The 57,671-nt window shown below is 67.1% G+C and carries 41 protein-coding genes and 4 pseudogenes (2 of these 45 only partly in view); 19 read left to right on the top strand and 26 right to left on the bottom strand.

Going from position 1 to position 57,671, the window contains the following annotated elements:
- Positions 1–1,405 carry the 5' portion of a tetratricopeptide repeat protein gene (locus GWK61_RS01265; RefSeq protein WP_194903957.1) on the bottom strand. 44 nt of this gene lie to the left of the window's left edge, so 1,405 of the gene's 1,449 nt are visible here — the first part of the coding sequence; its start codon is at positions 1,403–1,405; the stop codon falls past the left edge of the window.
- A 1,035-nt stretch (positions 1,406–2,440) separates the two neighbouring features.
- Between GWK61_RS01265 and GWK61_RS01260 the strand changes: the two are divergent.
- Positions 2,441–2,959 (top strand): annotated as a pseudogene (locus GWK61_RS01260) (transposase family protein); the annotation flags it as partial.
- Positions 2,960–3,448: 489 nt separating this feature from the next.
- On the opposite strand, the gene GWK61_RS01255 reads toward GWK61_RS01260, so the two are convergent.
- Positions 3,449–3,910 carry a GNAT family N-acetyltransferase gene (locus tag GWK61_RS01255; protein ID WP_228561531.1) on the bottom strand — a complete coding sequence of 154 codons (462 nt, stop codon included), beginning with the start codon at positions 3,908–3,910 and terminating at the stop codon, positions 3,449–3,451.
- 316 nt (positions 3,911–4,226) lie between these two features.
- Between GWK61_RS01255 and GWK61_RS61455 the strand changes: the two genes are divergently transcribed.
- The gene (locus GWK61_RS61455; RefSeq protein ID WP_438939747.1) at positions 4,227–4,343 is read left to right on the top strand and encodes a hypothetical protein; all 117 of its coding nucleotides are present in this window, start codon (positions 4,227–4,229) and stop codon (positions 4,341–4,343) included.
- Positions 4,344–4,529: 186 nt separating this feature from the next.
- Here the strand turns inward: GWK61_RS61455 and GWK61_RS01245 are convergent, their stop codons facing one another.
- The gene (locus tag GWK61_RS01245; protein WP_194903952.1) at positions 4,530–5,213 is read right to left on the bottom strand and encodes a TetR/AcrR family transcriptional regulator; all 684 of its coding nucleotides are present in this window, start codon (positions 5,211–5,213) and stop codon (positions 4,530–4,532) included.
- A gap of 101 nt (positions 5,214–5,314) precedes the next feature.
- Between GWK61_RS01245 and GWK61_RS01240 the strand changes: the two genes are divergently transcribed.
- Positions 5,315–6,937: an MFS transporter gene (locus tag GWK61_RS01240; RefSeq protein ID WP_438939746.1), complete on the top strand. Its 1,623-nt coding sequence runs from the start codon at positions 5,315–5,317 to the stop codon at positions 6,935–6,937.
- Positions 6,938–7,061: 124 nt separating this feature from the next.
- On the opposite strand, the gene GWK61_RS01235 is transcribed toward GWK61_RS01240, so the two are convergent.
- The 4 genes from GWK61_RS01235 to GWK61_RS01220 all read right to left on the bottom strand — a co-directional run bounded on the left by GWK61_RS01235 (position 7,062) and on the right by GWK61_RS01220 (position 11,169).
- Positions 7,062–8,402: an AlbA family DNA-binding domain-containing protein gene (locus tag GWK61_RS01235; protein ID WP_194903948.1), complete on the bottom strand. Its 1,341-nt coding sequence runs from the start codon at positions 8,400–8,402 to the stop codon at positions 7,062–7,064.
- 210 nt (positions 8,403–8,612) lie between these two features.
- Positions 8,613–9,335: an NUDIX domain-containing protein gene (locus tag GWK61_RS01230; protein WP_323747360.1), complete on the bottom strand. Its 723-nt coding sequence runs from the start codon at positions 9,333–9,335 to the stop codon at positions 8,613–8,615.
- Positions 9,336–9,613: 278 nt separating this feature from the next.
- Positions 9,614–9,976, bottom strand: a complete 363-nt coding sequence (locus tag GWK61_RS01225) for a hypothetical protein (RefSeq protein ID WP_228561530.1) — start codon at positions 9,974–9,976, stop codon at positions 9,614–9,616.
- A gap of 116 nt (positions 9,977–10,092) precedes the next feature.
- A complete protein-coding gene (locus GWK61_RS01220; protein WP_194903947.1) occupies positions 10,093–11,169 on the bottom strand; it encodes a Gfo/Idh/MocA family protein in 1,077 nt (358 codons plus the stop codon).
- A gap of 105 nt (positions 11,170–11,274) precedes the next feature.
- Here GWK61_RS01220 and GWK61_RS01215 point away from each other — a divergent pair, with 105 nt between their 5' ends.
- Together GWK61_RS01215 and GWK61_RS01210 are read left to right on the top strand one after the other, a co-directional pair.
- On the top strand, positions 11,275–11,862 hold the full coding sequence (locus GWK61_RS01215; RefSeq protein WP_194903945.1) for a TetR/AcrR family transcriptional regulator: 588 nt from the start codon (positions 11,275–11,277) through the stop codon (positions 11,860–11,862).
- An 18-nt stretch (positions 11,863–11,880) separates the two neighbouring features.
- A pseudogene (locus GWK61_RS01210) lies at positions 11,881–12,153 on the top strand (alpha/beta hydrolase fold domain-containing protein); the annotation flags it as partial.
- Here the strand turns inward: GWK61_RS01210 and GWK61_RS01205 are convergent.
- Together GWK61_RS01205 and GWK61_RS01200 are read right to left on the bottom strand one after the other, a co-directional pair.
- Entirely contained in the window at positions 12,034–12,705 is a 672-nt protein-coding gene (locus GWK61_RS01205) for an NAD(P)-dependent oxidoreductase (protein ID WP_194903943.1), read from the bottom strand. The pseudogene GWK61_RS01210 and the gene GWK61_RS01205 sit on opposite strands and share 120 nt — an antisense overlap.
- 20 nt (positions 12,706–12,725) lie before the next feature.
- Positions 12,726–13,475, bottom strand: coding sequence for an NADPH-dependent F420 reductase (locus GWK61_RS01200; RefSeq protein ID WP_194903942.1), 750 nt, complete (start codon positions 13,473–13,475; stop codon positions 12,726–12,728).
- Positions 13,476–13,617: 142 nt separating this feature from the next.
- Here GWK61_RS01200 and GWK61_RS01195 point away from each other — a divergent pair, with 142 nt between their 5' ends.
- From GWK61_RS01195 to GWK61_RS01185, 3 genes are all read left to right on the top strand, one after another.
- A complete protein-coding gene (locus GWK61_RS01195) occupies positions 13,618–14,211 on the top strand; it encodes a TetR family transcriptional regulator (RefSeq protein WP_323747359.1) in 594 nt (197 codons plus the stop codon).
- 65 nt (positions 14,212–14,276) lie between these two features.
- The gene (locus tag GWK61_RS01190) at positions 14,277–14,417 is read left to right on the top strand and encodes a helix-turn-helix domain-containing protein (RefSeq protein ID WP_194903940.1); all 141 of its coding nucleotides are present in this window, start codon (positions 14,277–14,279) and stop codon (positions 14,415–14,417) included.
- 83 nt (positions 14,418–14,500) lie between these two features.
- Complete coding sequence (locus tag GWK61_RS01185; protein ID WP_194903937.1) at positions 14,501–15,115, top strand: hypothetical protein; 615 nt, start codon at positions 14,501–14,503, stop codon at positions 15,113–15,115.
- Positions 15,116–15,366: 251 nt separating this feature from the next.
- On the opposite strand, the gene GWK61_RS01180 is transcribed toward GWK61_RS01185, so the two are convergent.
- The 14 genes and pseudogenes from GWK61_RS01180 to GWK61_RS01115 form a co-directional block, all read right to left on the bottom strand.
- A complete protein-coding gene (locus GWK61_RS01180; RefSeq protein WP_194903935.1) occupies positions 15,367–16,917 on the bottom strand; it encodes a carboxylesterase/lipase family protein in 1,551 nt (516 codons plus the stop codon).
- A 50-nt stretch (positions 16,918–16,967) separates the two neighbouring features.
- Positions 16,968–18,373 (bottom strand): annotated as a pseudogene (locus tag GWK61_RS60480) (sulfatase family protein).
- A gap of 38 nt (positions 18,374–18,411) precedes the next feature.
- On the bottom strand, positions 18,412–19,917 hold the full coding sequence (gene araA / locus GWK61_RS01170) for an L-arabinose isomerase (RefSeq protein ID WP_194903933.1): 1,506 nt from the start codon (positions 19,915–19,917) through the stop codon (positions 18,412–18,414).
- Positions 19,918–19,960: 43 nt separating this feature from the next.
- A complete protein-coding gene (locus GWK61_RS01165; RefSeq protein ID WP_194903931.1) occupies positions 19,961–20,641 on the bottom strand; it encodes an L-ribulose-5-phosphate 4-epimerase in 681 nt (226 codons plus the stop codon).
- Complete coding sequence (locus tag GWK61_RS01160; RefSeq protein WP_194903929.1) at positions 20,638–22,320, bottom strand: ribulokinase; 1,683 nt, start codon at positions 22,318–22,320, stop codon at positions 20,638–20,640. The genes GWK61_RS01165 and GWK61_RS01160 overlap by 4 nt, the downstream gene beginning before the upstream one ends.
- A gap of 35 nt (positions 22,321–22,355) precedes the next feature.
- Positions 22,356–23,414, bottom strand: a complete 1,059-nt coding sequence (locus GWK61_RS01155) for a LacI family DNA-binding transcriptional regulator (protein ID WP_194903927.1) — start codon at positions 23,412–23,414, stop codon at positions 22,356–22,358.
- Complete coding sequence (locus GWK61_RS01150) at positions 23,405–25,513, bottom strand: hypothetical protein (RefSeq protein WP_194903925.1); 2,109 nt, start codon at positions 25,511–25,513, stop codon at positions 23,405–23,407. The genes GWK61_RS01155 and GWK61_RS01150 overlap by 10 nt, the downstream gene beginning before the upstream one ends.
- Positions 25,510–27,780 (bottom strand): glycoside hydrolase family 3 C-terminal domain-containing protein, encoded by a 2,271-nt coding sequence (locus tag GWK61_RS01145; RefSeq protein WP_323747358.1) that lies wholly within the window; start codon positions 27,778–27,780, stop codon positions 25,510–25,512. Before GWK61_RS01145 ends, GWK61_RS01150 begins: the two co-directional genes overlap by 4 nt.
- A 444-nt stretch (positions 27,781–28,224) precedes the next feature.
- Positions 28,225–29,202: an alpha/beta hydrolase gene (locus GWK61_RS01140; protein WP_194903920.1), complete on the bottom strand. Its 978-nt coding sequence runs from the start codon at positions 29,200–29,202 to the stop codon at positions 28,225–28,227.
- Positions 29,203–29,217: 15 nt separating this feature from the next.
- The gene (locus GWK61_RS01135) at positions 29,218–30,684 is read right to left on the bottom strand and encodes a glycoside hydrolase family 43 protein (protein WP_194903918.1); all 1,467 of its coding nucleotides are present in this window, start codon (positions 30,682–30,684) and stop codon (positions 29,218–29,220) included.
- Positions 30,681–31,922 carry a glycoside hydrolase family 1 protein gene (locus GWK61_RS01130; RefSeq protein WP_194903916.1) on the bottom strand — a complete coding sequence of 414 codons (1,242 nt, stop codon included), beginning with the start codon at positions 31,920–31,922 and terminating at the stop codon, positions 30,681–30,683. Before GWK61_RS01130 ends, GWK61_RS01135 begins: the two co-directional genes overlap by 4 nt.
- A gap of 30 nt (positions 31,923–31,952) precedes the next feature.
- Positions 31,953–34,358 carry a glycoside hydrolase family 3 N-terminal domain-containing protein gene (locus GWK61_RS01125; RefSeq protein WP_194903914.1) on the bottom strand — a complete coding sequence of 802 codons (2,406 nt, stop codon included), beginning with the start codon at positions 34,356–34,358 and terminating at the stop codon, positions 31,953–31,955.
- A gap of 12 nt (positions 34,359–34,370) precedes the next feature.
- Entirely contained in the window at positions 34,371–36,821 is a 2,451-nt protein-coding gene (locus GWK61_RS01120) for a glycoside hydrolase family 2 TIM barrel-domain containing protein (RefSeq protein ID WP_194903911.1), read from the bottom strand.
- 122 nt (positions 36,822–36,943) lie between these two features.
- The gene (locus GWK61_RS01115; RefSeq protein WP_194903909.1) at positions 36,944–38,401 is read right to left on the bottom strand and encodes an MFS transporter; all 1,458 of its coding nucleotides are present in this window, start codon (positions 38,399–38,401) and stop codon (positions 36,944–36,946) included.
- A gap of 471 nt (positions 38,402–38,872) precedes the next feature.
- On the opposite strand from GWK61_RS01115, the gene GWK61_RS59205 reads away from it, so the two are divergent.
- Positions 38,873–40,249, top strand: coding sequence for a diguanylate cyclase domain-containing protein (locus GWK61_RS59205; protein ID WP_194903907.1), 1,377 nt, complete (start codon positions 38,873–38,875; stop codon positions 40,247–40,249).
- 85 nt (positions 40,250–40,334) lie between these two features.
- Here GWK61_RS59205 and GWK61_RS01105 read toward each other — a convergent pair whose 3' ends face one another.
- Positions 40,335–41,684 (bottom strand): jacalin-like lectin, encoded by a 1,350-nt coding sequence (locus GWK61_RS01105; protein WP_194903906.1) that lies wholly within the window; start codon positions 41,682–41,684, stop codon positions 40,335–40,337.
- 224 nt (positions 41,685–41,908) lie between these two features.
- Here GWK61_RS01105 and GWK61_RS01100 point away from each other — a divergent pair, with 224 nt between their 5' ends.
- Positions 41,909–42,892 carry a LacI family DNA-binding transcriptional regulator gene (locus GWK61_RS01100; RefSeq protein ID WP_194903902.1) on the top strand — a complete coding sequence of 328 codons (984 nt, stop codon included), beginning with the start codon at positions 41,909–41,911 and terminating at the stop codon, positions 42,890–42,892.
- On the opposite strand, the gene GWK61_RS01095 is transcribed toward GWK61_RS01100, so the two are convergent.
- On the bottom strand, positions 42,870–43,754 hold the full coding sequence (locus GWK61_RS01095; RefSeq protein WP_194903900.1) for a hypothetical protein: 885 nt from the start codon (positions 43,752–43,754) through the stop codon (positions 42,870–42,872). The two genes, GWK61_RS01100 and GWK61_RS01095, sit on opposite strands and share 23 nt — an antisense overlap.
- 353 nt (positions 43,755–44,107) lie before the next feature.
- On the opposite strand from GWK61_RS01095, the gene GWK61_RS01090 reads away from it, so the two are divergent.
- From GWK61_RS01090 to GWK61_RS01065, 6 genes and pseudogenes are all read left to right on the top strand, one after another.
- Entirely contained in the window at positions 44,108–46,333 is a 2,226-nt protein-coding gene (locus GWK61_RS01090) for an MFS transporter (RefSeq protein WP_438939745.1), read from the top strand.
- Between the two features lie 4 nt (positions 46,334–46,337).
- On the top strand, positions 46,338–49,199 hold the full coding sequence (locus GWK61_RS01085; protein WP_194903895.1) for an ABC transporter permease subunit: 2,862 nt from the start codon (positions 46,338–46,340) through the stop codon (positions 49,197–49,199).
- A 54-nt stretch (positions 49,200–49,253) separates the two neighbouring features.
- Positions 49,254–50,573, top strand: a complete 1,320-nt coding sequence (locus GWK61_RS01080) for a type 1 periplasmic-binding domain-containing protein (RefSeq protein ID WP_194903893.1) — start codon at positions 49,254–49,256, stop codon at positions 50,571–50,573.
- Positions 50,574–50,666: 93 nt separating this feature from the next.
- Positions 50,667–52,482, top strand: a pseudogene (gene uidA / locus GWK61_RS01075) (beta-glucuronidase).
- Between the two features lie 51 nt (positions 52,483–52,533).
- Positions 52,534–52,929 carry an effector-associated constant component EACC1 gene (locus GWK61_RS01070; RefSeq protein WP_194903891.1) on the top strand — a complete coding sequence of 132 codons (396 nt, stop codon included), beginning with the start codon at positions 52,534–52,536 and terminating at the stop codon, positions 52,927–52,929.
- Positions 52,916–55,060 carry a PP2C family protein-serine/threonine phosphatase gene (locus tag GWK61_RS01065; RefSeq protein WP_194903889.1) on the top strand — a complete coding sequence of 715 codons (2,145 nt, stop codon included), beginning with the start codon at positions 52,916–52,918 and terminating at the stop codon, positions 55,058–55,060. Before GWK61_RS01070 ends, GWK61_RS01065 begins: the two co-directional genes overlap by 14 nt.
- A gap of 49 nt (positions 55,061–55,109) precedes the next feature.
- Here GWK61_RS01065 and GWK61_RS01060 read toward each other — a convergent pair whose 3' ends face one another.
- Positions 55,110–55,721: a TetR/AcrR family transcriptional regulator gene (locus GWK61_RS01060; protein WP_194903991.1), complete on the bottom strand. Its 612-nt coding sequence runs from the start codon at positions 55,719–55,721 to the stop codon at positions 55,110–55,112.
- Between the two features lie 83 nt (positions 55,722–55,804).
- Between GWK61_RS01060 and GWK61_RS01055 the strand changes: the two genes are divergently transcribed.
- The 3 genes in view from GWK61_RS01055 to GWK61_RS01045 are tightly spaced (at most 24 nt apart) and all read left to right on the top strand, a layout consistent with a single transcriptional unit that may run on beyond the window.
- Positions 55,805–56,740 carry an alpha/beta hydrolase gene (locus GWK61_RS01055; RefSeq protein ID WP_194903886.1) on the top strand — a complete coding sequence of 312 codons (936 nt, stop codon included), beginning with the start codon at positions 55,805–55,807 and terminating at the stop codon, positions 56,738–56,740.
- Between the two features lie 12 nt (positions 56,741–56,752).
- Positions 56,753–57,598 carry a short-chain dehydrogenase/reductase gene (locus GWK61_RS01050; RefSeq protein ID WP_194903885.1) on the top strand — a complete coding sequence of 282 codons (846 nt, stop codon included), beginning with the start codon at positions 56,753–56,755 and terminating at the stop codon, positions 57,596–57,598.
- A 24-nt stretch (positions 57,599–57,622) separates the two neighbouring features.
- Positions 57,623–57,671, top strand: partial view of an SDR family NAD(P)-dependent oxidoreductase gene (locus GWK61_RS01045; protein WP_194903883.1) — the 5' end (the start) only. The gene runs 815 nt beyond the window's last position; 49 of the gene's 864 nt are visible here — the first part of the coding sequence; the start codon lies at positions 57,623–57,625; its stop codon lies beyond the right edge, outside the window.

The raw sequence follows: 57,671 nt of genomic DNA, 5'->3' as shown, positions 1-57,671 counted from the left end.
CCTCTTGTCTGGCTTGTGTCCATTTAGATGCCACTTCGTCCCAATAGAGCCTGGCTTCTTGAAGTTCAGGATCAGTCACGTCGAGATCGAGGAGAGCCAGCATCGCTTCGTCCGGGAGCGGGTTGGGCAGGACCAGGGTGATCCTGCCGCGGGTTGATATATCCAATTCACGCTGTTTAGTACGACGGTTAAGTAAGAGTCGAAGTCGGCTTAGAGCGTGGCTGAGCGTCTCCGCAAACTGCTCGCCGAGCTTTTTTGCGAACGCTTCGAGAAAAGGGCCGAGGGTTTTCACGACAACGTACCCGACTATGATCTCGACCTCTGGCGAGTCAGGCCGCATGGCGCGGACGCCATCGTCTCCTCGGCGTGCCTCTTCGAAGGAATAGGCACGGTGTTGCCCGCTGAACCCGGGCCCGCCGTCGGTGGCGGCAGCTTCGTCGTATCGGCCGACCTCGCGGAACGCTCTGGCGAGCATCATCATGGCTTGAGCTTCACCGTCGTGCTCTCCGATTTCGCGCGCGTGGGCGGCGGCTCTCAAAGCTTCGTCTATTGCAGAGTCAGCCATAGCTTGGCCAGCTGGAATCGATTCTCGAACGCGTGCTGATGTTTCCGTACGCCTGACTTCCGCCAGCCTGTCTGCAAGGGCATCGAGCGTGCTGGGACCGGCAATCCATGGCCATGGCGAAGCGTGGTCGTGACGCTCCTGGTGCACGGTCGCGAGAATACGGCTGACGATCTGTTCGGCCTGGTCAATTGCGACTGCCGCCTGCGCTGATCGGCCGAAGTCGATGAGGGTCTTGCCGAGGGCCAACAGCGCCAGCGACTCCCCAGGCAAATCCCCGCGCTGGTGCGCGAACCTTGCCGCATTAGTGTCCACCTCAACGCTGACTCGTTGGGCTTGCTGTTGCGCGTGTGTTGCTTCCGCTTGACGGCCGGCATCACGAAGGGCGTGACTCAGGTTGACGAGCGCACAAACCTCAGCTTGCAGATTGCCAAGCTTGCGTGCTGCGGCCACGGCCTGAACGGAAGTCGTGATGCCTGCCTCGACACGTTCGCGCTTCCGCTGTTCGGCAACTTCCTGAGCCAACTGCTGAGCCTGGCCTTCGACGTGAACAGCTTCCCCATGACGGCGGACGTAGCGTAGAACCCTTGCAAGCTCTGCAAGGCTGCTCAGCTCGGCATATCGATCGCCCTTCGCTTGAGCGACAGTGACAACCAACCTGGCTGGATCGACCATCTCGCCGCCGATCAGTTCGAGTTGGTCGAACACGGACTCTGCTTCAGAAGGCCGATCAAGTCTGGTCAGGATAACGCCGAGCTCGAACAGAGCGCGGGCCTCAGCTCGCCGGTCGCCCTTCTCGCGCGCTACTGCAACATCGTGTCTGGCGAAGCGCTCTTGTCCCATACGCCTACTGTGACGCTTGCCGGGAACCTACGTCATTGCCGACGGACTCGATAGCCCAACCGTTATCAACGGTGCTGTACTGCGTGACCGCCGCGGGCAGGAACGGCGTGTGATCCGGCTGCGGCTGGCGAGGGGGCGGTCGTCACGGCTGTCAGACTATTGGCCCTGCGTTGAGCGCTGAAGGGTGTCGTTTTGTGCCGCCGATCCCACGATCGAGTCTTGACATGCCCGCTTGACAGGGAACTCGCCGACGCGGTCGATCTTTTGCTGCTTGCTGCACGCTCTGCGCCAGCCGAGGGCCACGCAACTGCGACGGCTTATGAATACCGTCCGGACCACCGATCGGCAGCGAGGTTGCGCCCTTGTTGTCACCAGCCCGTGGGAGGGGGCGCACCTCACCCTCAGTGCCAGGGCTCCCCAATGGGAGAGACTTGGAGATGGTACCGGCAACCTCACGCGGTGGCGGGTCACAATCAACGCCTGTGGACGAGCCACCCACGGTCACCGAGGTGAAGTTGAAATGTGGCTGCCTGCGCCGACGGCACAGCCGGCGAGCACATATTGGAACGCGGGTAACGCTCCGGAAACAGCCACCCTCAGCTGCGTATGGCCAGGGCTGTCAGTTGCTGGGCCAGGTTGCCGAGGTCGGTGTAGGCCTGGTTGACCGCATCGCGGGCGGCGGCCGCGGTGCCGGCGGCGTTGGTGGCCGCGTCGCGGCCTTGCTTGGAGCACAGCGCCGAGGCACGGGCGCCAGAGTCGGACCAGAACAGGGCGGTATCGTTGTCGAAGCTTGCGGTGATCGAGCACGAGCGCTTCTCTTCGCTGTTTGCGGCGGTCGTAAGTGGATCTGGCCCACATTCCGTGATCGAGCTGGTGATGCCAGCCCTAACCCTGTCAGCATGACGGTCGTGGACTTCCCAGAACCTTGATGTATTGCTGCCGCATCTGGCTCCGGTGCAGGTGGAGCACCTGGATCGTCGTGACGGGGTCCTGATACTCGGTGCGGTTGCGGTCGGATAGACCGCCGCGTGTCCGACGTGTTCGACTGTGTCGCGGCGGGTCCACAGCCGGTATCAGCGGAAGTTGGGCGATCTTCCAATAGGGGCGCAGCCGGTCATGGTGGAGTTGACGGTCCGCCGGTTCTTTTGTGACGGCCACTGCCCAACGCGCACGTTTATCGAGCAGATCGAGGGGCTGACCTCACGTTACGCTCGACGGAGCCTGCCAGCGAGCACGCTGTTCACGCAGCTGGGGCTGATGCTGGCCGGTCGGCAGGCATCTCGGCTGGCGGCGGTGATCGGGCTGACCGTCGGACGGAACACGCTGATCCGCGCTGTGCGGTCGCTTCTGGGCCCGGTGGTCGGCTCCGTTGAGGTCCTGGGCGTCGACGACTTCGCCGTCCGGCGCGGACGGGTAGATGGCACGATCCTGCTGGACATGGCCGATCACCGGCCGATCGACATGTTCAAGGGCCGCGAGGCCGACTACCTGGCCGACTGGCTCGCAGCGCATCCTGGCGTGACGGTCGTGTGCCGCGACCGCGGCGGCGCCTAGGCAGACGGCGCCCGGCGCGGAGCCCCCGAGGCGATCCAGGCCGCCGACCGGTTCCACCTGTGGAAGAACCTTGGCGAACACGTGAAGAAGACCGTCGCCGCGCACCACGGCTGCCTGCGCCAGGCCGCCGAGGACGCGTGGGCCGAAACACAGCAAGCGTGGGCGGCACGGCCCGGACCTGAGCAACTCGGCGCAGCCGCCGCCGAGCGGCGCGTGGACGACATCGCGATCGCCCAGCGAATCAGACGCACGTTCGCCGAGGTCCACGAGCTGAAGGCCGCCGGGATGGGCATGCGGCGGATCAAGAAAGCAACCGGCCTGGCCAAGGCCACCGGCGCCCGCTACTACAAGGCCAGCCACTTCAGTCACACCAGCAACGCTCCTGTCGCTTTAGCTGCTCGTTCGCTGGTCGGCTCGAACGGTCACGGGGCGGTTCCACCGGCTGTGGTCGCTCCAGTCGAGATCGCCCTACCTTGGTCGCCCCTCAGCTCAGCCCTGGGTAGAGCTCTGGTTTGCGTTACGCCGGTAGCTGTAGAGGATGAACCCCTGGTGATGCTTGCCCACCTTGTCGTACAACGCGCGAGCTGGGGCGTCTTCGAGCGTGTTCCAGTAGAGGCTCGGGAAGCCGTGCTCCTTGGCGTCCCATGCCACCCACTCGATCACTGCCGTTGCGACACCCCGCCGGCGGACATCCGGGTCGACGAACAAGTCCGCCAGATAGCACTTCCCGGAGTACCAGACACTGGCGTGATACAGGTAGTGCGCGAAGCCGACCATCTTGCCGTCCAGCCAGGCGGCGATCCCGCGTATCTGCTCGTCGTCGAGCAGGCGTCGCCAGGTCCGTGCATAGTCGTCGTCGCTGCGTTCGACCTCGAAGTAGGTGTCTTTGCCACGGGCCAGCACTTCCCAGCAGGCGCGGTCCGATTCGGTCAGAAAGCTGATCTCTACCATGACGCCCATCCTGCCCGACGATCGTGGCCGGGGGCTGCCCACAGCTGCAGTACGTCGATCACGAGACCGACGCCCCGATCCCGTCGGGACTGCGCAGCGACACCGGTGACGCGGTCGAACTGGAAGAGGTCGGAATCCGGCGCACCCTACCTGGCGCGGGCCGCGCACCGCCTAGCTCAGAGATCACACCGACAACGATCTATGGGTGCCATACTAGGCGCCGCCCGCGCCTGCGGCCAGCGCCTCGGACGCCCGCCGGCCTTCAGTCCCGAGAAGATCGCATACGCTGGCGCTACTCGCCGAGCCGGACCGGTCGATGGGCTCGATCGCCAAACTGCTCGGCGTCGGCCGGGCCACGCTGTACCAGCACCTACCTAAGCTCAAGGCCGCCGCTGCCGTCCCAGCCCAATCGCCGCGCGAACTCGCCGGGTAGTGCTGGAGCGCCGACGCCTCTGCGGCTTCGGCGCTTTGGACACCAGCCCAGACCTCGATCTCCGCGTCGCGCAACGCGGAGATCCCGGCATGTTGTCGAATCCGACTTAGGGCAGTCAGGGCTCTGGCTACCGCCGTCTGCCAGCGCCGATCCTGTGGACGCAGGCAGGAGGATCCCGCCGCTTCGTCAGGTCCCGGCCGGCGGTCCCCAGTGTCCGGCCAGGGCTGGCTGGAGGTGCTCGAGTGCCTTGTCGAGAGCGGCGAGTACGTCCTCAGAGGTGGCGTCCTCATCCGACAGTTGCTTGGCGGACAAGGCCACAAGGCTGAGGAACACCGTTGTCGCGACGTGCGGGCGGAGGTCTGCGTCGGGGTCGACGCCTTCACGCGCGGCCAGCACGTTGATCACGTCGGCCGCCCGCTCATGGCTGTTGCGCAGCTGTGCGGCGAGCAGCGACGGGGTGTTCTCGATGAGTTTGAGGACCCTGATGTCCGTGGTTTGCCTGTTCGGGTGCTCTTTCATGAGCTCACGGGAACGTGCGGCGAACGCGTTGCGCAGCGCGGTCAACGGCTCTTCGTCCGCGGGACGGGTGCCCAGCTCGAGGACCCAGCCCTCCTGGAAGTCCCGGGCGAAGCCGAGCACCAGGTCGTCCTTGTTCGCGAAGTAGCGGAAGAACGTACGGCTGGCGACGTCGACCGCGTCCGTGATCTCGCGGACCGTCGTCTCCTCGTAGCCCTTGGCCTCGAACAGGTCCAGTGCCGCGTACACCAGGGCCTCGCGCGTCTGGTTCTTCTTGCGCTCACGTCGGTCTGCCGTGCCTGCGGACGCGATGGCGTCGATCCGGTCCATGGTCGCTGCAGACGGCTTGCGCATACGTCCAGCCTATCCGTATGTCATGTGATGTCAAATGTCCTCGATTGACAAGTGTCATCGAGTGACATAATTTGGCGGCGCAGACACGGACCGCGAGGGGAATGGCGATGAGTCAGGAAGTAGAGGCGGCTCCGGCCGTGGACGAGAGCGCGGAGACCACCCGAAGCAGGGGGCTGCGAGGGCTGCGCGGCAGTCCGACCTGGGCGTTGCTGGCGGCAGCGCTCGGGACCATGATGGTGGCGCTGGACGGCACGATCGTCGCCGTCGCCAATCCGGACATCCAGACCAAGCTCAATGCCTCGCTCGCGGACATCCAGTGGGTGACGAACGGCTACCTGCTCGCCCTAGCCGTCTCGCTGATCACGATCGGCAAGATCGGCGACCGGTTCGGGCACAAGAAGGTCTTCCTGATCGGAATCATCGGGTTCGCGGCGACCTCGGCCGGCGTCGGCGTGTCCGGCTCGCTCGGCAAGAGCGTCGCGATGGTCATCACCTTCCGGATCCTGCAAGGCCTGTTCGGCGCGATGCTTCAGCCGACTGCGCTGGCCCTGCTGCGCAACACGTTCCCGGCCGAGAAGCTCAACGGCGCCATCGGCGTCTGGGGAGCCGTGGTCGGCGCGTCCACCGCGGCCGGACCGATCGTCGGCGGCCTGCTGGTGCAGCACATCAACTGGGAGGCGTGCTTCTACATCAACATCCCGGTGGGCATCGTCGCCCTGGTCGTGGGCCTGATGGTGCTCAATGAGACGCCGCCGTCGCAGGGGCGCTCGTTCGACATCCCCGGCATCGCGCTCCTCAGCGGGTTTCTCTTCCTGCTCGTCTGGGCCCTGATCAAGGGTCCGGACTTCGGCTGGGGCAGCGGAAAGGAGATCGCGTTCCTCACCGGCAGCGGAGTGGCCCTGATCCTGTTCATAGCCCGCGAGGCCACCGCGAAGGAGCCGCTGCTGCCGCTGCGCCTGTTCCGCTCGATCTCGTTGTCGGCAGGAACGGTTCTGGTGCTCTGCTTGATGTTCGCCATGTTCGGCGCGATGTTCTTCATGACCTTCTACATGCAGAACGTGCACGGCCTCGATGCCATCGGCACCGGTGTTCGGCTGCTGCCGCTGACCGGCATGCTGATCGTCGGCTCGCCCCTGTCCGGATTCGCCATCACCAAGGTCGGGCCGCGTATCCCGATGGCGGTCGGCATGCTGTTGGCGTCGGGCGCGCTGTTCGGTCTGTCCCGGATCACCATGACGTCCGGCTTGAACGAGACCATCGTCTACTTCGCCATGCTCGGCTTCGGCCTGAGCCCGGTGATCGTCGGCGCGACCGAAGTGATCGTGGGCAACGCGGAGGTCGAACTCGCCGGCGTCGCCAGCGGTCTGCAGTCGACCGCCATGCAGGTCGGCGGTACGATCGGCACCGCGGTGCTCGGCGCGATCATGTCCGCGAAGGTCAGCAGTCTGCTTCCGACACGGTGGACGGCTGCGCACCTGCCCGCGCTCTCTCCGGCTCAGCTCGTGGAGGTCAAGAGCGCCACCACGGTCGGCGTCGCGGCGGTCTCGCCGGGCACCCCGGGTCCGACGGCGGCGACCATCACCGAGGTCGTTCACTCGACATTCATCAGCGGGATGTCCGCCGCGTTCCTGATCGCGGCCGTTGTTGCTATCGGGGGAGCGCTGATCGCCCTGCTCACCAAGAAGGGCGAGAACGCCACCGAGGGTGCGGTGGTGATGCACTAGTGCGAACCGTCCGAGATCGTGCCGCACCGCCGTGCTGGTGGTCCGGCACGAACTCGCGACGCTTGCGGTGACAATCCAACACAGCCGCAGACAGCTCTCGGCCGCCTCACGTCAATGGCAAGAGCTACTCACCGACGGGCAGACCCGCGTTGCGCATCCAGTGCTCGATGGCCGCCTTTGCTTGCGGGTCGAGCCTTCCTGAAAGGATCTGCCCGTCGGGCTTGAGCATGGTTGTTTCGACGCATCCGAAGTCGGCGACCAGATCAGATGCGATGCGGCGAGCGCAGGACAGGAGCTGCGCGGCGTCCGCGGCCAATGCTTCGAGCGTGGAGGTTGCATGGACCGGCTCAGTGTCTGTGCGCTGTCTCGCATCGCTGTTGAAGGGCGGCATGAAGTTTCCGACCAAAGGAGCTGCGCTGGGGATGATCACGATCGGCCCGGATAGGTCGGCAAGGATGTCGACGTCGCCGTATGCGCCCGCCCAGTCGGCATACGCCGCTGCTGCATGAAGCAGCGCCAGTAGCCAGAACTCCATGAACGTAAAGTTGAGCACCGGCGCGGTACCGCCAGACGAGGGCGGCCATCCGACCTCCGCACGGAGGTAGACGCAGCCGTCCGCGTATGCCTCCATGGCCGTAGAACTCGTTTGTGGCTCCAGGCGGAGGCGACCTCGTAATACCTGTGGCGTTTGCCTGGCGAACCCGTTGAGGGCCGGGTGAGGTGCGACGCCGGGCTTCGAGTGCTCCCTGAAGAAGGTGCTCAGACCATTGATATGTGCCGGGTCTATGAATCGCTCGGCTGGCGCGGAGGGAACGAGGGCGATCTGCAGCCAGATTCGGTTCGTGGATGTCGGACCGATCCTCCGTACCCATTGCGAGCCGGTCTGGAGTACATTCTGCACCTTGTCCCGGTGCTCTACTGCCAGGCGGAAGCGGTCACGGTAGAGCGCGGCGATCTCGGATTCCTCCAGCCAGGCAGTGGTCCGGCCGACCCGGCGTGCAAATGAGTACTGCGGCCGGCTGGTCATGCGCACCGCGTGCGGGGCGATGGTGCTACTGGGCACGGCAATCAAAAGGTACCCCGTGCCTGAACCGTTCGCCGTCTCCACATTGCTGATCCAGACGTCGGGGAGGTACGGCACGACTCGGGCACGCAGTCCGCTGTACATCTGCCCGATCTTCTTGTCGCTCACCGCGATTTCACTGAGCGAGTCGGCGCGCCCTTGGCTGTCCTCGGCGATTCCGACGACGATCAGGCCGCCGCGGGCGTTCGCCAGTGCCGTCACGTCCTTGGCCAGTTCGTCAAGTCCTTCAGCACCGGTGGTCGTGTACGCGTCTGCGCTCTTGAAATCGAGGTCGACGTCTTCGGGCATTCCCAAGTCGCAGAGCGCCTGGAGGTGCACGGGAGCCAGCTCGTCGAGCTCGGCGCCCAGTCGTGACGTGAGTCTGTGCAAGCGGACGGCCATCCGCTGAGGCTATCGGCTGTCGACCGCTCGTTCGCGGGGATTCGCGTCGATGTCCTGCGGCGCAGGGCTATGGGACGTCAGATGGGACGCCTGACAACGCCGCCGGTACAGGAAGCGCGAGCCGCTCTGGGACTCTGGTGACCGGCCGGTGAGCCTGTGAGACCGACACCTCCATCCTGCTCGGAGATTTTGTCGCGTGGCGGCGTGGATCTATGCGGTCTGTGCGGCTCGGTGTTGTTGAAACAGGGCGAGGGCAGCGATCGAGGGTGCGTCTTTAAACCGTCCGTCAGCGATCAGTTCCCAGAGGTGTGCTTCGGGGAACCAGCGGCTGATCAGTCCGGCCTCGGATTCTTCGAGATCCGGCTCCCCAGCGGTCAGGTCGGTGGCGAGGATTACGTGGAAGCCTTGGTTGCAGTACCCATATGCCTCGAACAGGTGGCCGAGGCGCTTCAGGTTGCCGGCGCGCAGCCCGGTCTCCTCGGCGAGTTCGCCGCGGGCGACGTCCAGCGGGTCTGCGTCAGGCTTGGTCTCCCACGAACCTTGCGGAAACTCCCAGTAACGTCCTTTGACGGCGTACCGGTACTGCTCGACCAGGTGGAAGCCGCCGTCAGCATAGGGGATGACGAGTGCGAAGTCGGGCTTGTCCACGATCCCGAAGATGCCCTCTGTTCCGTCGTGCCGCAGCGTCTTGTCTTCACGCACGGTCATCCAACGGTTCGTGTAAACGATGTTGGAGGCGGTGGCGGCCAGTTCGTGTTCGGGCAACGTCCGGCCCGGAGCATCCTCACCCATGGGCCAAAACCCTAGATGATCGTGGCGTACCGCGCGTTTCACGCGGATACGACTACGGTGTCGGCACGATTCTCTTCCGAGCAGGTCGAACTTCGGCCGGCTGACATTGCACGAGCCCTCTTCACGGTTCCGCGCCTGCACCCGGCCACTTCTCGTCGGCCTCTGAGCCAGGCCAAACCGCGAGGCCGCCGTCGGGCGTGGACAGGAAGCGCCATCCCCGCGGTCCTGTCCTCTACGTCCCCATCGCCAAGCAGCCAAACTCGAAGCCGGTTGGCAGCCTGACCGTCGGCGCAATCATAGAGGCGCATCGGCTGCCGAGCCGTCTTGTGCCTTCGCACGCCAACAGGCCGTTACCAGTGCCAATAGCACGCGTTGGCGTTGCGACGTGACTCGACAGACGTGCCCCGATGGTTGGCGACTCATCCCTGCCAGCGCGGGGCGTTGCCGAAACCGCGGGTGAGCCCGTATGCGCCGCCGGCGAACCCGAACGCCGTGGGCTCGACGTCATTGACGTCCCGGAAGTAGCCCCCGTACCCGTCATGTGCTGCATAGGGAGCGACGAGCTCCAGCAGCTCGCCGATCCAGCCGATCTCGTCGTCCAGCCAGAGGCTCCGGGTGAACAGGCCCCAGCCATCGTCCTGCAAGCGCAGCTCAGCCAGGTCAGGTCCGGGCAGCCTGGTGTTCGGGTCCGCCGCCAGCAAACGTCCGGTCATTTCCTTGTACTCATCAACGCCGGGGCAGTCGTCGATGAGCCCCATATGCCAGCGCAGAACATCGAGCACCCGATCAGGCGTCCCATCGAGCAAGAAGCAGGAAAAACGACTTCGTAGTGATCGCTCACAGCCACGCACGATAGCTGACACAACCGTCGATGCTCTTGGTGGTTGTTGACGCCGCCTCATGCGATGGCCTGGGCGACTCCGGTCCCCGCGGCGCGCTCGATGGCGGCGAGCATTCTTTGGTGAGCTGCGGCGGCATGGAAGTCGGGATGGGGCTGGCGTCTCTCGGCGATCGCCTGAGCGATTTCCTGGTAGACGGCCGCGACGTTGGCGACCGGTCCGGCGGTCGGGTCGAACGGGGCTGTGCGATAGGAGTCGGGCACCGTGACCCGCCGGCCGTTGATGTGGATGTCCCAGTCGGTCCAGTGCATGTAGATGCCCGGCCGGGGCTGGGTCACTGTCACTGTGCCATCGGTGCCCACGAGTTTGATGAGGAATCCGTCGGGGCTTCCGCTGCCTCCGTGTATAGCGGCCGAGGCGGTGGCGCCGGTGGCCAGGATGCCGTGGAGCAGAACCTGGGCGGGTACCGCGTTGGGTACCGTTCGGCCGGTGCCGGTGAGCTCGACGTGATCGTAGGGCCGGGGCAGTCTCGCAGAGACCTCGATCAGGTTGCCTGCCACTCGTTCCAGTGTGGCCAGGAAGTGGCCGGCCATGATGGTCAGCAGTGAGGTACCTTCGGCCGGGTCGGCGGACCAGGCCATTTCCGGGGCGATACGGCGGCCGCCCAGCGGGTCGCCGGCGGCGACCAGCGCGACCGATTCGAGGCGGCCGATCGCGCCATCGGCGATCTGGTCCGCGACGAACCGAGCGTCCGGCGACTGGTGTCCCTGCAGGTTCACAGCGTGGACGACGCCTGCGGACTCGGCCGCTTCGGCGAGTTCTTCGGCTTCGGCGGCGTTCACGCCGAGCGGCCATTCGCAGAACACATGCTTTCCAGCGGCCAGGGCGGCCTTGACCGCTTTCGCGTGCTGCGCGGCCTTGACGGACACGACGACCAGGTCCACGTCGGGGTGGGCGGCGAGCGTACCGGCGTCGGCGAAGGCCAGCTGGACTCCGTGGGCGGCCGCTGCCTTGTCCGCGCTGGCCTGATTGGTCGTGGCGACCGCGGTCACGGTGAATTCCGGCAGCCCGGCGAGAGCGGGCAGATGCGAGACGGCGGCCCAGCCGCTGGCTCCGACGACTCCGACTTTGATCATGTGTCCTCCTCGGTTTCTTACCTAGAGGTACAAAACTAGGTGTCGGCGGTCCGGGAGATCAAGGGGTAACGTACCGATTGGTAAGAAACCCGAGGAGGAACCAGCATGCCCGGAGGACGACCACGCGCCTTCGACCCGGATACGGCGCTTGACGCGGCACTCGAAGTGTTCTGGCGGCAGGGCTATGAGGGGACGTCCATGGCGGACCTGACTGCGGCCATGGGCATTAACAGGCCCAGCGTGTACGGCGCGTTCGGCAACAAGGAAGAGCTCTTCGCCAAAGCACTTGACCGCTACGTCGCTGGCCCGGCGGCCTACGCCGCCGATGCTTTGGAAGCGCCCACTGTGCGAGAGGTTGTCGAGCGCTTGATCTTCGGGGCAGTCGAACTGACCTCCGGACCGCACACGCCGTGCGGGTGCCTCACGGTGAACAGCGCACAGGCTTGCGGCCCCGACGGCGAACCAGGACGTCAGCAGGCTCTCCGCCTGCGGATGGCAGGAGAGGCAGCCCTCCGTCGACGCCTTGAGCAGGCCACTGATCTGCCGACGGGCCGCGACCCGGGGGACTTCGCCCGGCTGGTGCATACCGTTACCGACGGAATCGCAGTCCAGGCAGTCAGCGGCCAAACCCGCGATCAGCTACAGCGGACAGCAGTTCTTGCCCTGAGCACGCTGTTCCCGTCGTCCAGCTAACTTCGGCGCGTCGGTGCCCGCGCGATCTCCGTCGACTACCGGCTCGCTCCCGAGCACCGGTTCGCGGCGGCGGTCGAGGACGCGGTGGCCGCCTACCGGGCGTTGCTGGAGGCCGGTACGCCGAGCTCCAGGATCGCGTTCGTCACGGAGAGTGCATACCAGCCTCGAACGCTATGGACGCGAGAGCCCCTCGACCAGCACCACCGTCCGGCGGGACCACGTGTCTTCGGTCGCCGCGGCGAGCAGGAACGCGGCGACGTCCGCCCGAGCGACGCGCGGCATTCCGGGTAGCCGGGTCAGCTGCCCCAGATCGATCGCCTGATACGAGCCGGTTTTCGGCTTGTTGGTGAGCAGTACCGGGTAGGCGAGGGTCCAGTCCAGGTCGGAGGCGGCGAGGTGCCGGTCGCCGACTTCCTTGTCGGCGTAGATGGCCTTTCCACCGGTGCGGTACATGAAGCGCGCGATCGCGGAGGCCTTGTCGGCGGACTGCCCGACGCCGAATGCTGACATGACGAGCACGCGGGACGTACCGCTGCGGCCGGCTGCCTCCACGATGGCGCGTGTGCTGTCGGCGATCAGGTTGTTGGGTTTGCGCGTACGGCCCAGGCCGAGAGTGCTGACGACGGCGTCGGGTGAGGCGCCGCTCATGGCCTCGGTCAGTGCGGCTGCGTCGCGGACGTCGCCGGCCACGACCGTCAGGCGCTCGCGCGGCGCCAGCTTGTCAGGACTGCGCACGTAGGCTGTCACCTCGTGTCCGTCGGCGAGTGCCTGTTCGATGAACAGGCTGCCTGTTGCTCCGGTGGCGCCGAGCAGTAGGAACTTCATCGGGATCGTCTCTTCCATGAGTCGGCTGCGTGGGCCGGTCAGTTGTCGGTCGTGCTCGCGCCGCGCTCCGGCGCCGGCGGTCGCACGGCAGCCTCGGCCAGTTCCCTGATCCGGTCGGCGGGGACCGGGACGCCGGGCGTCTCGAAGAACCAGCGCCCCATCTCCTGCTGGTCCAGGCCTTCCGGCTGGGCTGCCAGGTACGGCTGGACGAACACCGGGGAGCTCGGCTCGCTGCGCCAGCTGTCGGCGAGGGTGCCGATGTCGACGGCGTCGTAGCCGAGCAGGTCCAGGAGCTGGGCGACCTGCTCCTTGGCGGCCGGGTCGTCACCGGCGATCGGCAGGGCGCTCCGGTCTTCGGCACCGGCGGGCCTGGCCGAGATGGACAGGCGTCGGAAGTCGATGTTGTTGAACGCCTTGACCACAGCGGAACCGGGCAGGTGGCGCTGCACCAGAACGCTGGAGGCGAACTCGTCCTGGTCGAACTCGGAGATCCGGCCGGTGTCCGGGCGGTAGTTCATGGTGTCGATGACCGTCTTGCCGACCAGGGCGGCGGCCGGGAGCTGCTCGTAGGAGCCCAGCGGGATGGTCGCGACGACCAGGTCGCCGGCCTGGGCCGCGTCAGCGGGTGTGGCCGCGCGGGCGTGGTCGCCGAGTTCGGCGACCAGGGCCGCCAGGGATTCCGGGCCTCGGGAATTGCTAAGCACGACGTCCAGACCTGCGGCGATGGCCAGGTGGGCGAGGGCACTGCCGATGTTTCCGCTGCCGATGAGTCCGAGTGTCTTGGTCATGGTGTCGGGTGTCCTATTCCGCGGTTGCGATGGCTCTTCGGTCTAGAGCTGGATCTGGAGTCCGTAAGTGAGACTCAGTCTCACATGAGACACTGTAACCCATGATTGCGAGTCGGAATCACCAGATGGGTAGGATCGCGACGTGAACGCATCAGCGCGTACAAGCACGAGAGACATCGCCAGGGCCGCCGTTCGCGCCGAGCTGTCCCAGGTCGCGTTCGGACTCTTCCTCCGTGACGGCTTCGACAACGTCACGGTCAACGACCTGGCCGCGGCCGCAGGGGTGTCGCGCAGCACGTTCCTGCGCTACTTCGACACCAAGGAAGACGCCGTCCTGGGGGCGGTCGACGCCCAGGGGGAACGCCTGGCCGATGCTCTGCGCGCCCGTCCCGCAGAAGAGGACGACTGGACGGCGCTGCGAGCCGCGCTGGACACCGTTGTCGAGCCCTACGGCTACGACCCAGCCGCCGCTCTGGCGTCGACCCGGCTGATCCTGGACACCCCCGCGTTGTGCGCCCGCCAGTTCGAGAAGCAGCACAGCTGGCGCGTCGGGCTGGCGCAAGCGCTCGCCGAGCGGGCCTCCTCCTCGGGGCTTGGTCCCGTCGCGGCCTCGGTCAAGGCCGCCGCCGCCCTGGACTGCCTGAACATCGCCCTGGACCACTGGACGGCCTCGGATGGTGAGCTCGACCTCGTCGGCCTGCTTGATGAGGGCTTCGCAGCGCTGGCTCCGCGCTGAGCTGCCGGAGTTTCGTCGGGTGCGCCACGCTGACATACGGTAGTCGGCACGCTCAGCAGGAGCTGATGGCGTTGTTCGAGGCCGGTCCGGCAGTCCACGGCTACACCGACCAGCGTTGGACGCCAGCCAGGATCACCGAGCTGATATGCGCCTGGTTCGGTGTCCGGTTCCACTCCTCCGGAGCACTCCACGAGATGCTCACATGATCGGTAAGCGGGATCCAGGGCAATACCGACCTGACTGTCACCGCCGGATGGGATGATCCCCCAAACCGCGGAACGGAGTGCCCATGGGAATCAGCGACAAGACATCGTGGATCGCGACCCGTGATGCCACATTGCAAGAGGTCGCCGACGCCCTCGGTATGAAGAGCCGTCAAATCCTGCGCTGGTCTGCCGGCACCCGCGCCGCCCATGAGTACGGTGTCTACGTCGCCCGGCCTGTCGCCGATTGGACCATCGCCCTCAGTCAGTCCCACCTGCCGATCCAGATCGACGCCACTCACCCTGACTTTCCAGACTGGCTACGAGCGCTCGGTGACGAGATCGGCGACTTCGATTACTTCGCCACCGACCGGGTCGGCGAGTATCACGCCTGGGCCAGCGTCGAGTCCGGCGACATCGCCCGCGCATACTGCTACATCGGCGAGCGAAGAGAAGTACCGCTGCACATCGGCGAGCCCACCGAGATCGAACTCGAGCTCGGCATCGGGCACCGCTGGCTCGAAGAAGGCTGGCAGGAGTGGCGAGAGCCCGAATGGGACGTCTGGCTCGCCGCCATGCCGAACGAGAGCCATGTGATGCGGATCGCTCGACAGTGGAGCATCTGTCCGATCGAGATCCCCGACGAATCCGTCACCGGCGTCGGGATCTACGGTTACCCGCCCCGGGTCCTGGCCCCCTGAGCACGTCATCGCCGGGCAACGCGTCACTGGCGCCGCAGGCCACAACCGCTCGAACCGGCACAAGCCCGCGACCATACGCACCCTGATCAGTACCCGGAGCCGGCTGACCGTCAAACGCGAGATCAACCAGCTCCACCGGATGGTCAAACAACGGCTAACACTGATGCAGTACCGATCCGAACTCCTGGCCGGGCTCCTGGCCAAAAACGGACTCGACCCCCGGCCCCGGTAACTCCCGAGCCGAGAACTCCCTAGACGTCGGTCTGTGCCAGGCCGTCGGCGGGCCGATGTCCAGCCGGGGTTTCGGCGACAGTGCGGCGGTAAGTGGCCAGATGCCAGGGCTCGCGAGTGGTGACCGGCGGTTCGGCGACCGGGCCGTCCGCCCCGAACACGTGGACATCCGTGGCACCGGGTGCGTGGCGTGTCCACCCGGGATCACCGCTGTGAGCGAACGCCGTCCAGGCGGCCATCATTTCCCGGCTGAGCTGGTCGGAGCCGGGCCACCGAGCGTAGACCTGCGCCAGCGGATTGGCAGGGTCCTTGTGGCCGCCGAATACGAGCGCTACTTCGGTGCCGTGACCCGCGCCGAGTCCTGGAAGGTCCGCTGCGAAGAGGTATTGGTGGGCGGTGCCGCCGGCGCGTATGTGAGCGTCGGCCATGCGAGAGGCCGGGATCCGGTAGATGTAGTCGCTGAGGAAGCGCAGGCGCAGACGTGCCGGAGTGCCGTCCGGTTCCGCGACCTGGTAAGCCTCCCAGAGGTCTCGCGCGGCAGCCTGCCCAACCGTTGCGGCCATGTCCGCCAACACCGCGTCGGCCGTGGGGGGAGTGATGTCGGGCTGTTCGAACCGCTCGAAGAGCAGCATCTCGTCACGGTTCGCGCCGACAAGCAGCGACACGTCGGCCGTTTCGCCCGCTTCGACGGCCTGAAGGGGCATGCCTGGAAGGACGATTCCGTCCAGCACCGGTCCCCAAGAGCGTCCACCGGGTAGGGCGCGGGCGCCCAAGTCCCCGGACACGGCCCGGGACTGCGCGGTCAGGATGTGCTCGACCGGCACGTTCGCGAGCTGCTCAGGCCGATGGATTCCGACCTCGTCGAGCAGTTGGGTAGCCAGCTGCTCCGCCGTGGCCGGCGAGTAGATCCTGCCGATCGGCGGACTCATCATGACCGCGCGCTGGAACAGGCCTCGCGCGGTCGGCATGGCCAGCAGGCAGCCGATAGCGCCAGCTCCCGCGGAGTTGCCGAATACGGTGACGTTGTCCGGGTCGCCGCCGAACTCTGCGATGTTCTCGCGTATCCAGCGCAGCACCGCGACCTGGTCTTGCAACCCAAGATTCGCGGTGTCGGCCCATTCCTGGCCGCCGATACCGGCCAGGTGCACGAACCCCAGAGCGCCGATGCGGTAGTTGAAGCTCACGACCACGACATCGCCGCCGCGCATCAGCTGCTGCCCGTCGGTGACCGGCGGGGCGGCGCTGCCGGTTTCGTAGGCGCCGCCATAGATCCACACCATGACCGGCCTGCGGCCATGGACATCCGGCGTCCAGACGTTAACGTGCAGGCTGTCCTCCGAGCAGACCGTGTCGGGCGGAAGCGAGAGCCCAGCGTTCTGCGGTGGCGGCGGAAGGAAGTCCGACGCGTCGCGCACCCCTGCCCATGGCCGGGGCGGCTGCGGCGGCCGAAGACGCAGCGCCCCGGTCGGCGGCTGTGCGAAGGGAATCCCGGCGAAGAGCACGCCGCCCTCGTCCAGCACCCGCCCGTTCAGGCTTCCTTGAGGTATCTCGACAGAGACGGTGTCCGACACGGCTCACTCCCTTGGGCGTGGTGACTGAACGAAGGTGCCAGCTCGGCGAGCTATGCGACGGGACGCTGATGGGCGAATCGCACTCCCGTCAGATCGAAGTCGTGGACCTCCGGGTCGACACGGCGCCCGCGCGGTCGCCGCTCGGGGGCGGGTTCGATCACCGGTTCCTTTTCACCCACCGTGCGCATCCAGTCCAGCAGCATCGCGCGCAAAGAATCGGCCACCTCGCGGTGGGAAGTCAGGCCGGCCAGGTTGTCGAGCTCGTACGGGTCGTTCGCCAGGTCGTACAGGCACGTTTCGACGTAGCGGTCCGCGGACGGCTCGGTCCAGCCGTTGGCGTCGGGGGCGGTGACCGCGTACTTCCAGCGCGACGTGCGTACCGCGCGTCCCACCTCGAACTCGCTGATCTGCAGGAACACCGATTCGGGACGCTCGGGATCGGTGCCACCGCCGACCAGCGGGAGGAACGAACTGCCGTGCAGATCCGCGGGTGCCGGCAGCCCGGCGGCGTCGAGCAGGGTCGGCATCAGATCGACGGTGCTCACCTGCTGTCGGATCATGCCGCCACCGGTGAAGCCCGGCCCGGCCCGGTCAGGGCCAGCGGCACGCGGATCGAGGACTCGTGGGCCGAGCGCTTGTACTCCGCGTTCCGGGTGTGGAAGTGATTGCCGTGGTCGGAGGTCCAGGCCAGCACCGTCGAGGCCTCGAGCGAGAGACTCGTCAAGGCGTCGCGCAGCCGGCCCAGGCCCTCGTCGACGCGCTTGATCTGGCCGAGGTACCCGCCGAGGTGCTGGTGCGCGGTTCCCTCCTGCGCCGCCAGGTCGGCCGGCACCCACCGCCCGGTGTACCGCTCGGCGTATCCGGTGGGCGCCGGGTAGGTGTCGGTGGCGTTCTGATGGTGCGGCTCCAGGAGCGAGACGAACAGCAGGAACGGCTGGTCGTGATGGTCCGCGATGAATCGGATCGCGGCGTCGATGATCGCGTCGGACCGGTATCCGACCAGGCGCACGGGCTGTTCGTCGCCGTCCCACATCACCGTCTGGTAGGCGTCGGAGGTGTATTCGAGCGTGTTGCTGCCCAGCCAGTACTCGTAGCCGCCTCGCTCGTGCGCGGGCACCGGATCGCTCGACGCCAGGTGCCATTTGCCGATGTAGCCGGTGGCGTACCCCGCGGCCGCGAACTGCCCCGCCAGCGTGGGCACATCGTTCGGCAGCGGGACGCCGTTGCGGAACGTGCCCAGCGCGGTCGGGAACATGCCGGTCTGCAGCGAGGACCGGGCCGGTCCGCAGACCGGCTGCGGGGTCAGAGCCTGGGCCACGAGCGTGCCTTCGCGGGCCATACGGTCGAATTCAGGAGTCAGATCCAGGGGATTGCCATGCACTCCGGTCGTGTCCCACCGCTGCTGGTCGGTGAGGACGACGATCACGTTCGGCTGCTGCGGGGAGGGGTCACTCATAGATACGGTCGCCTTTGCGCTCGTTGTCGGAATTGGGGTCAGAAGCCCATTGCAAGCCGGTAGTACGCCTGGTTCCAGCGCATCTCGCGGCGGAATCGCCCGGACTCGGTCCCGGCGTCGATGACGACCAGCTCGACCTCGGCCATCTCAGCGAGATCGGTGAGTACCTCGGTGGTCAGGTCACGTGTCAGGACCGTGTGATGCGGTCCGCCGGCAGCCAACCAGGACTCCGTCGACGTCCGGAAGTCCGGGCGCGGCGCCCACACGGCGCGCGCCACCGGCAACATCGGCAGTGCGTGCGGCGGCTCGACCACGTCGACCTCGTTGGCCACCAAGCGGAACCGGTCGCCCAGGTCGGACATGCCGACGACGACCGCCGACCCGGGAGCCGCGTCGAACACCAGCCTGACCGGGTCTTCCCGGCCCCCGATGGACAGCGGGTGAATCTCGCAGGACGGCACCGCGCCGGCGATCGACGGGCAGACTTCCAGCATGTGCGCGCCGAGGACGAGCTCGTGGCCCGGCTCCAGGTGATAGGTGTAGTCCTCCATGAACGAGGTACCGCCCGGCAATCCGGCCGCGGCGGTCTTCAAAGTCCGCAGGAGCAGGGCCGTCTTCCAGTCGCCCTCCCCGCCGAAGCCGTAGCCGTCGGCCATCAGCCGCTGGACGGCTATGCCCGGCAGCTGCCGCAGCCCTCCCAGGTCCTCGACGTTGGTGGTGAACGCGCCGAAGGAGCCGGCGGTGAGGAAGTCGCGCAAGCCCAGTTCGATCCTGGCCGCGTAGCGCAGCGAGTCGTGCCGGTCGCCGCCGGGCTGTAGCTCGGCGGCGACGTGGTAGACGTCGTCGTACTCTTCGACAAGGCCGTTGATCCGGTCGTCGTCGACCGCGTCGACCACCGCGACGAGATCGTTGACCCCGTAGGTGTTGACCGAGACGCCGAACCGCAGCTGCGCCTCGACCTTGTCGCCCTCGGTGACCGCGACGTCCCGCATGTTGTCGCCGAAGCGGGCCAGGCGCAGAGAGCGCAGTTCGGCACGGCCGGCGGCCGCGCGGGCCCAACCGCCGACCCGTGCGCGCACGGCCGGGTCTTCGACGTGCCCTGCGACAGTCTTGCGAGGCATGCCGAGGCGGGTCTGCACGTACCCGAACTCGCGGTCGCCGTGCGCTGCCTGGTTCAGGTTCATGAAGTCCATGTCGATGGTCGCCCACGGCAGGTCCTGATTCACTTGCGTGTGCAGGTGGAGCAGCGGCTTGAGCAGGGCGTCCAGACCGGCGATCCACATCTTCGCCGGTGAGAAGGTGTGCATCCACGCGATCACCCCGATGCAGCGATCCGAGGAGTTCGCTTCCAACATCACCTGACGGATGGCCGCGGCGTCGGTGAGCACTGGCCTCCAGACCACAGATGCGAAGAGCTCGGGGCTCTTGCCCAGCGCGGCGGCTATTCGGCGTGACTGCTCGGCGACCTGCTGCAGTGTCTGGTCCCCATACAGAGACTGGCTTCCGGTGAGAAACCAGATCTCTGGTCGTTCAGGTGTGGTCATGGTTGTCCGGCTCCGGTTCCTGAGGTGTGCGTCGCCTGGTTCACTAGTGCTGGCCGTAGACGTTTTGGTAGCGGTCATAAAGCCGGTCGATATGTTCGGCGGCTATTGGCAATGGCTTGCCGAGCTGCCGCGAGATGTGGACGCTGCGGGCCACGTCCTCGCACATCACAGCGGCCTTGACGGCGTCCTTGGCCGAGCCGCCGATCGTGAAGACCCCGTGGTTGGCCATGAGAACCGCCGGCGAGCGGTGGCCCTGGAGCGTCTGGACGATGCCCTGGCCGATCGAGTCGTCACCGATCAGGGCGAAGGGACCGACCGGGATCTCGGCACCGAACTCGTCGGCCATCGCGGTGAGAACGCACGGCACAGGCTCTCCGCGGGCGGCCCACGCGCAGGCGTAGGTGGAATGGGTGTGGACGACGCCGTTGACGTGCGGCATGTGTCGGTAGACGTATGCGTGCGCTGCTGTGTCGCTGGACGGGGACAGCTCGCCGTCGACGACCTTTCCGTCGAGATCACAGACGATCATGTTGGCCGGCGTGAGTGCGTCATAGGCGACGCCGCTGGGCTTGATGACCATGAGGTCACGGCCGGGTACCCGGGCCGAGACGTTGCCTGCGGTCCAGACGACCAGGCCGTAGTGCACCAGCTCCGCGTGGAGGTCACAGACCTCGGCGCGGATCCGGGCGACTTCCTCAGCGGCTGGATTACGGTGAACGCTCATGCGGACAGGGCCTCGTTCCTGATACGGCGCAGCCGGTGCAGAACCGCGTTCGCGGCCTCGCCCCGGGCGGAGAAGTAGTCGTGAAGGGTCTGGTACTCGGCGAACAGCACGTCATAGGCGGCGGCCCGATGAGGGTCGGGGACGTAGGCGTGCTCCTGGACGCTGCCCATGGCCTCGGCCGCGGTCGCGACGTCCGGATACGCCCCAGCCGCCACGGCGGCGTGGATCGCCGAGCCGAGTGCCGGCGCCTGGTCGGAAACGGCGAGGGAAACCCGTCGGTGCAGGACGTCGGCGTAGATCTGCATCAGCAGCGCGTTCTGCTTCAGGCCGCCGGCCACCACGAACTCGGTCACCGGGACGCCGGCCTTTTCGAAGGTCTCGACAATGATCCGGGTGCCGTAGGCGGTGGCTTCCATCATCGCCCGATAGACGTCTTCGGGCCGTGTAGCCAGCGTAAGGCCGACGATGACACCAGACAGGTGATGGTCTACCAGGACTGACCGGTTGCCGCCCATCCAGTCCAGGGCCACCAGTCCGTGGCCGCCGACCGGCTGCTCGGCGCACTTGCGCGACAGCATCTGGTGGAGGCTCTCGCCGCGTTCCTTCGCCTCGCTCCGATATGAGTCCGGGACGCCTTGCTCAAGCCACCAAGCGAATATGTCGCCGACCGCGCTCTGGCCGGCCTCATACCCGTAGGAGCCTGCTGAGATACCACCGTCGACGACTCCGCAGATGCCCGGAACATCGGCCAGTACCGCCCCGTTGACGACGTGACAGGTGGACGTCCCCATGATCGCGAGAAGCCGTCCGTCGGCCACGGCGCGCGCCGCCGGTGCTGTGACGTGTGCGTCGACGTTGCCGGCCGCGACGGCTATGCCTTCTGGCAGGCCGGTCCAGGCCGCGGCTTCGGCGGTCAGAGAGCCGACGGGGGAGCCGAGAGCGGAGAGCGGGTGGGCCAGACGCGTGGTGGCGAAGTCCGCGAAGGCCGGTGCCAGCGTCGCGAGATAGTCCTGCGACGGGTATGCGCCGTCCTGGAAGATCCCCTTGTAGCCTGCCGTGCAGGTATTGCGGGTCTCTTGTCCGCACAGCTGCCAGACGATCCAGTCCGCGGCCTCGATCCAGCGATCGGTCAGGTCATAGACCTCCGGGTCTTCTTCCAACACTTGCAGGGCTTTGGCGAACTGCCATTCGGAGGAGATCCGGCCGCCATAGCGACCGATCCACTTCTCGCCTCGCTCGTGCGCAGCGGCGTTGATCCGGTCGGCCTGAGGCTGTGCGGCGTGATGCTTCCACAGCTTGGGCCAGGCATGCGGCCGGTCGGCAAGCCCGTCCACCTCGCACAACGGAGTCCCGCCACGCGTCGTGGGCAGAACCGTGCAGGCGGTGAAGTCGGTGGCGATGCCGATGACGGATGCCGGATGCACGCCGCTGTCTGCCAGAGCGGCGGGTACTGCTCGGCGTAAGACCTCGCGCCAGTCAGCTGGGTTCTGCAGCGCCCAGTCCGGCGGCAGCCGTTGCCCGGAGGGTAGTGCCCGCTCCAGCACCGCATCGGCGTAGGCGTGTACGCCGGTCCCCAGCTCAGCGCCATCTCTGACGCGCACCACCACGGCGCGCCCGGAGAGCGTGCCGAAATCAACGCCAACTACATGGCGATCATCCGTGTTAGCGCTAACAACCATGCGCGTCCTTCCTTGATTTCGGCCTGTCGGGCGGTCTAAAGCGGTGGCGGTGCAGTGCTGAGCCGCACGATCAGCTCCGGTTCGATGACCACGTCATGAGGAGGGTTGGCCCGCTCCGCGATCTGATCCAACAACAGGGCGAGACTGCGCAGCCCGACCCTGTGGAAGTCCTGCCGGACCGTTGTCAGTGGCGGGCTGAGATACGCCGCCTCGGGGATGTCGTCGAACCCGACGATGCTCACATCCTCCGGGACCCGGCGGCCGCGCTCGGACAATGCGCGCAGCGCCCCGAGCGCCATCGAGTCGTTGGCGGCGAAGACCGCTGTCACGTCGGGCATCCGGGCCAGCAACTGGCCGGCGCGATATCCGGACTCCGCGCTCCAGTCCCCGGGCAGTGGGACAGTCTCCTCCGCGCCAGCCGCAGCGAGTGCCGCCTTCCAGCCTGCGACACGTCCCTGCGAGTGCGGCCAATCGGCGGGCCCGGCGACATGCCACACCGTCGAGTGGCCGAGGGTAAGCAGGTGTTCGGTGGCCCGTCGCGCGCCGAGAGTTTGATCGACGCGAACCAATGCGCTGCAATCGTCCGGATCGCCGTCGACGATGACGGACGGTGTGTCCTGAGGCAGCTCCTCAAGGGCGTCCCGCACCGAGGCGAGCGGTGCGACGACGATCACTCCGTCCACTGCCTGGTCGGCCAGACGGGCGATGGCTCTGCGCAGCAGGGTCCGGTCAAAACCACGGACGCTCGCGACGGTGACCCCGTAGCCCGCGAACTGGGCGGCCTCTTCGATCGCGTAGAGCATGGAGGACGGCCCATGCAGGGTGCCGTTCAGCACGACGACACCCACGGTCTGAGAGCTGCCGGTGGCCAGAGCCCGCGCCGCGAGGTTCGGCCGGTAGCCGAGGTCCTGGATGGCGGCCATGACGCGTAAACGGGTACGCGCTCGTACGTTGGGGTGTCCCGACAGGACTCTGGAGACCGTCTGGTGGGAGTATCCAGCCAGGTCGGCGACGTCGCGCATGGACGGGGCCCGGGCCGCCGTCCCGGCTTCTTCGCCGCCTTCCGCCAACGGTTTGTCCTGGGTCACGGCCATGGCACGAATCCCTCGTGCTGGACCGACCAGGTGCCGTTCGCGGGGAAGCCCGGGCAGTCTGTGTCCGCGCCGTCCCAGCCCGCGGCCATCAGGGAGACCGCCGCCAACAGGCCGCCGTTCGCCGGGAGGTAGATCGGCAACAGGCTGCCCATCTGTGGGCAGTGGCCGGTCGTGAGGTACTGGTTTTTGGGGCTGTCCATGAGGAGCGCGTCCACCGCCAAGTCGGGACGGCCGATGCGGGTGGCGGTCATCGCCATCGCCGGGAAGTCCCACCCCCAGGCGGAGTCCCAATCCCAGTTGGCGCGGACGTCCAGGAGCGTTGCCTCCATGACGTCGGCGTCGATGATCGGCGTCGCCGGGACGACGCCCAAAGCGCACACCATCGACGGGTGATCGTCGCGGCGGAGAAAGGGCTCTGTCGCGATCGCGGAGTAGACGCCTGCGTCCTGGCGGGGGGCGACTAGCTCATCCTGGATGTGTTGCCACGTGTCCTGCCTGGGCAGCCCTCTACGTTCACGCCAGGATTGGGCGATCTCCAAGCCCCACCACCAGTAGGCCAACTCGAACGTCGGGTCCTCAGTGGTTTTGGCGTCGTAGAACTCCTGCGCCGGCACCAGTGGCGCCGGCAGGTGATAGGCGTCGTCCCGGTCTTCGACGAAGTCGGCCATGAATTCCGCGGTCGCGTCGGCCATCTCGGCGAACCGGGTGAGGAGCTTCTCCCGCTCCGGTCCCTGACAGCTCCGGTACAGCAGCTCCAAGAGGTACAGGGGATGCGGCTGCTGCCAGATGAGCAGGGCTCCGATGTCGCTCGGGCTCTCCCGCCCGTCCGGGCCGACCTGCTTGGGCCAGCGTGCGCCGGCGTACTGCTGTCGGCGCGCGGTTTCACGCGCGGTGCCCAGAATCGACAGATACCAGTCCAGGCTCCGCTCGAGAAGCTCCGGACGGCCCCAGGCGGCGAAGTGCGCAGCGTGCCACCAATGCATCTCCAGGTGGAACTTGCCCTGCCAGGAGTTGGTGACCAGACCCGTCTCCTGCGGCGGAGTGGTTCCCGAGCAGTTCACAGCGGTCAAGTACTGCGACAGGACGATCCGGCGCTCCAGCTCGGCCGCGCGCGGATCGGTACTGCCCGCGAAGTCGATCGCCGCACCTGACATCCAGAAGTCATGCCACCAGCGGGCTGCTTCGGCCTGGATCGACTCGAAATCGCCGCGGCTGAACTCTGCGCTGTCGCCGGGGGAGAAAGCCGCCACGACTTCTATGGAGGTGCCCGAGGCGGTCAGCCCGAACTCGTGATGCTCTCCGGCGGCGGCGATCGTGCCGTCGGTCCAATCAAGCCGCATCGAGTAGGTGCTGTCGTCCAGCTCGCGCACGAACCGGCATGCCCGGCCGTCGAGCGGCTGGAGGGTCGTGGTGTGCCGGTCCGGTGCCGACCAGTCGGCGGTCCCGAAGAAGTTGTCGCTCGCGTAGGGGAACCGAATGGCGACGGAGGCCAGGCCAGTGGCCAGCAGCTTGGATTCGATACGGAAGGCGACCCGCGCGTGGTGCGGGTCGGTGACCGTGATGACCCTGACCTCGTGCCCTGCGTATTCGAACACGCTGGTGATCGCGCCCGTCCAGAGGTCGAGGTTCTGGCGCGGATCCACGAGCACGGCCGGGTCGGTCTCCGGATCGGCGCCCGCCGTCGGTCGGAGCACCAGCCCGATGCGACCCAGGTCGAGCCGCTGCGGGTTCATGTGCAGCCAAGCCCCGGCCCGGTAGTCCTCACCGTCGCCTCCGCCCATCATGGCGGCCATGGTGAGCTTGTCGGGGTACTCCACCGGCCCGCGCGCGGTGGAGTAGGTGGACATCGCGTCGGCAAGGACGAACCCGTCGGGGTTGGGCATCGAGTGCCAGCCCCACGTCGACATCGTCGCAGTGTGCACGGCCAGACGTCCCTCGCGATAGGCGGCGATCTGGTCGTGGAAGGACGTGAACGTCTGCATGCCGGTGATGTCGGCGGTGAAGGCGAAGTCGCCGTTGCCGACGGTCAACGCGCACGAAGGGTCGGCCTTCGTCAGCTCGACCGTGTGGCGGCGGACCACGGACTGCCTGTCGATCACGATCGTCCTTCCGGGTGGGTGTCGGCGTCGAGGTACCGGCTGATCTCCGTGACGTCCAGGCGGCCGCCGCTCATCGTGACCAGGGTTTTCAGGGGAACGGACTCGACCATGCGCAGGATCGCCGGATCAGCGGCGACTGCCGAGCCCTCGCCGGAGTCCATCGCCCGCCGCAGCAGAGGGCCGCCGGCCGGGTGCGCGAGCCATGCGCCGACCGGGGACTCCCAGGTGACGGGAGCGATCAGCGGCGGCGCGTCGACCTTCACCGTGGTCGTCAGACGCAGGTCGCGCGAAGACGCACCCACGCTGACTTCGAACTCGCCGCCTTCCAGAACCCAACTGCGGTGCAGTGGGCTGTAGAACGACAGATCGCGCGCGCCCAACTCGAACTCGAGCTGCGTTGACGACCCGCTGGAGAGCTCGACCTTCGTGAACGCTTTGAGTTCCCGGACCGGCCGATCGATCGATGCCGCGACGTCCCCGACGTACACCTGGACCGTTTCCTTGCCGGTCACCGGTCCCGTGTTGGTCAGGGTGACGCGCAGCCGGACGACGACGTCATCACCTTCGCCGTCGACCGTGGCATGCAGATCGGAGTAGGCGAAAGACGTGTAGGACAGTCCGTGCCCGAACGGGTAGCTGACCCGCAGGTCCTTGACGTCGTAGTACCGGTAGCCGACATAGAGGCGCTCGCCGTAGATGACAATGCCGTCGGCGCCGGGGAAGTTCAGGTAGGAGGGGGTGTCCTTCAACCGCACCGGGATGGTCTCGGTGAGGCGCCCGCTGGGGTTGGCGCGGCCGAACAGGAGATCGGCGATCGCACCGCCGCCGGCCTGCCCGTTCAGCGAACCGTGGAGGACGGCCATCGCGTGCCGCTCCCAGGTTGCGACTTCGACCAGGCCGCCGTTGGCGAGCACGACCACCACGTCGGGGTTGGCCCGCGCCACCGCGCGCAGCAGCTGGAGCTGGACGTCCGGCAGGTCGAGGTGTTCGCGGTCGTGGCCTTCGGACTCCTCGCCCTCCGGGAGACCGAGGAACATCAGGACGACGTCGGCCTCGGCCGCCTGGGACACGGCTTCAGCATGCAGCGTCTCGTCCTCGTCGCCGGAAAGCTGGAATCCGGGAGCGAACGTGAGGCGAAGGCCCTTTCCTGCGGTTTCCGTCAGGGCATCGAGGGCGCTGTCGACTCTGGTGGGGGTCACCTGGGAACTGCCTGCTCCCTGGAACCTCGGGGTGCGCGCGAACTCGCCGATCACCGCCACGGTTGTCGTGGCGTCGGGGTCCAGCGGAAGAATCGGTCCCTCGTTCTTCAGCAGTACCGCCGTCTCGACCGCCACGCGCTTGGCCAGCGCATGGTGCGCGGTGAAGTCGACGTCGTCGGCGGGTTCCGCCTGCGCGGTGCGGTTGAGGAGCGTGAGCACCCGCGCGACGGCCTGGTCGAGGACGTTCTCCTCAAGCAGCCCGGCCTTGACCGCTTCGACGAGTTTCGTCGCGCTGGCGCCGTTGGTGGCCGGCATCTCCAGATCCAGCCCCGCGCCGACCGCGGCCACCGGGTCGGAGACAGCGCCCCAGTCCGACACCACGAGGCCGTCGAATCCCCACTGGTCGCGCAGTACTTCGCTGAGCAGCCAGCCGTTGTGCGCGGCGTGGACGCCGTTGACGCGGTTGTAGGCGGCCATCACCGTCCACGGCGAGGCGGTCGTGACGATGTGCTCGAAGCCGGCCAGGTAGATCTCCCGCAGAGTGCGCTCGTCGACCTCGGCGCTGATCTGCATGCGGTCGGTTTCCTGGTTGTTGGCGGCGAAATGCTTTACCGATGCCGCCACGCCCTTGCTCTGGACGCCACGTACCAGAGCAGCCCCGAGGTGGCCGCTGACGACCGGGTCCTCGGACAGGTATTCGAAGTTGCGCCCGCACAGGGGCGACCGCTTGATGTTGATGCCGGGGCCCAGCAGAACGGCGACGTCGGCGGCGCGGCTCTCGGTGCCGAGGGCTTCGCCCACCTCTGTGAGCAGGTCGACGTCCCACGAGGCGCCGAGGGCTGACGCGGTCGGGAAACAGGTGGCCGGCAGACTTGTCTCGAAACTGAAGCGCTCGGCTGTCGGATCCGGGCGCCGCACCCCGTGCGGGCCGTCGGTCAGCGTGATCGAGGGAATCCCGAGGCGCTCGACGGCGGCCGATTCCCATGCCGCCTGGCCCGAGAGCAGTGCCGCCTTCTCATCCAGGGTCAGGGCCGCCAGGACGGCCGAGACGTCTATGTCCTTGTGCACAGAGGTTCCTTTTGGATCGTGCCGGGGAGCGGGACGCCGTCCGACGTCAAAGCTGACTCCGGCATGGTAATGCGCATTGTTAATGCGCATTATCAGTGAACATCAGCCATGCCGGAGGCGGCAAGACACACTTCCGCAACGGATCGATGAGACGTGGCTCAGGGCTTCCGAGGAGCGGGGCGAGACCGCACCGCTCGAATCGGATCCCGGTCACCAGCCTTGGAGGTGGGTTCGCGTTTGTTCTGTCGTCTCGAACCGCCAGACGTCGACCGGCAAGCGCTGCCCGTCGACTCCGGACCCGAGCGCACCCGTTCTGGCTTCCTGGCTTCGGGCTAGATCTCTGAGAGCCCGCGACAGTGTCGCAGGCTCGATGCCCATCCTTCCCGGCATCTCGTTTCCGCGTGTTCCGCCAAAAGCTGAGTGGTGCATGGTGCCGATTCCTTGCTAGTGCTTGGTGTCCGCGAGGAGCTGGTCAAGCCATTGCTTGCGCGCTGCGACGGCCTTGACGGCGAGGGCTGAGGCGGGCGCCATCTGCTCGAACCCGTGGTAGCCGCCGGGCCAGACGTGGAGTTCGGCATTCCCGCCGCCGGCCCAGATCGTGGAGGCGAAGGCGACGGCTTCGTCGCGGAACAGGTCGGCGCTTCCGACGTCGATGAAGGTGGGCGGCAGGCCTGTCAGTTCCTGGGCGCGGCCGGGCGCCTCGTAGATCGAGACGCTGTCCGTTCCGACGCGGTCGCCGAGCGCGGAGTGCCAGCCGAATTCGTTGCTCATCCGCGTCCACGGGACGCCGTAGGTGAACTGTTGCGAGGACACGCTGGTCATACGGTCGTCGAGCATCGGGCTCAGAAGAATCAACCCGCTGATCACCGGGCCGCCTTCGTCACGGAGCCGCAGCGCGGCGGCCGCCGCGAGGCCGGCTCCCGCGCTCCCGCCCGCGAGGATCAGGCGTGTGGGGTCGACGCCGAGCTCGTCCGCGTGGTCGGCGAACCACAGCAGGCCGGCGACGCAGTCGTCCAGTTGAGCCGGCGACGGGTGCTCGGGGGCCAGGCGGTACTCCGGCGAGACGACGACCGCTCCCGGAGACTGAGCGAGATCCAGCGCGTCCCCCGCGCCGTAGCGGTCGCCGGCGACCAAGCCGGCGCCGTGGATCCAGTAGATGCCGGGTGCGTTCGGGACCTGCTCTTCCGGCGTGAAAACCGCCAGCGTCAGCTGTCCGTTCGGGGTCGGGATCTCGACGTCCTTGTCCGTGATCTGCCGTCCGGCGAGCAGCGTTTCACGACCGGGCGGCCCATAGGAACGGGCTCGCGACAGCGTCTCCATGCTCAAGCCGGTCGGCGTCCTGTCCAGGACGTTGCCGGGGAATGCCAGCCAGGGTGCCGCGCTCTCGGGGTCGAGTTCGGGCCTGTTCAACGAGTCAGCCATGGTGTCAATCCTCTGCTACTTGATATCGGCGGCGTGGTAGGAGAAGCGTCTGAGCACTCGTACGCCGGCCAGGGACTCGACGCCGACGACGCGGCCGGTGAAGCCGCCGGCGACCTCCGTCGAGAAGTACCGTCCGTCGACCTGCGCCAACAGCTTGAAGTCCCCGTCCTCCCACTGCCCGAGTTCGATCCGGTCGGGCCCGGCCGGGAGCCGGGGGTCCTGTGCCGGTTCGACGGCGCGGATGCACAACGTGACTGGGCCGTCCGTGCCCCGGGGCGCTTCGGCGAGAACGTGGTCCAGCCCGCCGATGACGACGCGCGCGACGAGCGAGGATTCCCGCACCTCGATGCCGGTCCAGTGCGCGTCGTCGAGGCGCAGGACGAGACGCGTGTCGGCGCTGTCGACGACCGCGCTGGCCTGCCATTCGACGTCCCTGGTGCGGACCCCGAGAAGGCGGCGTGCGTCGGCGGGCGTTTCGGCGGCGGTCAGGGCTATGCCGCCACCGTCGGCGGGAGCGACGAACTGCGCGGGGTGGATGCCGGGGGAGATCCACCGCGGGTGCAGAACGGCGGCGGTGAAGTCGTCATCGAATGCCGTGTCGGTCTCGGGCACCTCGAAGTGGTCCTCGTCGAACACCGGCCAGTCGTCCTCCCAGCGGATGGCGGTGAGGAACGACTCACGACCGTTCACATGGAACCCGGGTGTCGTGCCACGCGGCCGTACTCCCAGATGGACCGCGGCCCACTCGCCGTTCGGCAGTTCGACGAGGTCGGCGTGGCCGGTGTTCTGAACGGGGTGCTCCGAGCTGCGGTGCGTGAGGATCGGGTTGGCCGGGTTTCCCTCGAAGGGTCCGGTGATCGATCGTGAGCGAGCGACCGTGACCGCGTGTCCCCGCTCGGTGCCACCCTCGGCGAGCAGCAGGTACCACCAGGAATTCCGGTGGTACAAGTGTGGGCCTTCGGGGTGAGCCATACCTGATCCGCTCCACAAGGGCTTCGGCTCGGACACCAGCGCACCCGAGGCCGGATCGATCCGCGCCTGCGAGATCGGATGCTCCGACAGGCTCGAGGCCCAGGTGAGATAGCAGGCGCCGTCTTCGTCCCAGGTCAGGTCGGGATCGATACCGTGCGCTCCGGTGGTGTACACCGGGGTGCTCCACGGCCCGGCCGGATCCTCGGCGGTCACGATGAGATGCCCTCGACGGAACTCCGCGACGTTCGTCGTGATCATCCAGAACCGCCCGCCGTGATACCGCAGCGTGGGGGCGAAGATCCCGCCGCTGTCCCACCGTGGCGGCAGCACGAGCTGGTCATCGCGATCGAGCACGTTGCCGATCTGCTCCCATCGGAGCAGATCGCGGCTGTGGAAGATCGGCACACCGGGGGCGTACTCGAATGATGAGTTGACGAGGTAGTAGTCCTGCCCGACCCGGCAGATCGAGGGATCGGGGTGGAACCCGGGCAGGATCGGAACACGGCTCATGCGGACACCGACGCCGACTTGTCGCCGGATTCGGCGCTCGCCTCCAGGCCGCCACGCCGGGCGACCTCGCCGAGCCACGCCAGGCTGGGCTTCGGCTTGCGCTCGAAGGTCTCCCGGTCGACCGCGATGAGCCCGAACGTCGGCTTCCAGTGGCCCCACTCGAAGTTGTCGAGCGCGCTCCAATGCACATAGCCGCGCACGTCGATACCGTCGTCGACGGCCGCGAACAGGTGCCGCAGGGCCTCGGACGTGTACGCGATGCGCTGGGTGTCGTCGGCAGTGGCGATCCCGTTCTCGGTGACCACGATCGGGACGCCGCCTGTCGTCTCCCAGGTGTGGCGCAGCGCGATTCCCAGCGCGTCCGGACGGTATGCGGCGCCGGTGAGAGTGTTGTCGGGGGCGTCCGGATGCGGAACGACGCCGTTCTCGTCGACGGCCTGGCTGGAGTAGGACTGGACCCCGACGAAGTCGTCGCCGCGTGCCCCTTCCAGGTACAGGTCCTCCTTGATGAACCGCAGCTCGCGGAGCTTGGCCTCGTTCCCGGGGGTGGCTGTCAGGGCCTGATTCGCGATCGTCCACCCGACCTTGGCGTCAGTCTCGTCCTTGAGGACTTCACGTGCGGCGTGGTGCGCCTCGACCAGCCGCAGCCCCACCTCGGGTTCCGGGTCCGGCAGGATCGGGTGCAGAGGGTCCGCGACGGTCGGTGTGAGCAGCTTCCTCGCCGCGGCCGACCGCACCGGGTCGCTCATCCACACCATGATGGCCAGCATGTTCGGCTCGTTCATGGTGCAGACCCACTCGACGTCGCCGAGGATGCCGCTGGCGTACCGCACGTAGGCCTGGAAGCGCTCGATCGCCTTCGGGCCGAGCCAGCCCAGATCCTCGGCGAACCACCGCGGCGCGGTGAAGTGGTGCAAGGTGACGACCGGGGTGAGTCCGAAGCCGAGGGCGGTGTCGATCATCCGCCGGTAGTGGGCGAGCGCTGCGCGGGAGAACTGGCCGGGCGCCGGCTCGACGCGGGCCCACTCGATCCCGAACCGGTAGCTGGTGAGCCCGGCGTCGGCGAGCAACCGCATGTCCTCGGCGTAGCGGTGGTAGCTGTCCACGGCATCGCCGCTGAGCTCCATACCGGGAGTGCGCAGTTCGCGCTGCCACCAGTCGCTGTTGACGTTGTTGCCCTCCACCTGGTGCGGTGCGGTCGCCGCTCCCCAGAGAAAGCCGGGTGCCAGTCGAGTCATTCTTGAGATCCTTCGTGCTGGAGGGCTGGGTCAGGATGTTTCGGCGTCGACAACGATCGACGCGTCGCACCGGATGTCATCGCTGCTGAATCCGGCGAGCACCGTGATGGCGCCCGCCTCGATGCCGCGGCGGCCGTCGGGCATCGTGTAGTGGAGCCGTCGGACGGGGGCTTCCAGGATGAGTCGGCGGCTTTCGCCGGCGGCCAGGGCGATCCGCTGGAACTGGATCAGCTGTCGGACCGGGCGGACGACCGAGGCGGCCTGATCACGCGCGTAGAGCTGCACTACGGTCTCGCCGTCGGCTTCGCCCGTGTTCGACACGCGGACGCGCGCTAGCATCATCCCCTCGACCAGCTCCACGGCCGGGCCGTCCTGTTCGTCGAGGGCGAGGCTGAACGACGTGTAGGACAGGCCGTGGCCGAACGGGTACAGCGGGCCCTGCTGCTTGAGGTCGCCATAGCCGTGGCGGGTCCCGGTCGGGTGGCCGTACCCGCTCCCGTGGTGATGCCCGTGGTAGATGGGCAACTGTCCGAGGTGCCGGGGGAAGGTGCTGGGCAGCTTGCCACTCGGATTGACCGCTCCGAAGATCGCCGAGGCGATGGCCGAGCCGCCTTCTTCGCCCAGGAGCGGGGCGAGCAGGACGGCGTTGGAAACCTGTGCCACTGGTTCGAGCAGCAGCGGGCGGCCGGAGACGACCACGGTCACCAACGGCTTCCCGGCCGCGGCGAGCGACGCGAGAAGTTCTTCCTGGTCTCCCGGGAGCACCGGCGAGGCTGTCGACTGGCCTTCTCCGGCCGTGTTGGTGCCCACCCACCCGGTACGTTCTCCGACGACGGCGACGACGAGGTCGGCGCCGTCGACGGCTCGGTGAAGCGCTGCTGTGTCCAAGGCCTCGCCGCTGTTGATGTCGAACCGGCCGAACGGTGCGAAGTCGATCGTCGCATCGAACTCGCGCACGGCTTCCAGGACGGTGCGCGCTTCGGGGTGGATCGTCCGGGCGCCTTCTTCGAAGACGGATTCCAGCTCCGGGATCCGGGTCTGGAAGATGTCGGTGAACACGAAGTTCGCCGGGTCCACGCCGGTGACCTTGCCTTCCCGGACGGCCCGCATACCGATCGGCATCTCCCTTGCGGCGACCGAGGTGTAGGCGGCGAAGTGGATCCGCAGCTCGTCCGCTGCCGGACCGACGAGGACGATGCGGCGCGCGCCGGGTGTCAGCGGCAGGATGCCGTCGTTCGCGAGCAGGACCATGCTGCGTTCGGCGATCGAGTGTCGTATCGCGGCGGCAGCCTCGGGATCCGGCAGCGCGGGTTCGGACTGCGGAGGTTCCACGTCCGCTCGCAGGGCCGTCGGGGCCAGGCTGAAACCGGGGATCAACCCGACTCGGGCCTTCGCGGTCAGCACTCTGGCGACAGCGATGTCCAGGACGTATTCGTCCAGCCGTCCGCTCTCGATCTCGTTCAGGATCGCGGGGAAGTTCACGGCGTCGGGCAGCTCGACATCCAAGCCCGCTGTGAGCGCCTGTCGCGCGGCATCGCCTTCGGTGACGGCGGTGCGGTAGGCGACACGCAGCAGGTTCACCGCGTCGTAGTCGCTGACGACAAGGCCGTCGAAGCCGAGTTGTCCGCGCAGGAAGTCGGTCAGCAGCCAGCGGTTCGCCCCTGCCGGGATGCCGTCGATCTCGTTGTAGGAGTTCATGACGACCGCGAGGCCCGCTTCGGTGATCGCCCGGCGGAACGGCTCGGCGTACTCGTCGGTCAGTGCCCTCCGGCCGAGCTGGGTGACGGCGGTGTTGAGGCCGGCCTCTGAGGCACCGTAGCCCAGGAAATGTTTGCCGGCCGCGAGGACGCCGTTCTCCTGATCCGTGCCCTGGACGCCGCGGACGAACGCGACCGAGAACTGGGCCGCCAGTTCCGGGTCCTCACCGTAGGTCTCGTGGACCCGGCCCCACCGCGGATCGCGGTTGATGTCCATGACCGGCGAGAAGAGCAGCTGGACACTGGAGTGGCGCATGTGCTTCGACGTCACCGCCGCGGCCTGTTCGACCAGCGACGGGTCCCAGGTCGCGGCTTGCCCCCACGCGGTGGGGAACTGAGAACCCGATACGTGCAGGAACCCGTTGATGCCCTCGTTGTGGACGAGCGCGCCGATGCCGAACGGCGACACGTCCCGCACGGCGTCCTGGATGGCCGCGAGATCCTTGCGCAGGCTCTCCGCATCGAACCCGAGGAACCAGGCCAGTGACAGGTGACCCACGCCGTGCGGGCGCAGCTCTGGAACAAGACCCGGATCGGGGGTGGGCGCCCGCCCGCCGCCGGCCCGCTGGACGAAGGTCTCCGCCACGCTGAAGCCGGTCAGCTGGGCGATCTTCTGTTCCAGCGTCAGCTTGGCGACGAGTCCTGAGATGCCTCTCCGCGTCTGCGATGAGATCAACATGCTGTTCTTCTCCTACTGCACAGTGACGGTGACTTCGACCGGGTCACAGCCTGTGGCGGTCGCGGTGAGACGGATCTGACCGGCGCCGATCGGGCGGACGACGGCCAGGGCACGACCCTCGTACGTCCATCGTTCCTTGGCGTCGAAGCGCTCCTCCGTCGACGGAACCGCACTGCCGAGGGCGATCAACGTGCCGGCTCCTGACACCTCGACGCTCACCAGTCGGTCGGCCGCGGGGTGAAGGGTCCCGGCGGCGTCCGTGAGGGTGAAGGGGATGTAGGCGAGGTCTCCGCCGGTCGCGTTGACGACGGGCCTGTCGGCTTCAGCCCGCAACTGCACCGGGCCGGTCGCGGACCGCAGGGCGAAACGGCCGGACTCGGCGCCGCCGCGGTAGGCGACGGCCAGGAGCTCGCCCGGTTCGTAGACCGTGTCGAACTCGGTGCGGAACCGGTGGTCCTCGCCGACCGGCCGCCTGCCGAGAGAGCGTCCGTTGACCAGGAGCTCTACCTCATCGGCGTCGCTGTACACCTCGACACTGATCGGTGAGTTCTCGAAGTCGGGCCAAGTCCAGCTGGCGATCGAGTCGCTCCAGGCCCAGGGCGTGCCGGCGTACGTCTTCCCGTGATGCTGCGGCCGTTTGACCGCCACGTAGGGCTGCGCGCGCAGACCGAAAACGATCTCACGGTAGAAGGATGCGGGGCGGCGGTGGCCGGTGATGTCGATGTCGCCGGTCTCGGCCACCAGGTGCGGGTACGGTGCGCTGAAGGCGGGCGGCGGACTGTCCGGGGTGATGTACTGCGGCCGCCCGATGCCGACCTCGCCGAGGTAGTCCCAACCGGTCCAGGCGAAGTCGCCGATGACGTGCGCATGCGCCTTGACCAGGCGCCAGTTCCCGTCGATGTGGGTCGTGAACGTTTCTGTGCCGAGGATGATCCTGTTCGGGAACAGCTCCTGGTCCGGCTCGTACCGCGCCTCCATGTAGTTCATGCCGGCCACGTCCAGCACGGCGAACGATTCGGCGGTGCGCTGCGTGACCAGTTCCGAGGCGCCGATCGCGTTCAGGCCCTGGGCCGGATCGGCCATGAGGGTGTTGATGCCGGCACCCTCGTCGACGGACGGGGCAGCCTGCTGCTTCCTCGCCTTCAGGTCCGCCATCACGGCGAGCATCCCGTTGATCCCGTTGGTGACGTAGCGGGTGCCGTCCAGCGAGCGGACCTTCTCGGCGAGCTCGCGTCCCAGGGCGGCGCCGGACGGCGACCCGACCTCCGGGATCTCGTTGCCGATCGAGTACAGGATGACGCTGGGGTGGTTGAAGTTCTTGGCGACCATCGCCTCGATGTCGCGTTCCCACCATTCGGGGAAGCTGAGGCTGTAGTCGAACTCGCTCTTGCCCGAGGTCCACATGTCGAAGGCCTCGTCCACCACGAGCACCCCGATCCGGTCGCAGGCGTCCAGCATGGCCTTGCTGATCGGCTGGTGCGACATGCGGATCGCGTTGAATCCGGCGTCCTTCAGAAGCTGGACGCGGCGCTCCTCGGCCCGGGAGAACGTCGCCGCACCAAGAACGCCGTTGTCGTGGTGTATGCACGCGCCACGAAGCTTGACCGTTTCGCCATTGATCCGAAGACCCCGGCGCGGGTCGAGGTGAAGCGATCGAATGCCGAAGGTGGCAGTCTCCGCGTCCACCTCTCCATCAGCGTCCGTCAGGGCGACACTGGCGGTGTAGAGCGTCGGCGATTCTGTGCTCCATAGGGCCGGGTCGTCCACGTACAAGCGCTGGCGGACCGTCGCGGGCTTACCGGGCAGCACCGAGACACGCGAGTCATCAGTGGAGACGACAGCGCCGGAGGAGTCGCGGATCTCGGTGCGGATGTCGACGGTCCGGATCTCGATCGAGTCGTTCTCGACCGTCGTCGCGACCTGGACGACCGCCAGCTGCGCCTCGACGTCCGGGGTGGTGATGCGCAGGCTCTCCGGCGCGATCCGGACAAGGCCGCCGACGAGCATCCAGGTGTCGCGGTAGATGCCCGAGCCGGTGTACCAGCGCGAGTCCCGGTGGCTGCGGGCCTCGACGTGGATCTCGTTGTCCTGGCCGAAGCGCAGGAAGCGGTCGGCGTCGATGAAGAACTGCGAGTAGCCGTAAGGGCGCTGGCCGGCGTAGTTGCCATTGATGTGCACGGTGGCGTCGCGATAGACGCCCTCGAATTCGATGAGGATCCGCTTGCCGCGAAGCTCCTCCGAGACGTGGAAGGTCTTGCGGTATTCGAAGGTCCCCCCGGGGAAGTAGGCGCCCGCGCCGCCGTCCATCCCGGATTCGGCGCTCGGCGCTCGCCGCTCCTGCCCGATCACCGCGTCATGGGGCACGATCACCGGCTGGAACGGGAACGAGTGGCCGCCCAGCTCGGCGAAGGGATTCACCTTAGCCCGGGACTGCCAGTCGTCATTGAAAGAAGTACGGATCATGTGATGTCCCTCAAGTGATCTGCGGCCTTGCCCTGGCCGTGCGCGCCGGGTCAGCCGGTCGTCTGCTGGAACTCGTTCTGCCGCGCCGACTCGGCGCGGCAGAACGAGGATCGCCGGGAGTGTCAGGCCGCCTGGCCGGCTTCGACGTCGTCGAGCTTCTTGACCTTCGGGATCAGCAGTACGAGCAGTACTCCGACCGCGCAGCAGGCGGTGACCAGCAGGAATCCCGCACGGAAGCCGGAGTCGCTGTAGAACTGCGTGCCCCGCATCACCTTGCCGCCCCGGGCCATGAGCACGAACACCAGCTGCGAGATGACGACCTGCACGGTGCCCTGCACCATCACCTGTGCGCCGTTGCCTTTTGCCTGATCCTGGGCGCTCACCGCCGCGATGACCATGATCGGGACGCTGGAGACCACCATGCCCATCCCGGTTCCGCTGAGCACACCCCAGCCGATGAGCTGGGCCGCGGTGTGGTGGAACTGGGATCCGAGTCCGTATCCGATGGTCGTCAGGATGCCGCCGCCGGCCAGCAGGATCCGCGCGTCGACCCGCCGGGCCAGGATGCCGGTCGCGATGGCCGCGCCGATCACCAGGATGCTCACCGGAGAGGTGACCAAGGCGTTGTGCGTCGCAGACCAGCCCAGCCCGTCGGAGATGGTGGGGATCTTCGGCATGAGCACCAGCAACTGCATCACGACGCCCACGGAGTACAGCGCGCCGGCGGCGACCCCGGTGGCGAGCAGGACCGTCCAGATCTTCCTCTGGGCCAGCAGCGCCATCGGGAACAGGGGGTCGGCGACCTTCGTCTCGACGACGGCGAAGACGACCAGTGCCACCAGGCCGCCGACGAGGAAGGTGAAGAACTTCCCGCTGGTCCAGCCCCAGTCCGAACCCTGGCCGACGCCGTAGACGATCGCGGTGAGCCCGCCGCCGAGCAGCAGCCCGCCGAGCCAGTCCATCCGGCCGTGCGCCTCGCGGACCGGGCTCTCGGGGAGGAAGGCCAACAGGATCGCCAGACACACGGCCGTGGAGATCGCCATGAACCACAGCGCGCCGCGGAAGCCCCAGGTGTCGATGAGCCATCCCGACAGGAACGGGCCTCCGACTCCGACGATCCCGACGCTGCCCGCGAGCAGCGCGCTCGCCGGCCCGACCAGGCGGCGGGGGAAGACGTCGCGCGCTGCGGCGTAGGCGACGGCCGCGGCGGCGCCGTAGATGCCAGCGAAGGAGCGCCCTATGAGCAGGGTGCGGTAGTCGGTGGCCACGGCGGCGACCAGGTCGCCGATCAGGCCGAGCCCGGTGACGATGACGAGCGTGCGCTTCTTGCCGTACATCCCGGCCGCCTTCACCACGAAGGGCAGGATGAAGACTCCGACCAGCGCACCGGCCTGGGTGAACCAGGCGATCTGGGTGGTGCGGAAGTGGATCGCGATCTGAGCCTGCGCGTTGCCGCTGAGCAGGCCCACGATGGGGTTCAACGCGACCGCCCACAGGAGGGCGAGCAGGATGAGCGCATGGCGCAGCCCGAATCCGGTGCCTTCCTCGGTGGGTTGCGGAGCCAACTTCGTGTCGGACATGGCGGCCTTTCCTGTGCTGGGAGCGAGGGTTCCTTACAGGTGCTGCGTTGTCGAGCGGAGGGGTCAGGAGCAGCTGGGTCCTCGACGTGCGTTCTTCGCGTCGGTCGAGGCGGGGCAGGTCGCCTGAGAAGTGGATCGACAGCCACGCGGAGGCGGTGAGCTTGTACCTCGGTGTGGTAATGCGCATTGCCAATGCGCATTAGTTAACGGCAGGTGTCCGGGGTTAGGCAAGACGCGGCTCCGTAACGAGTCGGTAACGTTGCTGTTCCCGGACGTGGGAGAGCGGACCGTTGCGCATTCAGTGCAGGTTCACCACGGGACACACCCGTTGACAACGGTCGGTTTCGGAACCGGGAGTCGCGACCCGACCCAGCAGAACGCGCCACCAGCGCTTAAGTCGAATGCACCGCCGCCGGCTGTTTCGAGTCGGCGGCGGATGCGTTGCCGATATAAGAAGATTACGCTCATTCCGTGGCAGACGAGGATGGACAGCCCTCAGTCTCGGCCGAGGCGCAGAAGGATCTGGCCTCGCTCAGCGACGCCGAGCTGGACGCCGTCTGCTTCTTCAATCTTCTGTCCGCCTGCGCCGACATGGTCTACTTCAAGGATCTGGAGTCCCGATTCCTGAGGGTCAGCGCCAGCCAGGTTCGGTTCACGGGTGCCGCCGACGCCGCAGCCATGCTCGGCAAGACCGACTTCGACTACTTCATCGCCGATCATGCGCGGGCCGCCTATGCCGCCGAACAAGAGATCATCCGCACCGGGCGGCTGCAGGCTGACGTCCATGAGTACGCCGTTCTGCCCTCCGACGTCAGACGAGTGGTCAGCTCCACCAAGCAGCCGCTGCGCGATCTGGACGGCCGGATCATCGGCACGTTCGGGATCAGTCGCGACGTCACAGCCCGCCAGGAGATCGAGGCTCGGCTGCAGGACCAGTCGGACGAACTCGACCGCCTTGGTCTGGAGTTCAAGACGATTCTCGACATAAGCCCGGAGCCCATGGCGCGTTACGATCGGGACCTGCGCTTCACCTATGTGAACCCGGCGGCCGAAGCGATCTTCGGGGTGCCGGCCGAGGCGATTCTGGGCCACACCAACCGGGAGCTCGGCCACCCTGACGACTTCGTGGAGGAGTGGGAGCGGGTCTTGTCGGGCGTGCTGGCAAGCGCCCACGGCGCTGACGCCGAGTACACGGTCATGGTCGCCGGCACCCTCCGGTACTTGCACGTCAAGCTGGTGCCGGAAGTCGGTAAGGACGGAAGCGTGCGCAGCATCCTGGCGCTGAGCCACGACTACACGGACCGCAAGCGTATCGAGGACGTGCTGGCCGACGAAGCGGTGCACGACCCGCTCACACGCCTGGCCAACCGCAAGTTGCTTCTCGACGGGATCAGGCGTGCGCTCGCGGTGCTGGGGGAGGGCGGGGGCAGGGTCGCGGCCCTTTTCATCGACGTCGACAGGTTCAAGGCGGTCAACGATGCTTTCGGCCACGTTGCTGGAGACAGCCTCCTCATCGCGGTCGCCAGCAGGTTGCGGCGGGCGGCGCGGCGCGGCGACCTGGTCGCGCGTTTCGGCGGCGACGAGTTCGTCATCCTGTGTGAGGGGATCCAAGCCGACGAGGATGTCGCCTTGTTGGCCGAGCGGATTCTGGCTGCGGTGAGAGAGCCCTTCGACAAGGTAGGCAAGACCATCGACATCAGCGCGAGTATCGGGATTTCAGTGACCTCGGACGCCGACAAGGATCCCGAGACGTTCCTCAGGGAGGCCGACAGCGCGATGTACCAGGCGAAGACTCGCGGATCCGTAGGCGGCTCGTACGCGTTCTTCGAGAGCGCGCACCACAGCTGAGGCCGTCATGCATGCCCCGTCCATGGGCATGCATGACGGCGCTATTCCGACGTCATCGAGAACGCTTCACGTGCGTGTCGCGTGGTCAGCTCAGGCGGGTGTAGACCAGCCCGAGCTTGTCGACCTCGGTGCCGGAGCGGCCGTAGAAGCCGGCCAGCTGCCAGCCACTCGGGGTGGCGTAGGTAGTGCAGTCCGACGTCACAGTTCCGCCAGCCAGGGTGCGGCCCTGGTCCGTCGTGTACTTGGTGTAGAACAGCCGGTTGTCGCCGTTGTACTGGCCTTCGCACAGTTCGACCGACGCGATGTGCTCGCCGCTGTTCAGTGTCAGCGACGCCGGGGTACCGCCGGTGCCGCCGTGGGTGAACGACGTGCCGTTGGCCAGGGTGAGCCCGACCTGGTCGACGCGGCTGCCGGCGCTGAGCGTGACCGTGGTGGTGCCGACGCCGGCCGGGATGGCAGCGCCGTCGTTGAACGGGGTGCCGCCGTTGCCGCCGAACAGGTCGCTCTGCTGGTAGTCAGAGTTTTGCGACCAGCTGAAGTCGGTGAGGATGGGGTCCATGTCCGACAGCATCGCGCCGGTAGAGTCCAGGAACTTGGCGTGCTCGTTGTTGTACGCGGTGGCGTTCAGGGTGATCTGCTTGCTGCTGCGGTAGAAGGTCTTGTTGGTGACCTCGCAGGTGTTCGTGATCGCGGTCTCGTCGCACATCAGCGGCGGCGCACCGGCCGGCGGGGCGATGCCGCCCTGCTCCAACTGCACCCAAGAGTCGGTGAGGCCGTTGGCCGCGACGAAATTCGCCAACTGGTCATCGCCGCGGGTGTAACGGCTGTTGGTGTCGCCGGCCACGATCACCGCGTCACCCGCCGAGTTCGCCTGCATGAACGCGGTCAGCTGCTGCCACTCGTTCTGCCGAGCGGTCTCGTCGCCGCTGCTGGTCCCAGCGTTGGTGTGCAGGTTGTAGTAGTCCACATAAACGCCGGGCGCCAGCTGCAGCCGCATCACCGAGAAGCCCTTGGGCGTGAGACAGTCGCCGTTGTCGGCGTGGCAGCTGGACCACTTGGTCCGGCTGAACTCGCTGAACGAGTCGTCTGACACCGTGTTCAAGCCGTCGCCGAACCCGGCCGGGCCGCTGGTCGGGGTGCGGTTGGCGTGGTTGTCGCCGGCGTAGATGTACGCGTGGTAGTTGAAGTCCTCCTGCATGTTGACCACGTCGTAGGGCTGGATCCGCTGCCCGATCTGGGTGGCGGCGTCCTCCATCGACAGCTTCGTCGGCGGCTCGTGCACCACCGGCAGCCCGGCCACGTTGTAGTTCAGCAGCGAGAACGTGCCGGACGTCGCGGCGGCGGAGTGCGCGGCCGGGGCGGTGCCGGCCACGGTGATGCCGAGCGGGATGACGCCGACGGTCAGCGTCGCGGCGACGGTGCGGATCTTCCTCATTCTTGTCGTCCATTCCGTTGCGGGGAGCGGCTTCGGGGGCGAGCCGCCGGTACGGAACGTTAAGAGTCGAACACGTCACGGAGCGGATCAGAGGGCTGAATAGTACTCGTCGGTAGTGTTAACGGTCACACGGTATCGGTGGAAGTCAGGTAATGCGCATTAAATCGCAGGCTTTACCATAGGCACTGGCCGCCGGAAACGGCCGATCCCGGGAACGAGGGCCCATGTCACGACCTGGCAAACGAGCCACCAGCACAGACGTCGCGCGGGCCGCGGGCGTCTCCCAGACCACGGTCAGCTTCGTCCTGAACGACCGGCCTGGTCAGCGGATCTCCGAGGAGACCCGCCAGCGTGTCCTGGAGGCCGCCGAGCGCCTGGACTACCGGCCTCACGGTTCGGCGCGTGCGCTGGCGGCCGGCCGCAGTGATGTCGTGCTCCTGTCCGTCCCCGACCTGCCGATCGGCGCGGGCATCAGCCGCTTCGTCGAGGAACTCGCCGCCGCGCTCGCCGCCCGTGGTCTGACGCTGGTCACCCATCTCTCGGGAGCTCATGGACGACCGCTGCCCGACGTGTGTGCCGCCGTCAACGCCTCCGCGGTCATCGGATTCGAGTCGTTCGACCCCGAGACGGTTCAGGCGCTGCACCGGATCGGTGCCGACGTCGTCCTGCCTCTTCAATCGGATGATCTCCATTCCATGCAGCCGATCGGCCGGTTGCAGGCCGAGCACCTCCTTGCCCGCGGACACCGGTACCTCGGCTATGCCATGCCAGCACACCCCGGCCTCCGTCCGATGGCCGAGGAGCGGCTGCAGGGCGTAAGGGATGCGTGCGCCGCGGCCGGTATCGAACCACCGATGGTTCTGACCACCAGCCTGGACCTCGTCGACGCGGCTCAGGCCGTGACTCAGTGGGCCGCGCAATCGGTCACCGGCGTCTGTGCCTTCAACGACGAGACCGCGATCGCGATCCTCGCGGGTATGCACGACAACGGCCTGACCGCGCCCGCCGACTTCGCTGTCATCGGGTCCGACGACATCCCCACCGCCCGGCTGGCGATTCCGGCGCTGACCACCATCGCTTTCGATCTCCATGCGGTAGGTCGCCGCCGCGCCGAAGCCGTTGTGGCCAGCCTGTCAGGCCTCCAACTCGACCAAGCCGCGCTTCCTCCGGTGGTTCCGCCGAAGGTCATTCAGCGGGCTTCGACCTGACCGGGCTGTCCGGCAGTCGCACGACGGCGGTGCCGGCCTGCGATTCGCCGAACTCCCAGCCGGCGATCAGCGAGCAGCCGATCTCGTCCAGGATGTCGGTGCTGAAGGGCCATGCCTCGGCACCGCAGTAGTAGGCGCCGCTGGCGCGGGCGTCGTCCTGATCAAGGCAGAGCATGCGCAGGTGGTCGCGCAGAGCGGGCAGCGGGACCGCGCTCAGTGTCTCCTCCCACCGTTGCTCGGCGGCGTCGAAGTAGCCCTCGTCGCCGAAGGGCGCCAGGTCGTCGGGGCCCCGGTCGGTGAAGGTCGCGGTCCGCATCGCATGGGCGAGGGTGCCGTCGGTGGCTACTCGCAACACCACGGTCAGCCAGCCGTTGAGCTGCTCGGCACTCTCGTGGGCCAGGTCGACGCCGTGGCGGGCGAGCAACGGTCCCAGGTCCGCACCGCGCACGAGTACCCGGTCGGCACCGTCGATCGCGACGGCCCGTACATCGGCGGCGAAGTCGCCGCGGAAGGGCCGCGGGCCCTTGTGTCCACCCTCGCCCCACGCCCCTGTCAGGTCGAGGAGCTCGGCGTCGAAGCGGAACAGCGACTCGCGGAAGTCGAACCGCCACTTCGCGGGAGAGAACGGGTACCCGTCCGCGCCCGGAAACAGCAGCTCCCCGGGCTCGTGGTCGGTCAACGCCTCGGGTGTGGCCCAGACGCTGGGGAACAAGAACTCGTCGATGCCGTCATCGGCGTAGTAGACGCCGTATACGGCATCAGGGTCCTCATCAGGCCTCCCTCCGAGCAGTAGTCGGAAGGCGTCGTCGAGTGCGGCGTCCCACGCGCCAGGCCCGGTCGCCGGAGTCGTCACAGATGTCATGAGGTTTGCTCCTGGAGGTCGGTTTGCTCGGGCGTATGGAATGTATCTGCCGTCGGCGACAGCGGCGGGGCGTCCGGGTGATCAACAACGTCCCATCGCTCGGTAACGCGCTCGTTACGAACCTGTGACTTGCCAGGGTTCTGGTCCTGCCCTTTACTAATGCGCATTGGCAATGCGTATTGGCAATGCGCATTACTTGAACCATTCGGGACACGTCCGAGCTGCTCGGACGGCATCCCGCGATCCCCGTGCGCCATTGCGCTCTCGTGTCGAGTCGTTTCCATCAGTGATCGAATTCCCTCCATTCGCACCGAGGAGAGCTCCATGCAATCGCTTCACAGCCCGCCCGGGCGGTGGGCTCCGTGATCGCTTCACGGGAGACCGTCGAGCCTCAGGCAGACGCCGCGGGCCTGGCCGCCAGGCTGATCGAGGCCGAGGCCGAGCGCCGGGCGCGCCAGGCCGACGGGCGGCGTGAGGCGCTGTTCGCCGACGAACTGCTGCCAGGTGTCGGCGGCGAGACCGTTTCGCTGCGTCAAGGGCTGGCGGCCGGCGGGCTGGCGACGTTCCTGACTCTGACGGTGCTCGCCGCCTTCGACAATCTGGAGAGCGCGACGCTGGGCGTCCTGGCTCCGGATATTCGGCGGGCGTTCCACGTCAGCAACGGTGTCATCGTGTTCATATCCGCCGCCTCAGGGGCCTTCCTCGTGCTCGGGGCGCTGCCCATGGGCTGGCTGGCCGACCGGTTCCGGCGTGGCCGTGTCGCCGGGATCGCGGGGCTGGTGTTCTCCTCCATGGTTGTCGCCTCCGGGCTGGCGGCCAACGTGTTCCTGCTGTTCCTGGCCCGGTTCGGCGTGGGTGTCGCCAAAGCCAGCACACTGCCGGTGCACGGGTCGATGGTCGCCGACGCCTATCCGATAGGGATACGCGGAAGGTTGGCTGCGATCTCGGGGATGGCCGGCAGCATCGTCGGTGCGCTGAGTCCACTGGCCGTCGGGGGTCTCGCGGCATGGGCCGGCGGGTCGAACGGATGGCGCGTGCCCTTCCTCATCCTGGGTCTTCCGGCTGCGGTCGTGGCGGTCCTGGCCTTGCGCCTGCCCGAGCCCCGGAGGGGCCAGCAGGAGATGACCTCCGTCCTCGGCGAAGTCGTCGTGGACAAGGAGCCGATGCCGATCTCCGTCGAGGCGGCGTTCGCCCGGCTGCTGCGGATCCGGACTCTCAAGTCGACCATCGTGGCCTTCTCGGCCATCGGATTCTCACTGTTCACCGGTGCGGTCCTGACGAACCTGTGGCTCGACCAGCACTACCACGCCGGCGCGTTGCAGCGCGGTGTGCTGGGGACCATCGGAGGGCTGGGCGTCCTCGCCGTCCTGCCGTTCCTCGGTCCCCGCTACGACCGGCTCTATCGGCGTGATCCGTCCCGCGCGCTGACGCTCGTGGGACTGCTGATCATTCCAGCCGCGCTTCTGGGGCCGGTCCAGTGGTTCATGCCGACCGCGCTGAGCTTCACTCTGGTCGGCATCCCTGTCCTGCTTCTGCAGACCGCCGCGTTCACGATGATCAGCCCGGTGCTCCAGTCCATCACGCCCTACCGTCTGCGCGGGATGGGCACGGCGCTGGGCTCCATCTACATCTTCTTCATCGGTGCCACCGGCGGAGCGCTGTTGGCCTCGCTGATCAGCAACGCCTACGACCCGCGCGTCGCGACCCTGGTGGTCGGCGTGCCGTCCGGGCTGCTCGGCGGCCTGCTGGTGGTCCGCAGCTCCACGTTCATCAAGAACGACCTCTCGCTCATCGTCGCCGAACTGCGCGAGGAGCTCGAAGAGCGCGACCGCCGGCTCCAGGACCCCGGCGACGTCCCGGTCCTGCAGGTCCGGGACGTCGACTTCGAATACGGCCACGTGCAGGTGCTCTTCGACGTCGCCTTCGAAGTCCATCGGGGCGAAGTGCTGGCGCTGCTCGGCACCAACGGCGCGGGCAAATCGACGATCCTCAAGGTGATCTGCGGTCTGGGCACGCCCTCGCGCGGCGTGATCCGGCTCAACGGGCGCACGATGACCTACGTCGCTCCCGAGAAGCGCGGGCGCTATGGCATCCACCTGCTGCCCGGCGGCAAAGGGGTCTTCCCGGCCCTGTCTGTCCGCGACAACCTGCAGATGGCCGCGTTCGTCCTGCGCAAAGACCCCGCGGCCCGGGAGAAGAGATTCGCCTACGTCCTGGATCTGTTCCCTGATCTGGCCGGGCGCCAAGACCAGCTCGCCGGATCGCTGTCCGGCGGCCAGCAGCAGTTGCTGGCCCTGGCGATGGTGCTGCTGCACGAGCCCGAAGTCCTGCTCATCGACGAACTCTCCCTGGGCCTGGCCCCGGTCGTCGTCGGTGACCTGCTGGAGGTGATCGAGCGGCTCAAGGCCGACGGTCTGACGATGATCATCGTCGAACAGTCGCTGAACATCGCCCTCGCCCTGGCCGACCGTGCCGTCTTCTTGGAGAAGGGCCAGGTCCGCTTCACCGGGTCGGCCCGCGAACTCGCCGAGCGCGACGACCTGGCGCGCGCGGTGTTCCTCGGCCGGGACGGCGGCTGAGACGATGACGCTCTTCACCCCGCAACTGCTCCTCGACGGCGTCGTGGACGGCCTGATCATCGGCCTGCTCGGCATGGGCATCGTGCTGGTCCACCGGGCCACCAAGGTCATCAACTTCGCGGTCGCGAACATGGGCCTGATCGGCTCAGGCCTTTTCGCCGACCTCGTCCTGGACTTCCATACCCCGTTCTGGATCGCGCTGCCGATCGCACTCCTGGCCGGCACGCTGTTCGGTCTGCTCGTGGACCGCGTGGTCATCCGCCGCCTGTTCTACGCCCCGCGCGTGATCGTCCTCGTCGCGACGATCGGTGTGGCGCAACTGGCCCTGGCCGTCGTCAGCTCCCTGCCGAAGATCCATGACGAGACCCTCTACTACCCGACGGTCTCCGGCGCGGTCTGGCATCCGACCAGCCGGCTGCAGATCAGCGGCACCCAGATCGCCGTTCTCGTCGTCGTTCCGGCGACCGCCCTGGGGCTGTCCTGGTTCCTGAACCACACCCTGTTGGGCACGACGGTGAAGGCCGCAGCCGACAACCCCGAGCTGGCCCGGCTGCAGGGGATCAGCCCCAAGGCGGTCTCGGCGGCGGTGTGGTCGATCGCCGGCCTGGTCTCCTCGCTGTGCCTGATCCTCATCTCCGGCGAGAACCGGTCTGTGACCGACCTGGCGACCCTGGGCCCGACCACGCTGGCCCGGGCGCTCGCCGCAGCGGTGATCGCGCGCATGGTCTCCTTCCGCGTCGCCATGGCTGCCGGCGTGGGTCTGGGCCTGTTGCAGGCGGTGGTCCAGTTCAACTGGCTGGACAACGCCGGGCTCACTGATGCTCTGGTGTTCGTCCTGGTGCTCGTGGCGGTGTACATCGTCAGCCGGAGCCAGCGTGCCGACACCGGCGCGTTCTCCTTCGCCCCGAAGGTGCGGCCGGTGCCCGAGCGGCTGCGCGAGATCTGGTGGGTACGCAACATCGAGCGCCTGACACTCCTTCTGTTGGGGGTCGTGGCGGTCATCGTGCCGCTGGTGGTCAGCCTGCCGTCACGGCACCTGCTCTACACGGTCATCCTGTGCTACGCGATCTGCGCGGTCTCCGTCACGATCCTTACCGGCTGGGCGGGACAGCTGTCGCTCGGGCAGATGGCTTTCGCAGGCCTCGGTGCTCTGACCGCCGCCGCACTGGTCCGGGGAGCTCAGGTCGACCTGGGAAACAGCATCCTCACCATCCACGCGCTGCCGTTTCCCGCAGCCGTGGCCATCGCTGCGCTGCTCACCTCGGCGCTTGCGGCGTTGTTGGGTATCGGCGCGTTGCGAGTGCGCGGACTGTTGCTTGCCGCGACGACGTTCGCGTTCGGGATCGCGTGCGAGCAGTATCTCTATGCGCGTCCGATCTTCATGGACTCACCGGGGTCCGGCACGGCGTCCTTCCCGCGCAGCACAGTGTTCGGGATCGATGTCACCTCGCAGCGCGCGTACTACTACGTCGTCCTGGTCGTACTCGTCGTCGTGCTCATGCTGGCAGGGCGGCTGCGGCGCACCGGTATCGGACGTACGACGATCGGCGTGCGGGACAATCCGTCTACCGCCGCCGCCTACACGGTCGCCGCCGCACGCACGAAGCTGCGTGCCTTCGCCCTGGGCGGCGGGATCGCCGGGACAGGCGGAGCGCTGTTGGCCGCGGCCCTGCAGTCGGTCCCGACCGACCACTACTTCCTGTCGGCCGACTCGTTGTCGCTGGTATCGATCGTGGTCATCGGCGGCCTGGGTTCGACGACGGGACCGGTGCTCGGGGCACTGTGGGTGGTAGGGCTGCCCGCGTTCTTCCCGGGAAACCCGATTGTGCCACTGCTGTCGTCGAGCCTCGGTCTCCTCGTTCTGCTGTTGTACTTCCCGGGCGGCCTCGTGCAGGTCGGCTACAGCGCGCGCGACGGGCTGCTCGCTTGGGTCGACAAACGGATGCCTCCGGCTCCTGCCAAGACCACTCTCGATCCTCCGGTATCGCTCACCATGAGGACGCGCGCTCCGCTTCCGGCCGGCCGGCCCGTGCTGGCCACCTCGGAGATCCGGGTGCGCTTCGGCGGTGTCACGGCGGTCGACGGAGTGTCGATCGAGGTGCACGCCGATGAGATCGTCGGCCTGATCGGCACCAACGGAGCCGGGAAGTCGACGCTGATGAACGCCATCGGCGGGTTCCTCCCCGCGGCCGGCCGCGTCGATCTGCTCGGCCGCGACGTCAGCGGCCTGGCACCGCACAAACGAGCGGCTCTCGGGCTCGGCCGAACCTTCCAGGCCGCGACGTTGTTCCCGGAGCTGACCGTCTCGGAGACCGTCCAGATCGCACTGGAGGCGAGGGGCCGCAGCGGGCTGCTGTCCACGGCGCTGCTCTTGCCGAAGTCGATCCGCGGCGAACGGGCAAAACGCGCCGACGCCCACGACCTCATAGACTTCCTGGGGCTGGGCCGCTACGCCGACGCGTTCATCGGCGAGTTGTCGACCGGCACGCGGCGGATCGTCGAACTGGCCGGCCTGTTGGCACTGGACGCGCGTGTCCTGTGTCTGGACGAACCCACCGCGGGCGTCGCTCAACGGGAGACCGAGGCGTTCGGTCCGCTCATCCGCGAGGTCCGCCGCGAGATGGGCGCTTCGATGCTCATCATCGAGCACGACATGCCGTTGATCATGGGCATCAGCGATCGCGTGTACTGCCTTGAGACCGGCCGGATCATCGCCGCGGGCGAGCCGGCGACTGTACGTCACGATCCGCGTGTCGTCGCCAGCTACCTCGGTATCGACGAGCGCGCCATCACCCGGAGCGGCACCGTTCCGCCTCCGCCAAGCCCTGTCGCGGCCCCCGCCGAGACAGCCGACAGAACCGCCTGATCGTCACCGAGCACAAAACCCTGTCCCCTCTCTCAGAACAGGAAACTCAGCGCGATGACTTCCCAGAAAACCCTTCGCCGCGTGGTGGCCGCAGTCACCGCTGTCGCGGTGATAGTGCTGGCCGGTTGCTCGACCCAATCCAAGAAGGCGGCGACACCGTCCGCGTCCGGGTCCGGAACCTCCGTTTCCTCCGGCCGCTCCTTCCCCACGACTGCGACCGGCGTCACCGCAGACTCCATCAAGATCGGTGTCGTCTACCCGGACTTCAGCACGGTCAAGCAGTACGTGAACATCGATCAGGGCGACTTCCAAGCCTCCTACAACGCGATGATCGCCAAGATCAACGCGGCCGGCGGTGTCAACGGCCGCAAGATCGTCCCGGTGTACGGCAAGCTCGACCTGGTCTCCCCGGCCAACACCACGCAGACCTGCGTCCAGCTCACCGACGACGACAAGGTCTTCGCCGTCATCGGCACCTTCACCAACCCCGACCAGCCGCTGTGCTACGCACAGACGCACAAGACCGCGGTCATCGGCGGTGACGAGACCGCGGCCAGCCTCGCTCTGGCCCAGGCCCCGTGGTTCAGCACCAGCCAGGGTGGCGACGCCGCCGTCGCGGCGGTCGACACGCTGTCCGCCGCCGGAAAACTCACTGGCAAGAAGGTCGCGGTCATCGCAATCCAGGCGGACCAGGCCTCGATGGAGGGCTCGGCGATCCCCGAGCTGAAGGCCAAGGGCATCACCCCGGTCGCCACGGCCGTCATCACGGCCCAACCGAGCGACGCCACCGCCATGGGAACGCAGATGGGGATCGCCGCCCAGAAGTTCCAGTCGGCAGGCGCCGACACCGTCCTCATCGTCGGAGGAGCGGGTGGCGGATACACGGCCTTCGAGGAGCACATCTCCTACCGGCCGCAGCTGATGTACACCTCGGCGGCCGACGCTGAGTCCTACGTCACGAGCAACGGCAAGCACGACTTCACCACCATCGCGAACGCCCTGGCGACCGACCCGGCGACCAGCTTCAGCGACCCGGCGAACCTGGACTGCATGAACACCATTCAGGCAGCGGTCCCGGGCCTGGCTGGCAAGCTGACCGATCCGCAGCTCGCCGCGCCGGGCGCTGCCACCCCGGCGACCTCGGCCACCGCGGCCTGCCTGTACTTGTCATTGTTCAAAGCAATAGCGGACAAGGCGGGCAAGGACTTGAACTACGAGTCCTTCCAGCAGGCCGGAGCGGCTCTCGGCAAGATCCACCTCCCGGACTACACCGACGACGCGAACTACACGGCCACCACGCCGAGCGGGGCCATCCCGGAGCGGCTGTTCGCCTTCGACCCGTCCACGAACCACTACGTCGTGCGTAGTTCCTGAGCGATTCGACGGAACCGCAGTGGCGGCCGCGGCCGCCACTGCGACGCACCCGCACGGTGCACTGAACCAGAACCATGAACAGGAGGAAGCCTCATGCTGAAACCCCGATCCACTGCCACGCGCGAGTTGGTGAACCTCGACGGGCTTTGGCGGTTTGCGGTCGGGGGAAGCATCGCGGCGGATCCGTGGACGGGACCGCTCGACACGAGACTTGAGGCCGCAGTGCCGGCCAGCTACAACGACCTGTTCACCGACAGCGCCATCCGTGACCACGTGGGCTGGGCCTGGTACCAGCGCATGGTGCGTGTGCCGCGCGGCTGGGCGGACGAGCGCGTGATCCTCCGCTTCGACGCAGCCACCCACCACGGGAAGGTGTACGTCGACGACGTCCTCGTCGCCGAGCACGTCGGGGGTTACACGCCGTTCGAAGCGGACATCACCGAGCAGGTCCGGGCCGGTCGGGAGTTCCGGCTCACCGTCGGCGTCGACAACGAGCTGACGAACATCACGATCCCGCCGGGCTCGATCACTGTGGCGGCCGACGGCCGGCGACAGCAGAAGTACCTCCACGACTTCTACAACTACGCGGGCCTGGCACGCTCGGTGTGGCTGTACAGCGTTCCGGCCGTTCACGTCGAGGACATCACAATCGTGACCGGTCTGGACGGGGCTGCTGGGACTGTCGAGTACTCGGTAGAGACGAGTGAATCGAGTGAGTCCGCGTCGGTACGCGTGCGTGTGCTCGACGACACGGGCACCGAAGTCGCCGCGGCGGACGGCGCGAACGGTGTTGTGCGCGTCGACGACGTGACGTTGTGGCAGCCCGGTGCGGCATACCTCTACGACCTCGTTGCCGAGGTGCTTGAGGGAGACGAGGTCGTCGACACCTATACGCAGCCGTTCGGCGTTCGGACCGTCGAAGTCCGCGGCACACAGTTCCTCATCAACGGTGTTCCCTTCTACTTCACCGGCTTCGGCAAGCACGAGGACACGGCCGTCCGGGGCAAAGGCCACGACGACGCCTATCTGGTTCACGACTTCCAGCTCATGGAGTGGATTGGCGCCAACTCCTTCCGCACGTCTCACTATCCGTACGCCGAGGAGGTGATGGAGTTCGCCGACCGGCACGGCATCGTCGTCATCGACGAGACGGCGGCGGTCGGACTCAACATGGCCGTCGAAGGAGGCATCGCCGGCCGGCCGCACCGACCGACGTTCTCGAAGGAGACGTGCAACGACCAGACCCGCGCGGCGCATTGTCAGGCGATCAGAGAGCTGATCGCGCGCGACAAGAACCACCCCAGCGTCGTCATGTGGTGCATCGCCAATGAGCCGTCCTCGAATGAGGAGGGCGCGCGCGAATACTTCGAACCTCTGGTCGAGCTCACCCGCGGGCTCGACCCGACCCGACCGGTCTGCTACGCCGTCGTGATGTTCGCGACCTCGGCGAACGACCGCATCGCCGACCTGTTCGACGTCGTTTGCCTCAACCGGTACTACGGCTGGTACGTCACGCCAGGGGACCTCTTCACGGCCGAGGCCTACCTGGAGGGCGATCTGCGGGCTTGGGCCGAGAAGTTCCCGCAAGCCGGTCATGATGACCGAGTACGGCGCGGACACCATGCCAGGACTGCACTCAATGTGGGACCAGCCATGGACCGAGGAATACCAGCAGGCCTATTTCGAGGCGCACCATCGCGTATTCGACCGGATCGACGCCTTCGTCGGCGAGCACGTCTGGAATTTCGCCGACTTCCAGACCAGCAACGGCGTCCACCGCGTCGGCGGCAACAAGAAGGGCGTGTTCACGCGCGATCGCCAGCCCAAGGCCGCCGCCCACGCGCTGCGCGCGCGGTGGAAGGCGTTGGACGGCAACAAGCCGTCGGCCGGGAGCGCGCCGGGGACGTGAAACAGGACGATTCACCCTCGTTTGCCAGTGCTCTGAGATATCTTTGCTCTGGTGGACGCAGACGTGATGCAGATTGAGCTTCAGGCGGCGAACGATATCGACGCAACCGGACAGCTCTACGACTGGCTCAGGCGCGAGGACCGTCTTCGTGGCCGCATTCACATGGCGTACGCAGACCTCCCTGCGGACGCCATGGGCGGAATCGCCGACACTATCGCGGTCGCAGTCGGTACTGGAGGCATGGGCACGGTGGCCGCCAGTGCGATTGTGGCGTGGCTGAGCCAACGTAACAGTGACTTGACGGTTTCGGTCACTCGCCGCCCAGATGGCGTCACATTGAAGGTTGAGGCACGACAGGCCAAGGACCCCGAGGCGCTACTCCGAGCCCTGGCGGGGTTCCTTGACGGCGAAGCCGCAGGACCGGAGGACGGTAATGCGGCTTCCTGATTCAACCCGCTCGCGGGTAATCTTGATCGGCACAAGCACACACACAACCGATTCCGAACTGACAAATCTCCCCGCTGTTGCCAACAATCTCACAGATCTGGCTTCAGCACTCAGCGATGACAGCTGCGGCTGGCTCACCGCGCAAGCTCAGAACATCATCCTCGACCCGCATAGCTCTCACGACCTCGGCGTTCGCATCACTCAAATCGCCAAGGAAGCAGAAGACCTCTTATTGATCTACTACGCGGGGCACGGCCTGGTGGATCAACGCGGAAACCTGCATCTCGCTCTGTCGGGAACTCAACGCGACTATCTGCGATACACGGCGCTCCCGTTCGAGGGGTTGCGGGAAGCCGTCTCGGACAGTCCGGCCAAAAACCGGGTAGTCGTATTGGATTGCTGCTACTCCGGTCGGGCCATCGACACGATGAGCGACCCTGAGGCGGCCGTGTACGAGCAGCTCGATATTGCCGGGACCTACACGCTTACCTCCACAACGGCGACCGCAATGGCTCTAGCCCCGCTAGGAGAGCGGTATACAACGTTCACCGGCGAGCTCATCAAGCTGCTACAGAATGGAAGCCTCGACGCGCCGGATCCGCTCACGCTTGACCACATCTACCGTCTGCTGCACCGTGCCATGATCCGGTCGGGGCAGCCCCGACCGCAGCAGCGTGGCACCGACACGACCCCTCACCTCGCCCTTGCTCGCAACCGGGCCGTTTACCTCCCTTCGCCCGCGGCCGGCGGGCTCGGCGGGCGACATGGATACTCCGGTGCGCTTGCCGGTATCAACTTGGTCGACCTACTGACACGCGATCAGCTTCTGCTCGTCTTTGAGGCGCGCAGGCGCTTCGGCGGGTCGCTTGACCTTGAGGGCGCGGCTCGCGAGTTGGTCGAATTGACGGTGCCCGAGCTTGCGGGCGTCGCGACGGTCGAACTACTCACATCGGTGCTGCAAGGGGCCGAGCCGTCCCCGTTGTTCACTGGCGTGTCAGCGCGGTCGAAGCTTGTCGCATCCGCAGATGCAGCCGTACCGGGTCTGGCGCCTACGCCGAATTCCGTGAGGGAGGTTTCCGAGGCGGTTTCGACAAGTAGTTACGCACAAGGCCTGCGCAGCGGGCGATCGATCCTGATCAGCCATCTCAGCGAGGGTGACGTAAGCAGCATCTTCACCTCGTCTGATCGTGTTCAGCGCGCTCTTGAGGCCGGTGTCCACTCCTACTTGATGGTGCCTCTGGTCTCACGCGGTAAAGTGTTCGGGGGCGTCGAGTTCTTTCGCTCGGGTAGCGACAAGCCGTTCGGTCAGCCAGACGTCATCCTGGCCGAGGAGATCGCGGCCCTGGCTGCGGGCTGCATGGAAAGCGTCCATCACTCCTATCTGATGCGTGCCGTCTCGCTGGAACTCCAGCAGCGTCTGCTTCCCAGTTGGGTGCGCGTCCCCTCCGGACTGAACATTGCCCACCGGTACGTCCCAGCCAGCGAGTCAAACGGGGGAGTGGGAGGAGACTGGTTCGATGTAGTCGCGTTGGCCGAGGAACGCGCCGCTCTTATCGTTGGCGACGTGACAGGGCGCGGTATGGCGGCCTCGGCGATGATGGGCCAGATACGCGCTGTCGCGCGCGCTCTTCTGGACCTTGGGTTGGAGCCGCAGCAGGTTCTCACTCAACTGGACAGGGCCGTCGCAGATATAGACGGGGGCCGTGGCGACATGTTTGTCACCTGCGTATGCGCCATCTATGACCCTGTCGACAGCCGTTGTATCGCATCCAGCGCCGGGCACCCGTTTCCGGTGTTGGCAACCGCTGACGGGACCGTCGGCGTGGTTCAACTGCCAATAGGGCTGCCGTTGGGAGTCGGGGGACACGAGTTCGTAAGTGAGACCTTCGATGTGCCGGAGAATGGCATCCTCTTGCTCTACACCGACGGACTGGTGGAGACCTACGGGCGCTCCTTCGACGAAGGTGTCGATCTCCTCATCCGCTCCTTGAGCCGTCGAGGGGAGCAGCTGGAGGATACTTGCGATCTTGTGATGCACGCACTCATCACAGACGGAAGGCCTGACGATGCCGTGATCTTGATGGCACAGTCACTGGCCACGGCTACTGAGGCTGGCAAAACGCACATGTAGCCCCGATCGTCGGCGGCGGCCTGTGCTCGCTGCCGGCGCCTGCGCCGGCTTAGGGCTCTGCCCTGCGCCGGAGCCCGTCAGTGATCGTCCCGACGTAGGTCGCGAGAAGGCCGTCCAGCCCGTCGGCGTCGGTCTGTAGCCGGTCGGCGCGCCAGGCCAGGGCCAGAAGCCCGTTCATCGTCGCCCACAATACGGTGGAGATCTGCTCCGGCTCGAGGTCGGTGCGCGTCGTTCCTTCGGCGACGGCGTCGCGCAGTACGTCCGCCAGCTTGGCGTTCTGTTCCTCGATCAGTGCGGCGATGCGGTCGAGGGTTTCCGGGTCGTTCGGCGGATCGACCAGGATGCGGAACTCGTGAGGACGTTCACGGGCGAAACGGACGTAGGCGTTCGCGGCGAGGAGCAGGCGTTCCTCGGAGGTGCCCTCGGCCTCGTAGGCGGCGTCCATGTAGGCCCGGTTCTCCTCCATGGCCAACTCGGCCACCGAGGTGAGCAGCGCGGACCGGCCCCCGACCCTGTTGTAGATGGTCTGCACGGCCACGTCGGCACGTTCGGCCACCGCCTCGAGCGTCAACGCGGCTGGTCCCTCGCTCACGATGATCTCGCGAGCCGCGTCGACCACGGCCTTGCGGGTTGCCGCCGCTCTCCGCTGGGTCCTGGTCACCGTCTGATCCGCCATGCGACCAGTGTAGGCGCCAAAGTTGGAATGAGTTCCAATGTTGGAAGGCATTCCATATACTTGATCTCGTGACGAGAACCGATGTGGCCTTCCGGTCCGGCGACGGCACCTGTGGTGCCTGGCTGTACGAGCCCGACGGCGGCGCATCGAGGCCGGTCATCGTGATGGCCCACGGCCTGGGCGCGGTCAAGGAGATGCGCCTGGACGCCTATGCCGAGAGGTTCGTGCGCGAGGGATACGCCTGCCTGGTCTTCGACTATCGCCACTTCGGCGCCAGCAGCGGGGAGCCGCGACAACTGCTGGACGTCGACCGGCAGCTCGTCGACTGGGCGTCGGCGGTCGCGTACGCGCGCTCGTTGGACGGCGTCGATCCGCAGCGAGTCGTGCTGTGGGGAACCTCCTTCGGCGGCGGGCACGTCATCCTCACCTCTGCCCGCGACCCGCAGATCGCGGCCGCGATCGCGCAGTGCCCCTTCACCGACGGGATCGCATCGTCCCTCGCGATCCCGCCGTGGACGTCGCCGCGAGTCACCGCGGTCGCGCTCGCTGACGCGATGACCGCGGCCTTCGGCCGCCGCGACCCGATCACGCTGCCCACAGCGGGCAAGCCGGGGTCGGTCGCGCTCATGTCCTCGTCCGATGCGTTGGACGGCTTTCTCGGTCTGGTGCCGCCGGGGCTGAAGTTCCGTAACCGTGTCGCGGCCCGCGTGGCCTTGCGCATCGTCCGGCACAGGCCTGGCCGCGCCGCTGGTGATGTCCAGTGCCCCATCCTGTTCGCCCTCTGCGAGACCGACACGGTGGCGCCGGCGCGTGCCTCGAAGCGTCACGCCCGCAAGGCACCCCAGGGGGAGATCCGCTTGTACCCCGCGGGCCACTTCGAAATCTATGTCGGAGAGGACTTCGAGCGGGCGGTGGCGGACCAGATCGCCTTTCTCGCTCGGCACGTCCCCGTCGCTGCTCGACCGATATCTGAGATGCCTGATCCGACCAGGCATCGGCACTAGGAGGAGAGCCTCATGAAGCGTCACCTCGCGTTGGCGCTGACCGGTCGCACGGTGCTCGTTACCGGAGCCGGCAGCGGCATCGGCGCCGCGACATCCCGCGCGCTTGTCGCCAGGGGAGCCAACGTGGTCCTCGTCGATCTCCGTCAGGAACCCTTGGACGAGCTTGCCGCCGTGCTCGGGCCCCAGAGCCTTCCCGTCGCCGCGGACGTGACCGACCGGGCCGCCGTGGGCGTCGCGGTCGCCGCCGCCGTGGCGCGTTTCGGCTCGCTCGACGTGTGCTTCGCCAACGCGGGTATCGCTGCCTCCAGCCCCACCACCGTTCGCAGCAGTTCTGAGAAGGAGTTCGAGCGCATCATCGAAGTCGATGTCCTCGGTGTCTGGCGCACGGTTCGCTCATGCCTGCCCGAGGTCACCAAGGCCAACGGCCACATCCTGGTGACCAGCTCCGTCTACGCCTTCTTCAACGGCACAGCCAACGCGCCCTATGCGATGTCGAAGGCCGCCGTCGAAAGCTTCGGTCGCTCGCTTCGAGGAGAGTTGGCGGGGACCGGGACCACTGCGGGCGTTCTGTATCCCGGCTGGGTGAACACGCCCATTATCAAGGCCTCCCACGAGGACCACCCCGCGGCCCAGGAGCTGATCCGCCTGGCCTATCCCCGTCCGTACCGCTCGCCGATCGCCCCCGAGCGCGTCGCCGCAGCGGTCGTCCGGGGCATCGAGGGCCGCAGCGCCCGCATCATCTGTCCCCGTCGCTGGGCCCCGGTGTCCGCTTCTCGCGGCGTCGTCAACATCCTCAGCGACGCCCTCATCGACAGGCACCGCCGCATGCAGGCGCTCATCCGCCAGCTCGAGGGGTAGGTCCCGACCATCGAAGGAAGAACCATGTCGCGCTATGACCTCGCCGGACGCACGGTCGCCATCACCGGCTCCA

The sequence above is a fragment of the Catenulispora rubra genome, from assembly GCF_015356825.1.
GTDB classification, from domain to species: Bacteria; Actinomycetota; Actinomycetes; order Streptomycetales; family Catenulisporaceae; genus Catenulispora; species Catenulispora rubra.
The sequence above is the reverse complement of the archived record's forward strand: the minus strand, read 5'-3'. Positions and strand labels throughout refer to the sequence as shown.

Bases quoted from the DNA above. Each gene is read 5' to 3' on its own strand.
- GWK61_RS01255 (WP_228561531.1), bottom strand. From the start codon at position 3,910: ATGGTAGAGATCAGCTTTCTGACCGAATCGGACCGCGCCTGCTGGGAA.
- GWK61_RS61455 (WP_438939747.1), top strand. From the start codon at position 4,227: ATGGGCTCGATCGCCAAACTGCTCGGCGTCGGCCGGGCCACGCTGTAC.
- GWK61_RS01245 (WP_194903952.1), bottom strand. From the start codon at position 5,213: ATGCGCAAGCCGTCTGCAGCGACCATGGACCGGATCGACGCCATCGCG.
- GWK61_RS01240 (WP_438939746.1), top strand. From the start codon at position 5,315: ATGGCGATGAGTCAGGAAGTAGAGGCGGCTCCGGCCGTGGACGAGAGC.
- GWK61_RS01235 (WP_194903948.1), bottom strand. From the start codon at position 8,402: ATGGCCGTCCGCTTGCACAGACTCACGTCACGACTGGGCGCCGAGCTC.
- GWK61_RS01220 (WP_194903947.1), bottom strand. From the start codon at position 11,169: ATGATCAAAGTCGGAGTCGTCGGAGCCAGCGGCTGGGCCGCCGTCTCG.
- GWK61_RS01215 (WP_194903945.1), top strand. From the start codon at position 11,275: ATGCCCGGAGGACGACCACGCGCCTTCGACCCGGATACGGCGCTTGAC.
- GWK61_RS01205 (WP_194903943.1), bottom strand. From the start codon at position 12,705: ATGGAAGAGACGATCCCGATGAAGTTCCTACTGCTCGGCGCCACCGGA.
- GWK61_RS01200 (WP_194903942.1), bottom strand. From the start codon at position 13,475: ATGACCAAGACACTCGGACTCATCGGCAGCGGAAACATCGGCAGTGCC.
- GWK61_RS01190 (WP_194903940.1), top strand. From the start codon at position 14,277: ATGGCGTTGTTCGAGGCCGGTCCGGCAGTCCACGGCTACACCGACCAG.
- GWK61_RS01185 (WP_194903937.1), top strand. From the start codon at position 14,501: ATGGGAATCAGCGACAAGACATCGTGGATCGCGACCCGTGATGCCACA.
- araA (WP_194903933.1), bottom strand. From the start codon at position 19,917: ATGACCACACCTGAACGACCAGAGATCTGGTTTCTCACCGGAAGCCAG.
- GWK61_RS01165 (WP_194903931.1), bottom strand. From the start codon at position 20,641: ATGAGCGTTCACCGTAATCCAGCCGCTGAGGAAGTCGCCCGGATCCGC.
- GWK61_RS01160 (WP_194903929.1), bottom strand. From the start codon at position 22,320: ATGGTTGTTAGCGCTAACACGGATGATCGCCATGTAGTTGGCGTTGAT.
- GWK61_RS01155 (WP_194903927.1), bottom strand. From the start codon at position 23,414: ATGGCCGTGACCCAGGACAAACCGTTGGCGGAAGGCGGCGAAGAAGCC.
- GWK61_RS01140 (WP_194903920.1), bottom strand. From the start codon at position 29,202: ATGGCTGACTCGTTGAACAGGCCCGAACTCGACCCCGAGAGCGCGGCA.
- GWK61_RS01135 (WP_194903918.1), bottom strand. From the start codon at position 30,684: ATGAGCCGTGTTCCGATCCTGCCCGGGTTCCACCCCGATCCCTCGATC.
- GWK61_RS01130 (WP_194903916.1), bottom strand. From the start codon at position 31,922: ATGACTCGACTGGCACCCGGCTTTCTCTGGGGAGCGGCGACCGCACCG.
- GWK61_RS01125 (WP_194903914.1), bottom strand. From the start codon at position 34,358: ATGTTGATCTCATCGCAGACGCGGAGAGGCATCTCAGGACTCGTCGCC.
- GWK61_RS01120 (WP_194903911.1), bottom strand. From the start codon at position 36,821: ATGATCCGTACTTCTTTCAATGACGACTGGCAGTCCCGGGCTAAGGTG.
- GWK61_RS01115 (WP_194903909.1), bottom strand. From the start codon at position 38,401: ATGTCCGACACGAAGTTGGCTCCGCAACCCACCGAGGAAGGCACCGGA.
- GWK61_RS01105 (WP_194903906.1), bottom strand. From the start codon at position 41,684: ATGAGGAAGATCCGCACCGTCGCCGCGACGCTGACCGTCGGCGTCATC.
- GWK61_RS01100 (WP_194903902.1), top strand. From the start codon at position 41,909: ATGTCACGACCTGGCAAACGAGCCACCAGCACAGACGTCGCGCGGGCC.
- GWK61_RS01095 (WP_194903900.1), bottom strand. From the start codon at position 43,754: ATGACATCTGTGACGACTCCGGCGACCGGGCCTGGCGCGTGGGACGCC.
- GWK61_RS01085 (WP_194903895.1), top strand. From the start codon at position 46,338: ATGACGCTCTTCACCCCGCAACTGCTCCTCGACGGCGTCGTGGACGGC.
- GWK61_RS01080 (WP_194903893.1), top strand. From the start codon at position 49,254: ATGACTTCCCAGAAAACCCTTCGCCGCGTGGTGGCCGCAGTCACCGCT.
- GWK61_RS01065 (WP_194903889.1), top strand. From the start codon at position 52,916: ATGCGGCTTCCTGATTCAACCCGCTCGCGGGTAATCTTGATCGGCACA.
- GWK61_RS01050 (WP_194903885.1), top strand. From the start codon at position 56,753: ATGAAGCGTCACCTCGCGTTGGCGCTGACCGGTCGCACGGTGCTCGTT.